Source organism: Curtobacterium sp. B8 (genome assembly GCF_000333315.1).
In the GTDB taxonomy this organism is placed as follows: domain Bacteria; phylum Actinomycetota; class Actinomycetes; order Actinomycetales; family Microbacteriaceae; genus Curtobacterium; species Curtobacterium luteum.
In genome coordinates this window covers 1-56614 of sequence record NZ_BACW01000545.1, presented here as the reverse complement: position 1 = coordinate 56614, position 56614 = coordinate 1, and the positions used below count along the sequence as shown (strand labels likewise).

The following is a 56614-nucleotide window of genomic DNA, read 5'->3' as shown; positions in this document are numbered from 1 at the left end:
GCCGTAGCTGTTGAAGAACGTCCGTCGGATGCCCACGCGCTTGGTGATGACGTGCAGCGGCGCGACGGTCAACCCGAACTCGGCAGCCACCCGGTGCACGATCTCGTTGGCGACCGCGACCTTGCGCTCCCGGTCCGGCACGAACATGCACGGCAGCTCGGCCACGATCGCGTGCGACGGCACCGCGCCGTAGATCTCACGGATGTTCCGCTCGAACTTGTCCGCGTCGAACTCGGCGATGTCGTTCGCCCCGATCGACACGGTGCAGATGTCGGGGGAGTACCCGCGCAGCTTCGGGAGCTGGTCCTTCTTCGCCGCCCAGGTCGTGGCCCCGGACACGCTGAGGTTCACCACGCGGACCGTCATCCGCGACCGGTGCCGGATGCGTCGGGCCAGGAGCCCGACGTACCCGCGGTTCGGGACCGTCGCTCCGACCCCCTGTGCCGCGGAGTCGCCGATCGCGAGGTAGGTCAGCTGTCCGTCGTGCTGCAGGTGCTCGCGCCACCACTGGGCGTTCACGGGCAGCATGTCGACCACCCGCTGCGAGGCGGCCCGTTGCCCGCGGATCCCGGCCCGGGCGCCGAACAGCCCGGCACCGACGACCGTCATTCCGCCGAGGATCGACGAGAGCAGGGCGACGATGGTGCGTGATTTCATGCCGTGGACGGTACGCGGGCCCGTTCGACCGTTCTCGGTGCGATGGCTGAACAGTGGACGAGTCCACCCGATCAGCCACCTGTGGAGGACGGGCGGACCTGTCGGTGGTGCGGCGGGCCTCCCGGATCGTGTAAACTCTTTCCCGGTACCGTGTCCGAGCGGCCGAAGGATCATGTCTCGAAAACATGTGTGGGGGCAACTCCACCGTGGGTTCAAATCCCACCGGTACCGCCAACGGGCCGTTTGTGTTTCTGACCTCAACGGTTTGCGAAACTTGGCCCAAAAGAAAAACCCCCGGCTCCGGCCGGGGGTTTTTCTCGTTCGTGGGCTGCTCTGGTGGATGATCGCGGCGTTCAGCGGGCCGGTTCGGCCTCGTCCTGCCATCGAAGGGCTCGGTGCTCGAGTTTTCGGGCGCGCTGAAGCACCCCGGACGCCTCTTGAGCGTTTTCGGGCGCGGTGAAGCGTCCGGGGTGCTGGTAGTGCTTGTTCTGTTCCGGGCAGCGTTGCCGGTCTACGTTCGCTGCAGCGGGATGAGCTTTACCGGGTCGGGGTTGCGCTTGTAGTTGGAACGACCCAGCCGGTCACGCCGTCGCTGCAGCAGTTCGTGCTTCTGCTTGCGGGGACGCGGGGGTCTGCCTTCCTGAGTGCGCTTGTCGAGGATGTAGAGCTGGTGCTCGAACTCGATGATGCGCTTCATGTTCGTGGCGACCATGAGCAGCGCGAAAGCGAACTGCTGCGCAGCCATACCGCGCATGGGGCGGTGGGAGGACTTGTCGAGCTCGATGTCGTCCTTGACGGTGTCGTTGAGGCTCTCCATGCTGTTGCGACCGACGCGGTAGGTGCGGAACCACTGCTTGCTGTGCCAGCGGAGCTTCTGCCGGTTCTTGACGTTGTCGCTTGACTTCACCGTGATGGTGTTCTGGCAGCAGACTCGGTTCTCTTCAGCGAGCTGCGGCATGTCCCGCTTGTGGATGCGGGGACGGTCGGCTTCTTCGGACGGCCTAGCCTTCGCGTGCAGTTCGCGGAGCGGGCAGTCGACAGTGGGGGACGGGCCGAGAGCGGGGCAGGCGAAGCGCATCTTCGACCCGTCCTTCGCTCGGTCGTGCAGATGGAGTTCGTAGTCCTCCCGTGTATTGAGGTTCTTCCTGTGCTGCTCTTCGGAGATGGTGCCTTCGTCGAAGTCCTTGCCGGTCTCGAGGAGCTCCTTGGGTGTTCCGGCGCAGAAGTACCGGTCGTCGGCGAGTGGGGCGCCGCCGACGCCGTTGCTGATGCCGAGTTGCGAGTTGTGCTTGCCGCCGATGTAGTCCTTGACGACGTCGATGTTGCGGTCGGCGAGGGGCTGGTGGAATTTTTCGGCGGTGAGGCCGCTGTAGCCGCGGTCGAAGACGAGGCGGGTGATGTCGTACCCGCGGTCGATGAGTGAGTCGACGAGCGCGATGGTGTGCTCACCGACGCGCTTATTGGGTGTGCCGAGGCTCGCGGCGCGAATCAGCTGCGGGGGTGCGCCTTCGTGGTCTCCAGTCGCGTCTTCATGGACGTCGATGATGATGTTCGCCATAAACACCATCTCCCAGTCGGACGCTTCGATGGTGCCGCCTTCCGCAGCGGGGTCGCGATTCTTTCGGCTCTTCTTCCGGGGGAACAGGTCCGCTTCGAGTTCGAGAACAGGCTTGTCGACTTCCTCACCGGTGTAGTGGTTGGCCATCGGCAGTTCCTGCTTGGTGTACTTGTCGCGTTGCCATCTGGACTGCTGGCTGCCGGCGCGCATCGTCGTCTGGTCGACCGACAGTGCGGTCCGCTTCCGCCGCCACTTCCGCGGCTGCTGCATGAGCGTCATCTCGATGAGCGCGTTGGTGAACCACTCGCCGCGGGCACGCATCACGTCGACGTGGTCCAGGTCGAGGTTCTTCTCCCATTCGGTGCGCTCGGCGTACGTCATCGACGCCCACCGCTTGCGGTCCCAGCCGTCGAATGTGTCGATGAGGCGGTGCACGGCGCGGAAGGCGAGAAAGTACCAGTCCCGGTACTTTCCGTCGTAGAAATGGCTGATGCCGAGCACCTCGCGGGCTTCCGGGGTGAGGCGGGACTCGAGGACCCGCCCCATGTCGCGTACGCGGACGGTGGAGTTTTCGATGACGAGGATGAGCGCGATGACGAGGATGACCGTGTCGTCGATGTGCGCTTTCCGGCCGCCGGGTGCCGAGCCCGCTGCAGCTCTGTCGTCGGCGCGCCACCGCTGGATGGCGGGCACGACCTTCGACATGTGGACTCGACTGAGCCAGGTCAGGACGAGGTCGGCGTCGATGAGGCTCTGCGCGCCGGCACCAGCTTTCACTTCCCGGTCTGTGACCGAGTCGCCGGTGAGTGCCCGTTGCGGGGGCAGGCTCGCCGCGACCTGCGTGTCCCACATGTTGCCGGAGTCGTAGGTGCTCATTGGAAGTCCCCCGCGCTCATGTCGGCACACCGGGCGTCGTGGTCGCGCCCGCGGATTTGTGAGTCGGCCGCCTCGTGCATGCCGGTGGCGATGGGCTGGGATGCTGTGCGGAGCGCCGCCTCGTACACGCTGATGTCGTCGAGGGACATCGCGTCGAGGTAGCGCTGCAACGAACTGAGGCCGCCTCCGGCGACCGCTAGAACCACGGGGAGAGGAAATCGGCTGATGACGTCCATCAGCCACGAGTCTCGGAGCCGCTGGAGGTTCGGTGCGGGATGTCCGCCCATGTAGACAGTCTTGAATGCAGTGGCTCGGCCCTTGCCGGTGTTTGTCGGGTACAGCAGCAGTTCGTCGTCGGGGAACGTGTGCAGGTACTCGTCGAGGTAGTGCGTCCAGTCTGCTCGGACGGGGACCGTGCGTCGGCTGGGGCCACTGGCGATGCGGACGGTGGTGCCGTCCGCTGTCTGGAGGACGTCCGCTCCGCGAAGGTTGAGGAGCTCACCGGTCGTCAGGCCGGCGCCTCCGGCAAAGGCGAGGGCGATGTGGGCTGCGCGCCGCTTCTGAGCGTTGCGCACGGTGCGTGCCCAAGACTCGAGCTCCGCGAGCTCCCGACGTGAATACGGAGCTAGCTCAACCGTGGGACGGCCACCGACGCCGCCACGATGCCGTTCGACACCTGCAACGGCATTCGCGACACGGTAGAGCCGCGAGCGCAGAGATGCGCGGGTGCTTTCCGCGCCGCTCCAGCTCCGGATGAAGCGGTTCATCATCGACGGGTAGAACAGGTCGTCGTTGTCGAGCGGGGCGTGCTGTTCGTTCGTCGCCCACAGCACATACCGGGTGACGGTGCCGACGAGTTCGATGGCGATTCGAGCATCGGTGGGGCCGTACGAGAGGACTGCGTCGATGACGAACTGCCGCACCGCCATCCAGTCCGCGGGCGTGACGTGCACAGGGCTGTAGCGCATCAGAGCCTCCCGCACCCGCGTGTCATGCTCGTTTCTTAGAGCAGAGTGTGCTACGGAATGCGGCGCTGCGGAAGGGTGGGTGTTGCGGTGCTTGCTAGGGGCGGTCATGCCTGTCGTATGCGCGGTGCCGGTCGCCGGCTGGGATCGGGTGCATGGAATCCCAGATCAGGGATCATTCAAGGGCGTGTCATCCCGGGCGTGTCGACGAGTGTCAGGCGTCGGTTGAGAGTCGGTCCCGCCAAGGGTGTCAGGGTGCAACATGCCAATGTGCTCGTGGAGCGAACCGACTCCGTTCACCCCTCGACGAAGGGCAGTACCCGATCCAGCGCTTCTGCGGAGTGCAGCCCCGCTATCCGGCGGAGCCGCTTCAGCGGCGTGCCGGTCTCGAGGTGATGGGCGAGCCACGTCGCACGCATCCGACGCGCTTGTAGCTGCACGGCGGGGCCGCCGTGCGAGACGAAATCGGTGATGAGGTTGATGTTGCTGCCACGTTGCTGCGCACGGAACATCCACCCTTCGCCTGGAAGAAAGTCCCGTCGCTCCTGAATGCGGTGAGCCCAATCCGGTACCACCGGGACCACGCGAGCTGAGGCGCCTCTGACTGTGATCGACGTTCCGAGCGCGCCGACATCGGCGCTCCGCGCTGCGATGATTTCCGCGCCGGTGAGCCCTGCCCCGAGTCCGAGTGCGAGGAGCGCTCCGGCTGAGGTGCGCCGTTCCATGGTCCGTTGCTGCCACGCCCATGCGTCGAGGACTGCGAGCTCTGCTGATGTGTACGGCCGTGATGCTTCAGCTTTCCCGAGGGCTTTGAACTTCCCTGCCGCATCCTCGCCGAGGAGCGCTTCGGAGACGCGACGCAACCGGGCACGGATCGTGTTCCGGCTTGCCCGGTTGTAGGTCGCCAGGTGATGGTTCACGAATCGGCCGATGTGGATGGGGTCGAAAACGACGCGATCTTCAATTGGGGCATATGCCGAGCGGGTGAAGTGCACCAGCCGTGTGACCGCCGGGTACAGTTCCCTCGCTGAATAGGTCACGAGCGGTTCGGCACGGACGATGACGCTGTGGACGTAGTCCTCGATGGCCGCCCAGTCCTCGGCGGGAAGATTCGGCCGGTAGGCGCTTGGCTTGTCGTTCATCGGATGGGACGCTCGGTGGGGCGCGCAGATGTGGCGTGGCGATGGGAGGTTTGGACCTGTCCGCTGTTGCCGCCGAATACGCTGGTGGTATGGGACGTCCGATGCGGCAATCGCCGGCTGAGCTCGCCGGGCAGCCATGGCCGGACGTGCCTTCCGACGACCCGCTTGCGGAGGTGGCGCGGCAGTTCGTGGTGAATGTCCGTGACGCGATGGGCGGACGAAGTGTGCGGTCCGTCGCAGCCGAGGTCGGCATGGGAAATGTGACGCTGCTGACGGTCTTGGCTGGCAAAGCGTGGCCGGACCTTGCAACGATTGCCCGGCTCGAAGCTGGCCTCGATGCGGAGCTGTGGCCGAGACGGACCAACCATTAGAGCCCCCAAACGACGGTCAGGAACGCACCGTTCACACGGCTGATCTCCTCGGGCGTTCCGCCGAGATCTTCCGGCAACGACCATCGTGCAGCGGTCACTGCAGCGAGGACCTGCATCGCCGACCATGTGTCCGGATCGGACGCATCCATTCTGGACACCGGTTGTATCGGGACTCGGCGCCCCCAGTCATGTCGTGCCCGGTCCGCAGCGAGCGTGTCAAGCCGAACGGCGAGGAGACCGCGCTCCGTGAGATCGCCACGAACATCGGACACCTGCTCCCAAGTCCTAAGATCGACGATCAGCTGCGCTGAGGCATTCGACCACCGAGCGGTGATCGTCAGCAGTGCAGGATCTTCGCGAACGTCGACGATGACACCCGCGGGCATCATCACGTCGGTCGGCCATGTGACGCAGAGCAGCGCGTCAACACGCCAGGTGCCCTGACCTACTCCGCGCACCTCGCGAGCGCTCATAGAAACGAGCATACCCCATGGTTCAAGTTCGGGCTCGATCGAGACGCCGGGGGCACACGCCCACGACGGAAACGACAACTCCCCGCAGCGATGATCTCAGCTGCGGGGAGCGCGTCCGCGACGCCTGGGGGGACTGCGTCGCGGCGTTGACGGGCCGAACGGGTTACCGGATCGGCACGATGCCTTGCGTGTCGTGCGGGAACATCGCCAGGGTCGCCTGAGCCGTTCATCGTCTAGGGAGCTGCGGCACGACGACGAGCCGATTCAGTTGTGGTTCATCCCGTGGTGACGACTCGCAAGCGCGTCCTTCCAGAAATTCTCCCGCTCAATCACCAGTTCCGCGCGGGTCTTCGGGTCGAACACCTCGAGGATCGCGTACTGGAAGTTCGCGACGATGTAGTCGTCGCCAAAGGTCTGTCGAAGCGCTTCGAACCCCTTGTTGCCGCCGGTCAGGTTCCGAAGATCTGCGTAGGCGGACCACCGCGTCCACAGGCCGTCGCTTTCCGCTGACGCCGAGCCGACGTAGAGCTTGCCCGTCGCGATGTCGGTGATGACGTAGACGCCCTTAACGCTCGACAGTGCCTCCCGCCAGCTCGGCTCTCCGTAGGCGACGATTCGCTGCAAGCTGGCATGCGGCAGGAGCACATGCTGGTAGCCGGGGAACCCGCCGAGCTTCACGTGCGGTGAAAGCTCGAACACTTCCGGGCTCAACGGACCGTCCTGCAGCGACTCGTACCGTCGCAGATAGACGTCTCGTCCAACCGGCTTCGCAAGGCGTATCACAAGCCGCTTGGTGTATTCCGCATATCGCGGCAGGGCGCGCAAGGCGTAGCCCGTGCCATCAAAGACCGCCGGCTCCAGCGCGGTCACCTCGTAGAAGCCGCCGAACACGAAGTACTGCGGACCATGGGAGGGGAGCTGCGCGAAACTGAGGACGTATTTCGCATCGCCATAGGTGTTGCTTGGTCCCCGGTCGCGGTACCGGTTGAGGTCGAGCCAGCCCTCTTCGTCATCCAGCAAGAGGTCCCAAGCAGCCGAACCTCCCACGCCGGCCCTCATGTTGAACTTCACCTTCGTCCGCGATGGTTCCGGCACCGGCATGAAATCAGCAAACCTGATCATCTCGTCCCCCTGTTTGCGAGCATTCACAGCTTAGCGGGAACGAGTGATGCTCATAGTGTCTGGTTCAGTGGCGCGGCGGTTGGCACCGCCCCGTGCGATGGGCGCGCAGATGCGAGCGGGCAAAATGGCCCAGCGGTGGCGACCGCAAGCGACTTGACGTTCGGTGGTTCATGCCTCGCGGTGGGTGCGGGCGTTTATTGGCCTTCGTCGTGTGTCGCTCAGGAGAGTGCACACGTAGTTTGTCGCAGTAACCGTCGCGGGCAGCAATCTTTCTCGAGGACTTGCTCCGCGCGACGCGGTCGTTTGTGTCCCATCGCAGATGGCCGCTGTTAGCAGAGATGGATCGCTCAGCCAACCATGACGACGCCTTGGTGTGGCGCCTTGACCTCGTTCACATCAGCCATTCCGCCGGAGGCGGCGGCCACGCGGTGTATTACGCCGCCCGGCGCGACGAGCTCTGGGGCGGAAGCGGCTCTCAGCTCCTGCGTTCAGCCACTGACGCAGCAGGCACCTGCGAATCATGGTGCGAAGCCGCTTGCGGGCTCCGACGGTCTACTCGAGGCCTTCGCGGCGGATGAAGCCCAGTTTCACCAGCCCGTCGCTTCGAGGCCGCCGGGATCTCACCCCGTCAAGGGCCGCGAGAACCCGACGATGCTGGCAGCCGCGGCTAGCGACCGTCGCTGCTTCACGTCATTAAGCTCAACCTACAGCGAGGCGAGATCAGCCCACCGGAGCCCGGTCTCGCGTCGAACGCAAACCGGCATGAGGAGATTCGCCTTGCGCGCCATTGTCTGCATAGTAGCAAAAATCTGCAGCGACACCCGACGCGTCTGGACCAGGATGCTCCGGGCCGCTATTGCAGACCGAACTTTCAAGCACTGTCGGCGCGTCAGTGTACGTTCTACTAATGCTGAGTAAACCGCTGCGTGCCTCGAAGATTCGAGTAAAGTTGAAGGCTGCCCTCCTTATTATTGCAGCCATTGCGATATCAGCCATCGTCCTAGTGGGCATAAGCTTGTGGCTGGCCAGGACAAGCGCTGCGCGTCTCGCCAATGAGGGGGTAAACGCCACCGCCACAGCCACTGGCGAGGTTTGCTCCTTCGAAGTGAAAAAGTACAGGGGCTCGTACGTACAGTACGCGGCAATGTACGGCTACACAGTTGACGGCCGCCGCCATGAGACCAGAGGTACAGCTCGCTTCGGCGCGGCTGCCGACGTTCCCACTAATGCGACTGCCGTCCAGGTCAGATACCTACCAAGCAACCCGACCGTAGCCATCGCTCATGACGAACGCATTCAGCACACTCCGAACATAACACACCACGTCCCGAAGGTCACAACAGACTGCTCGAAGTAGACACGTCTACATGGCGCACAGCCATATCGAGGCCTCTACGCATCAGCGACGGTTCGCACTAATCATTTATTGGTTGGACGCTTTTGTTCTCGCGCTCGGAACACGTAAAATATGAATCCCATCAGGGCGATAGCGCCACCAATCAGCACTGCGACGCCGATAGGCAGTCGAAGGAGGCCCCCGATGAATATTGCCACAGCTCCAACAATCAACCCGGCATAAAAAATCCACAGCGGTTTCTTGACCTCGCGGTCCGGCTGTTGCGCCATGTCTGTCTCCTGCCTCAGGAAAGCTAGTCCGAGCCGTCGCGCTTACGATGCGCGCGCGTTCCTAGGCCTTGCACGATGAATACGATGCCAATAAGAACCAGTACGACGGCAATAACAATCTGTGCCACCGGACGCGCATCGCCATTAAAAGGCGATAGTCCGTAAAAGGCACCGAATATTGCGAATATTGCGCCAAGCGCTATTACTACGGTCGGACTTTTGGCGTTGAAGAACTTCACTTTTCGTTCCTTGTTTGGATCGCCGAATCAAATCGGGTATGGATTGCCGACCACGAGATTACCCGCCCACCCGCCGATGAAGTTGCAAGCTACGGCTCCTGGAGCGGCCAAGGTCCCTCCCGAGGCGCCGGCAGCGATGCCCTCACACGTTACTGCGGTGAGAGTACTGACCGTAGTCGTCACAGCTTGCTTGGCACAGGTCTCCGAGCTGCCAGAGCCGCATGCGACGCCAAGATCATATATGTCGCCGGCGGTGCCGTAGAGGTCACTTGGGGTGACTTTCTTCCCGGATGCGTCGGCGTTGTTGACGGGGTCCAGGCCGGCGTACCCGTATCGGTTGGCGTTGCTCGGGCTGAGGGGCGCGTCGAGGGTGTCGCGTTCGATCCATCCGCCGGTGACGCTGCTCTGCCACCGGTACCCAAACTTCGTGAGCCCGTTATCGGTGCTGCTTGAGCGGAGGCCGCTCTTGAAGCCGTAGGGGTTCTGCTGCCACTGCGCACTGTCGCCACCGATACCGACGGTTTCGGCGCCGTAGGGGTTGTAGGAGACGGTGTATGCGGTCTTGCCGGTGTCTGCGATCGCGGCCGCCGGGCTCCCGGTGCCGTCGATGATCCACATGCTGGTGGTGCCGTCGGTGGTCTGCAGGTCCAGTGGCTGCCCGGTTGTCGGGTCGCTGATCACCGACGCGGTTCCGGAGCCGATGCTCTCGCGTGCGGTGATCACGGGGACGCCGTTGGAGTCGGTCGTGCCATACGTGTATCCGTACTGTGCTCCCCCCTCGGTTGACTGCCAGAGCAGCTTGTTCATGTCCGCGCCGGCGTACTCGTAGCTGGTCTTCACCCCATCCTTTGTGGACGAGGTCATCTGCTGCGCACCGTTGTAGGTGAACGTCTGACCGGGTGCGGCGGTGAGGTTGCCGACCTTGTCGTACCCGTAACCAGCGGTGGTGATCTGCCCGACCGCGTTGTACGTCAACGTCTGCGAGCTCGTCGATTCCCCGGACGCGTTCGCGGTGAGCCGGTTCCCGGCGACGTCGTACGTGTACGCCCACGTGGTGTTCTTCCCACCGCTGGCCTGCGCGGCCTTGGTGAGGCGGCTGTTGGAGTCGTACGTGTACGTCGTGGTCTGACCGGTGACGTTGTCCTTCACCCACTGGATCTTGTCGGTGTCGTTCGCGCTCTTGGACGCCGTGCAGTCAGCACCGGCGGTGATGCCAGTGATGTAGCAGTACTTGAGGTCAACGACCGGCTTGCTGGTGTTGCTGGCCTGCCATGCCTTGACGCTGATGACCTTGTTCGAGGCGCCGTAAGTGATGGTCTCGTGCGCCTGCCACGTCGACGGGTCATCGGCCGGGTTCGTCGGCTCGACGGCACCGAGCCAGGTGTCGGTGCGGCGGCCGTGGTCGTCGTTCTTGTACAGCTGCTTCCCGGTACCGCCGTCAGCGGTCGGGTAGGTGGTCTTCACCAGCACGTTCGCGACGTCGTAGTCATGGGTGACGGTGCCGTGCTGGTCGGTGACCTGGCTGGTGTTCCCGGCAAGGTCATACCCGTACGACACCTGCCCGCCGCCGGCGGTATTCACCGTGGAGGTCAGCCGGTTGCGCTGGTCGTAGTTTTTGGTGATGGTGCCCGTCGCGGACTGTTCCGTGAGCTGGTTGCCGTTGCCGTCGTACGTGCTCGTCACCGTCGCCGTGCCGTCATCGAACGCCGTCGTCAGAAGCCGGTCGTCGTTGTCGTACGTGTACGTGGTGACACCACCGGCACCGTCGGTGTGGGTCTTCACCCGGCCGAAGTCGTCGTACGCGTACTGCTGCGTGCCGACGGTGTTCGCCGGTGCGGTGATCTTCTGCAGCTGGTTGTTCGCGTCGTAGCCGTAGGTGGTGGTCCGGTCGACGGAGTCATCCCCGGGCGCCTTCGCGGTTTTCACCGCACCCCAGGCGTACTTGTCGCCCTTGCTCTTGTCGTTATACACCAGTGTCGCGGTCGCCGCTTCCGGACCCGTGCCGGTGCCCGTAGAGGACTGGTTACCCGGACCGTCGTAGCCATACTTCGACTTATTTCCCGAGCTGTCGGTCGTCGATGACGGCAAGTACGCAGTCGGTGCCGCGGCACCGTACTCGGCGGAGTTCGTGCTGCCGGAGGCGGACTGAGACTGCGTCAGCGACTGCCCGCTGTTCTGACCGAACGTGTTGGTCGTCGTCGACCCGGATGATCCGGTGCCGGTCGTGGAAGAAGCGACGCCGTTGTTCGCAGCGTTGTAGGTGCGGGACTGCTGCCGGCCCGCCGCGTCTACTGCCTTGGTGACGAGGTCGTTGCCGTCCAACGTGTACGTGGTGTGCTTCGCAGCGGCGACCGTAGCGGACTGGTCCGACCTCGGGTCGGCGACCTGCGTCGACGTGTCCGACGCGTACGAGAACCGCGTCACCGCGGTGCCCGGGGAACCGGCCGTGGTGTTGCGCTGCTCGACCTTGGTGACTCGGTCGGACGAGTCGTACGTAAACGCCGTGATGCCGCCCGTCGGCGCGGTAATCGAGGTGAGGTCCCCGCTGGTGTACGCGAACGTGGTCTTCGCACCGGTCGCGTCCATGTAGGTGGTGATGTCACCCGCGGGGCTCTTCGTCCACGATACCGAGCGGCTGCTCGAGCCTGAGGTCTGCGAGAAGGTCTGCGTGCCGTTGGCGTAGGACGACTTCGCCGTCCGTGCATCCGTCCCACCCGCCGTCGAGACCAGGGTGGTCAGCGCGTAGCCGTCGGAGGTGTTGAAGCTGACCTGGTTCTGGTTCCGGTCCACGATCGAGGTGGGTTGCCCGGCGAGGTTGAAGTGCGTAGTCGAGTTCGTCGTCCACCCCTTCAGCTGGTACTCATAGTTCGTCCCGGACGTGTTCACCCGAGTCAGCGTCTGCTGGAGCCCAGCCGGCGTCGTGAACGCCCCCTGTGCGCCGGACGGCTTGAACTGCCACGCCGTCCCCACCGCGTCCGTGTAGACCACACCGGCCGCGTTCGCAGTCAGGTCGCCGGCGCCGGCGAGTGCGTACTGCCACCGGTTCGCGTCCATCGTGTTCGCGTTCGCGACCGTGGTCGCCCGCGAGTTGTACGCGGCACCGATCGTGCTGTTCTGCGTCACACCCCGGAAGGTTCAACGCCGTCGTGTCACCAGGGAGGTTGCCGGTACCGACATCCACAGACGCGTTGGTCTGGTCCGTGATCGGGAACGGCAGCGTCGTCGCGGACTTCCGCTGACCGGTCTGGTTCGTCGACGACGGACCGCCGGGCAACGAGTTGTAGGTGCCCTGCAGGTCGATGACGTAGTCCATTGCGGTCGGGCCGTTGTTGCGGATCCGGATCTTGCCGTTCGCACCGATCGGCGCGACGATCGTGTTCGTCAGGATCGACGTCGGATCGCTGTTGATCGCCGACCCCGTCGGCACCGCCGCACCATCTGCGTACACCTGCGCGTATGTGTCCTTGTCACTGTTATTCACTGCGGTGAACGTGAGCGCGGCAGCGGACAGGCCCGCCTCAACTGTAGGGACACCGTCACGGGCACCACCGACCTGCACCGTGAACGTCGCACCCGACGCGATCCGGGCAGTGTTCTTCCGCGTGTCGACCAGCCGGCCCGCCTGCGGAGTGAACCCTCCACCCGGGTTCGCCGGGAGGAAGTAGCCCTGGATGTCGACGATCACGTCGATGAGACCAGCACCGGACGCGGTGTCGAGCGTGATCTTCCCGTCGGAGCCGATCGCGACCTGCGCGCTCATCGCCGTGTCGAGGCCCTTAGTGGAGTTGTAATTCAGGACGCCAGTGCTCTTGGCTGCACCCGACGGCGTCGCACGAATCCACCCCGCCTTGGCTTCTTGGTTGATGACGATGATGTTCGCCGCGACCGCCGCCGCACCAGCCGGGACACCGTTGTTGCCCGTCACCTGGAACGTTGCCGAGTCGCCACCATTCAGCTGCGCCTTCGGCACACCCGTGCCGTTGCGGGAGTCCACGAACCGGGTCGGTGCCATCGGCACCAAACCACCCGCACCGACCCCGTTCTTCGTCGACGTGTAGTAGCCGGTGATGTCGACGATGACCCGGTTCTGCGCCGTCTCCGTTGAGAGCTGCAGGGAGCCGTCATCCCCCACCGCGAGCAGCGACGACGTCGACACGTTCCCGCCGACACCAGCACCGTAGATCATCAGCAACGTCGACGGGTCCGATGCGGAGGGACGGCCGAACAGCTGCCCCTGTCCCTGCGAGTCCGCGACAGTGATCATCATCGTCACCGCGCCGATCCCTGATGTCGGCAACCCGTTCACCCCGGCGAGCTTGATGCCCTTGTACGTGCCCTTCGCCGTTGCACCATCGAAGACGCGGGCGTTCTTCGTCATCGGGACGTACTGACCACCCGTGCCCGTCACCTCAGCATGCGCCGGCGCCGGCGGACTCACCACCGCCAGCAGCGAACCGAGCAAAGCCGCCAAAGCGACCATGGCAAGCAGCACCCAACGGGCACGAACAGACGACAGCGACATTGCGAACACGCGCAGAACCCCTCAACAGGCCGCCACAGCTATGACACCCCCGTGGTGTGGCTGAGCAACCATCAAGGACGCTACGGAGGAACACTCACCACTGCACCCCCACATATGGGGCTCGAAGCCCGCACGGCCCGTCCGCTAAGGGTCATGCGCAACTCGACTTCGCGTAAGTGGATACGGCGGAATCGGACGATCAGGTCCGTCCGGAAGCCGATCGGCTACCGGACGGCGGTTAGGCTTCAGATCATGGGGGAGCGCACGGCGGCGTTGGGACGCAGGAAGTCGAGTGGGTGGCGGTTCCTGCGCGATCTGGTCGTCATCCTGCTGGTGGCGCTACTGGTGTCGTTCCTGATTAAGACGTTTTTGATTCGCTCGTTCTACATCCCGTCCGGGTCGATGATGAACACGCTGCAGATCAACGACCACGTGATCGTAAACGAGCGCGCGACCCTGCACCGCGGCGACGTTGTCGTGTTCCGTGACCCCGGCGGGTGGCTGAAGGCTGGACAAGATGTCGAGGGGCGAACCGCCTCACCGCGGAGTGCGTTGTCGAACGTGCTGAGCGCGGTCGGGCTCGGCGCCGACAGCGACGATCACCTCATCAAGCGGATCATCGGTCTCCCGGGGGATCACGTGCAGTGCTGCAACGCGCTGGGTCAGATGGAGGTCAACGGTGTCCCGATCGTCGAACCGTATGTTCGGAGAGCGCCTGGGCAGGCAGCTTCCGGAATCCCGTTCGATGTGACGGTTCCCGCTGGTGAGCTGTGGGTGATGGGTGACAACCGTTACGAGTCGGCCGATTCACGCCTGCACCAGAACCTCCCGTCGAGGGGCTTCGTCCCCGAGAGCGACGTGGTCGGACGTGCGGTCGTCATCAGTTGGCCCGCGCAACGATGGAGCTGGCTGGACGACTACCCGTCTGTGTTCGCAGGCACCGACAGAGAACTCCGGTGACACAGCGCGATCGGTCTCGGTAGCGGATGGGACTGCTGTCGGTTCGGTTGACTCCTGACCTGTGGGGACGTGGTCCTCGCTGGAAGGATGTCGATCATGGCCAAGCCTTATCCGGAGGAGTTCCGACGCGACGTGATCGCGGTCGCGCGACGGGGTGAGATCCCGTTGACGCAGGTCGCGAAGGACTTCGGGATCTCCGAGGGGACCGTGACGAACTGGCTGCGTCGAGCCGACATCGACGACGGGGTTCGGTCTGGGACCACGACGACCGAGAACGTCGAGCTGCGAGAGCTTCGGAAACGGAACCGGCTGCTAGAGCAGGAGAACGAGATCCTCCGCCGTGCCGCCGCGTATCTCTCCCAAGCGCACCTCCCAAAATGATGTACCCGCTGGTCCGTGAACTCGCCGCCGACCGGATCCCGGTCGCGGTGACCTGCCGGGTGCTGGGCTTCTCGAAGCAGGCGTACTACGCCTGGCGAAAGGACCCGGTGAGTCGTCGTGATTGGGAGAACGCGCACCTGACCAACGCCGCCGTCGATGCGCACCGTGACGACCCGACGTTCGGGTACCGGTTCATCGCCGACGACCTCGCCGCCGCCGGCCACCGAGTCTCGGAGCGACCCGTGTGGCGGTTGTGCTCGCAGCAGCGGCTCTGGTCATTGCATGCCAAGAAACGGGGACTGACTCGGAAAGCGGGCCCGCCGGTGCACGATGACCGGGTCCGGCGGGCATTCACCGCCCCGGACCTGGACCGGCTGTGGTTGACCGACATCACCGAGCACAACACGGCCGAGGGCAAGCTATATCTCTGCGCCGTCAAGGACGCCTGCTCCCGCCGCATCGTCGGCTACTCGATCGACGCCCGGATGCGGTCCTCCCTCGCGGTTGCGGCGCTGCAAATGGCGATCTCGCGCCGGAACCCGTCCGGCACGGTCGTCCACTCGGACAGGGGCAGTCAATTTCGTTCCAAACGGTTCGTTCGGGCGCTCTCTGACGCCGGGCTCCTGGGGTCGATGGGCAGGGTCGGCGCGTGCGCGGACAACGCGGCGATGGAGTCCTTCTTCGCGCTCCTGCAGAAGAACGTCCTCAACCGGCGCCGGTGGGCGTCGCGGGAGCAGCTGCGCCTCGCGATCGTGCACTGGATCGAGGGCACCTACCACCGGAAACGTCGGCAACGCGGGCTCGGGAAGTTGACGCCCATCGAGTACGAAGCAATCATCAACCCACAGGTCGCACTCGCGGCCTAAATCAACGAGTCAACCGAACCTGCAGCAGTCCCTCCTACTGTCGGGGCCGAGTTTGGGGTCGGGTTTGGGGGAGGTTTGGGGGGTCACAAGCGCATCCGGGTGACGGCGTTGCGGATCAGGGGGGCGTATTCGCGGTCGTAGATCTGGAGGGTGGCGGCGTTGGTGTGGTGGGTCTGATTCATAATCTCCACGTCCGTCGCACCGGCATTGCGGGCTTCGGTGACGAACCCGGCACGGAGCGAGTGCCCCGACCAGCCGTTCTCCCCGAGCCCGGCCGCCTGCGCGCGGCGGGCGACGGCCTTCCCGACCGTGGTGGGGCTGATGCCGGTGGTCCGGTACAGGCCCCACTTGGACACGGCGCGGAAGAACGGCATCGACGGCGGCAACCGATCGGCGCCGAGCCCGTCGGCACAGACGTGCACGGCGAGACTCGCGCCGGTGAGCGCTGCGAAGAGGCCCGCTTCGCCGCTGGCGTCCTGTGCGAGCATCAGCCGGGAGAGCCGCACATACGCGCAGGGGGCGCAGGTGACCGGGTTCGCGCCCTGCCGCAGCACTTTGATCCGGCCGGCGCCGTCCTGGTCGGTCTTCGACTTCCGCACGCGGGCGTAGACGCCTTCGCCGTCGACGAGGCGGAGGTCCGCGACGGTGAGGGCGGTGAGCTCGGACTCGCGGAACGCGCCGACGAACCCGAACAGCAGCAACGCCTGATCGCGGGTTCCGAGCGCGCCGGTCTGGAGGTCGGCGACGTCGATCTTCAACAGCGCCGTCTGCAGCGCCTTCAACGTCATCGGCTTCGCCCGCCTGACCGGCACCGACCGGGTGCGACGGATTCCCTTCAGGACATCGCGGACAATCGGGGTAGTGCCTGGCGGGGTGTGGCCGCGGCGAGCGTGCTCCCAATCGATCGCGGCCACATACCGGCTGATCGTCGCCGGCGCGTACCGCTGCCCACCATCAGGCAAGACCGCGTTGGCCTTATCCGCGAGGAACGCCGCAACCTCGGTCGGGTCGACCGGCGCCGTGATGACCTGCTCAAGCTCGTGCGGTTCCGAGATCTCATGGTCGAGGAACCCAGCACGCCACCGCGCGAACTGCCGCAAATCCGACCGGTACGCCCGCACCGTATTCACCGACAGAGACGCCTCCGCGAACACCTGCGGTGACGCACCCACCGGCACCGTCACCGCAGCTGACCCGGCAGGGGCGCCGTCACCGGCGGCGCTTCGGAGTCGGGCGAACGCGGTCCGGGAGTGTTCCGCGGCAGCACGCTGCTCCGCCGTCAGCGCCCGTCTGCTGACGGTGGCTGCCGAGGTCACGGACTGCTCTTCGGGCACGTCAGGCGAGGCCGAGCTGCTGCAGGATGCCGAGCTGGTCGGTACTACCCCACCGCTCGGATGCGCGGCCGTCGCGGAAGCCGATGACCTGCACGTTGCGGATACCGGTGAACCGGCGCCCCGTCGGGGCGTGCCCCATCCACTCCCCCGTGTGCGTACCGGCGAGGGTGGAGATCGTGATCACCTTCGTCGGTGTCGCGATCGTCTCGATGTCCTCCCGCTCGACGTCGGTGAACGCCTTCCCGAACTGCTCCCAGAACCACGCGATCCCGGACCCGTCCTCGGGTTCCCCTTCGGCAGCGTCGTGATCGGTGAAATCGGGCGTGAACCGCGCCTCGAGCGGCAGGTCCTGCTGCCGCATCCGGTCCCGAGCCTCGAGCGTCGGACCGCCATCCGCTGTCACCTCAACTGCCATCGGAGCCTCCTCATCGTGTGTGTCGGTCCTCCCATAAGTTGTCGCCCGAGGCTTCCTGGAGGCCGTGACCGACACCCTCCCGTCCCCTGGTTGCGTCGAATAACGTGTCGCCGTTTGGCGGGCCTACTGGCCCCGTGTGGTCATGCCAGGGCTCCTACCTTTCGCCGCTCGGCCATGAGACATCGTGGATGGGGTGTCGAGGCCCCAGCGAAGTCGCGGCCGTCGGAACTCCATAGAACGGGCTCGGCCATTTGGCCGACCTTTTGGGCCGCCGGTGTTGCACACTTGGTGCCGTGAGTGTTGTGATCGAGACCACCGCCGCCTTAGCCTCGACGGTGGCCGACAACCTTTTTCAGGTCCTGCTTGGTCGAGGTAAAGAGGAACGGGAGCGACGCCAGTCGTCGGCAGGACAGCTCGTCGCGGCACTCAGCCCTATCGTTCAGGAACTTCGCATGTTCGAAGACCGCCGTCGGCCCAAGTGGTGGAAGAAGAACCTGCGGCGACTATATGCACTCCTCGACAACCTCGAACCAGAGCTGCCAACTCAATGGCGACACCTCAAGCGATCGATACGCGACAGCGTCGGGTCAGCTGTCGGCGGTGGGGTGGTCTTCGTCGACCTTGTTCCGGTTCCCGACGACGCCGACTTGACGCAGCCTTCGCGCTGGACGATGCACGCGGCCGACTACCTCAATGATTGCCAGCGCGTTATTAGACGGTGGGGTCACCTGCGGTCGGCGCGCGGTGCCCGCCACGTCACGATCCCAGACTTCAACGCCTGGGTTGACGTTTTCAACTTGCAGGACTGACCGCTGGGTCACGCGGGAGGTCAGGTTCGACCCCCAACCGCTCCAGCGCAGGGGCAGGCCAAGGTCCTCCACAGGAGACCGGCCTGCCCCGCGCCGTTCGTAGAACAACATCGCGCAGGTTCTGCTCTATGCTCACAAGAACTAAACCATGAGGAGTGCTCGTGAGCAGATGGTGGAAGTGCGATCTCCAGGTCGCAACCCCAGGCGAACCCCGATTCAAAAGGGACCCGACATGGGACCTCACCACTCCAGATGGTCGAGCCGCGGCTGCCGATGACTACATGGTGCGAGCCAAAGAACGCGGGCTGGAAGTCTTGGTACTCGCCGACCACAACAGCGTGGAATGGGCTGCCGAGATGCAAGCTGCGGGCATCCGGCACGGCATCGCGGTCTTTCCAGGGTTTGAAGTAACCACGGCGAGCGGCGCGGATGGCGCACACCTCATCATCTTCGCCGACCCCGCTTCGGACGTCGAACCCCTGAGAGACCTTTTGATCTCGGCCTGCGGATTCGGTCCAGAGCACCCACGCTTCCTGCCCAGCCAACCGGAACACCCCGCGTCGTCGCCCAATACCCTCCCGCAAATCCTCGACAAGCTCGACGATCACTTTCTCGCGATCGCGCCACACGCGTTTACCGATAACGGCATCGCAAGCGCTAACACCATCAAGGGCGACCTGAGGTGGAAGGCACTTCACCATGATCGACTTGCCGCTATCGACGTGGGTTATATCGACTACGACCTCGAGTCCCCGACTCCCCCAAAGGCGAACTATAAGGAACGGTTCATTCGCCGAGAGGTCGACCACCTCCCTGGGTTGAAATCACTGCCGTTCGTCTCAACCAGCGACGCCTATAGAGTCGACGAACTCGGTAGCCAATTTACCTGGATCCGCATGGAGACCCCGACCCTGGAGGCGATGCGCCAAGCGTTCCTCGACTACGGAGCCCGCATCGTCTGCGACTGGGATCCTCGTTTCAAAACAACCAGCAGGACACCTAACGAGGTGACTCACTCGTGGGTGCGTAACGTGACCATTACCGGTGCCACTTCGACGCATGAGCCATTGCGAGTCGAATTCGATCCGAGGCTCACAGTGCTGGTTGGAGGTCGAGGCGCCGGCAAGTCCACGGTGGTTGCCGCTCTCCGGCACCTCTACGGGGACATCGGCGCTCTACCCGCGCAGGCTCGCAGGGAGGCCGAACAGATGCAGGCGGCGGTGTTCCCTTCCGCAGCACTCACAGCTACCCACGTCCTTCCCCACAGTGGAGACGCTCAAGTCGCCTCCTGGACCGCTACGCACCAGTCCCAAACAGTTCGCGGGGACGGGCAGAGCACACAGACTGAGTTCGCAGTACGTGTAATCAGCCAGAAGGAGTTGTTTGAGCGCGCCGCGGTCGGACCTGACGGCACCGACACGACTTCCCGCAACCTCCTCAAACTCGTTGACGATGCTCTGGCCGCGAGCGGTCACCTGGCTCTTTCGCGCTTCGCCCAGCAGTTCGATGAAGCTCGAACCACCTGGGTCACCTCGGCACGGAAAGCACAGACGGAGCGAGACGCCATAGCGACCCGCACAAGCGTCGAAGAAGCTGTGAAGGAACTCGAGCGGCAAGTCGCAGCCTTCGATGACGAGGCGACTAGAGCTCGCCGTGAGAGAAATGATCTCGCGGAACGCGAAGCGGCATGGGTGCTAGCCCGGCAGTCAAGACTCAGGCAGGCATTGCAGACGCTTGCGCGGCACGCTGATGAGCTACTCGCGGCGGACCCAGAGGCCCAAGACCCACCCGCTGAGTTCAGCACGGCGGCGCGTGACCACGGGCACGCGCTCGAACAAATCAAATCGGCGTTGCAAGGCGCGATCTCCGGTCAGATCGCCGAGGCGCAGTCCGCCGCTGGGGAAACTGAGGCTTCATTGGCGGCGACCGGGTGGACGGAGCGCATCCGTGCCGCCAAGGAAGACAGCGTCGCATACCTGGAGGAACTCGCGGCGCTCGGCCTCGACCCACAAGCTTACGAAAGCGTTCGGTCGTCGCTGGGGTCCAAAGTCGCCGAGCTGAATGCACTCGAACGCCGGGCGCGAGACCTACCGGATCTTGAACGGCAGGTTGCCCAGGACTGGGCTGCGGTCTCAGGCCTGCTCGACCAACGTTACGTAGACCGTAACGAGCTTCTGGAGGCAGTAGCACGTCGCAGCACCATGCTTCGTTTCGCGACTCGTAGGCGCGCCGACCTGACGTCTTGGGTCGAATCTGTTCGAACGCTACTCAACCTCCGAGCCGATGGCTTCCTTGAGGATGTTCCTGATCTTGCTCGCTGGTTGTGGGCAGACGAATCGATGCAGGCATCGCGATTTGGCGAATGGCAGAACGCCTGCGTATCCGGCGACTTCCGAACGATCGCAAGCCAAGCTTCCATGAGACCAACCTGGACTCAACGTCTGGCGGGCCTCGACCCGCTTGTCCGAGTAAGGCTGGCTGCAGAGATCGCCGATGACGCGGTCGACATGGAATTCCTCCGATACGACGACCCGACGTCTGGAGACCAGCGCTGGGAGCCCCTCATGACTGGCTCTCCCGGCCAGCGAAGCGCCGCGATGCTCAGTTTCGTACTACACCAGGGCGTCGAACCGCTCGTGCTCGACCAGCCGGAAGATGACCTCGACACCGAGTGGATCTCCGAACTGGTTGTCCAGCAGTTGCGACTCAGCCGCTGGATCCGCCAGGTCATCGTGGTCACACACAACGCGAACATCCCCGTCAACGCTGACGCTGAACGGGTTGTGGTGCTCGAGAACGCAGCCGACTCCATCCGCGTCAGAACAACGACTGACGAGCTTGGCAACAAGGTGCCGCACGTCGGGGCTCTCGAGAACGTGTTTGTACGCGCGGACATTCAACGCATCATGGAAGGCGGAGTTGAAGCATTCGTGCGCAGAGAGCGCCGTTACAACAATGAGGTAAGTTCCTATCGCCGGGCGATGAGAGCCGCGGAAGAGGGTCAGCCCTAAATGGAATCCGGATAGTCGATGCGAGAGCCCCAATCAATCCTGGTCTGCTGCTGTCCGCTCGGCACAGGATGCGCGGCGAGGGCCCATCGAACGTGGCGTGGGCTTCGTCGCAGGTCAATCGCCAGATGAGTGAGGGCATACTCGCCCGCGCGCACCCGGTCGTGAAGTTCGATCAGGTCGATGTCGTCAAGTTCTGGCGCGAGCGGAGACCCGGATGGTCTCCATCGCGGCGGTGCCCACACGACGGGTTCGTCCTCGAAGGCGCGAACGTGCCCAACTCCGGGGAACGCGCCGACCATGCGGTGTTTCGGTAGCCAGGCGGCGAGGTAGTCGTCGATCGCGGATTGGAGCTCGGCGCTCATCGTGGTGAGAAAGCGGGTGTAGTTGGCCGCGTCTGGACTACCTAGTTGGAATTCAAGGTGCTGCGGAAGGTCGCGGGTACCGGCGGCGGTGAGTCGTAGCCACGCGTAGCGCTGAGCGTTCAGCAGCCTTCTGCCTCTGCCGGGGTGCTCTCCGACGCTGCCACTCAGCAGACGCCAGTCCGCTTCGGGGAGCAGGCCACTCCACCTGAGGTATCGGCGCGCGACGTAGTTGATGGGCGACGGGTTCAGACGGAGCCATCCGGCTAGCTCGCCGAGTTGCTGAAGCACTGCAGTCGCCTGTTCAGAGGTGCCGAGCATGGAAGGTCGGAGCTTCCGGCCGATCCCGGCGATTCGTTCGGTGCCGCCTTCAACTCCAACGCCGGCGACACGAAACGCGTCCGCGAGGCCACGCTGTAACGCGGACGGGTCAGTTATGGGGTCAACGCCCAGGGGGTTCGCCCAGGTCGGCCACATGAGCGGTGGGATGAGGACATCGGTGAGGGGTTGCTCGGTCGCCAAAGCGAGGGTGTTCCAGGACCACCCGGTGCGCTCGATCCGTGGGTCCGGTTCTTCAAGAGCGACAATGAGTTCCGCGAAGCCGGGCGAGACGGCGGTGGCGTGCACGAGCCGTTGCATGTCGGGAAGGTCGCCGTCGAGCGCCCGGAGCACTCTTCCTCGCATGGGCGCGCCGATCCCTGGCCAAAACTCGAGGAGGTGCGATGCGCTGCCGGGACCGGACAGCTTCTGGGTGGTGCGGACGGGTCGCGAGAATGTGATGCGCCGTATCGTCGCACTGACCTCTGGCTCTGGGTCAGTTGCGAGCCGATGTGCCGCGCCGATGAGAGCGCTCATCGCGAGCGCATCGCGCGGTGGAGTGGTGCCGATCCGTTCGGTGTCCTCGATGAGTCCCTCGAGCGCGTCTCCTGGGATATTCGACAGGCTGCTGACAAGGTCAATGTCCCGTGTGCGGAGAAGTGCGATGGCGATGCCGCGGAGCGTGCTCGTGTCGACGGGGCGTCGGGGTCGTTTCGTTTCGACCCAGGCCTTTGATAGGGCGACTTGGGCCCGGTACGCAGGGCTGGATTCGAGGACCGGCGCTTCAGGCCAGCCGTCGGTGAGGGCATGACCGCAGATGCCGCCGGAATCGAGTTCGGCCTGGCATTGGTTCGGGTTGCGAGTCTCGGTCTCCATCACATTGGCTTCAACGATCGGACTGTTGCAGGCCGGGCAGCTGTCGCGAAGCGGGGTGTGGTGCTTCAAGCAGAGGAAGGACCACCATGTGCGCCAGTACGTGTAGAAGACGCCCGGTTGCTCCGCAAGGCAGTCCGGGCAGTAGCGGGTCCCGGCGCCCCGAGTCCAGTTCATCGATTGCGACACGGTGCCGTCGGGACGGAGCGCGATGAGGTCTGGTGCAAGGCGCGACATCACTGTTGTGCGGAGCAGCGTCGGGTCGCAGCTGAGTCCGGCGGCGATGCCGGCCGTGGCTTTCGGATGCAGCACGTTTGGGAGCCGGTTGCGGAACGTCCCAGTGAGGTCGTACAGCCCGCACCAATGGGCGATGACAACGGCGGGTTGGCCGTGGAAATAGCCGACGCGGCGAAACAGACTTGGCAACCATTCATGCTCGAAGACGGTCACTGTGGCGCCGAGCGGTCGCACGTCCTGAACAGTGATCCGGTACGGCTGCTTCGGTGCGCGGGTCATGCTGCCCAGGCCTGCCAGTCGGTGGACCACGACAGCCGCCCGGACTCCCAGAGTCGGATGCGCTCTTGCCGACCCTGAGCGACGCGGTCCTCAACACCGCCGTCGTCGAGGAGCGCCCGCGTGATGCGCTGCGAAGGTGTCTGCATTGCTCCGATGCACGCGTCGGTGATGAGCGTCGCGAGGGAGTTGGCGTACCCGAGCGTCGAGACCCAGAGGTACTCCTCGAACTGGCCGCTGAGGACCCGTTCGCCCGGTTCGTGACCTGCGAGGCGAAGGCGGTCGTCGAGGCGTCCGAGGAGCGTTCGCCACTCCTTGACGTGCTGAACGGTCCGGTGCTCGTAGCGGCTGAAGTCGATGAACGCCCACCGCGCTTCAGATTGCATGCGTGCGGCGTTCTGTGCCGCTGTCCGCTGCCGCCGAAACACGCTGCGCATATTGTGGCCACCCATCACAAGACGGAAGCCCTGATTCTGAAGGGCCTTCAGCGCGTCATGAAGGTACCGCCCGTACTGGCCGTCGTAGTTGACCATCTGCATCTCGTCGAGAAAGATCCAACGGACCCCGTGACGGTGGGCGGCTTGCGTGAATGATGCATGTGGGTCATCTCCGGTCGGGGCGCCAATGCTCTGGCAGAGGGTGCGGAAGAGCGTCTTCGGGGTTGGGTTGCCTTGCAGTGAGTGCCAGATGACCGGTCGCCAGGCGGATCGGTACATCGGGTCGGTCTTGATGAGCCCGTCTTCGAGGTCGAGCCGGCGGTCCCACGCGGACTGGGCCATTGCCCGCGCCGCTACGTGCTTGAGGAAGAAGGTCTTGCCAACCCCGGACTCGCCGGTGATGAAAGGGGCTGCGAGCAGGTCGGGGACGCGCCCGGGTTTCGGCTCGGGGAGGGCTGCGATGCGTCGCTCGGCGAGCCGGTACTGGCGTGTTCGCATGTAGGGCCAGGACTGGTACCACTGCTGCATGCTGCGTTCCCGACGACGCCGAGTGTCGGCATCGAGGTCGCGCAGCTCGGTAGGAGTGAGGCGGCCGGGGTCGACGCCGGCGCGAAGTACGATCTGCTCGATGAAGTTCTGATCGGTCGCTTCGAGAAGCCGCCAACTGGCATCAGGGCGCGGGTCATCGCCGAAGAGTTCAAGCACCTCCTGCCTCAGGGTGCTGCTCACGCGTACTCCTCGAAGAGGCCGGAATCGAAGTCGTCGAGGTCGTCGTCGAGAAATTCCACCAGAGCGTCGGGCAGCTCCGCTTCAGCGGTTGGCAACGCATCGAGGATGTCCTCTGATGAAATAGCCCGTGCCGGACGGATGGAGCCGTGGTCCGTGGCGAGAAGCCGATCGAACTGAGCGGCGTACATCTCTTCGTTGCGGGTGCTGCCCGTTCGTCGGACTGCAAGGAGGGCGTTCTCGCGGCGCCAGGTGGTGACGAGTTCGATGAGTCGCTTCTGCGCTTCTCGCGGTGACAACGAGCCCGGTTGGATGTGCGCGCGTGCGCGGTCGACTGTGAAGTCGCTGAAGGGCTCGGTGTCGTCGTCGCGACCAACCCACGGCACTTCCCAGGCGTTGCCATCGGGGTCGAAGCAGTACACCTGACGCATATCCGATGGGTCGTAGAACATGCGGGCGACGCCGCCGGGTGCTGCTCCGGGGACGGCGAGGAGGGTCTCCAGAATCGGGGCGTGGTAGACGAATTTCTTCCTCGTCACGCCGAACGGTGTGATGGGGAGTACCTCGTTGTCGAGGAAACGAATCCATTCGTTTCGCCAAGCAGGGATCTCGGCGCATCCGTACTCTTCGGCGAGTTCAATCCACCTGGCGTTCGGACTGATCCGGCGCCCAGTGAGGGCGAGGAGTCCGCCGTGCACAGACGTGTTGTGAAGATCCGTCCACTCGCCGTCACGGTCGAAGAGCTCCTCCCACGTCAGGCACGCCTCCCGCTCGGCGGCGCTCCCGCGAGTGTCAACCGATCCCGAGACGTAGCCCGGCTGCTTCGACTCGAACTTGGTCTTGTCGGTACCGAAGTGCCGCTCGAGAGCGGCCTTCATGCGAGGGTCGAACACTCGAGCTGGCTCGACGTCGACGCCCAGCCGGTGCAGGGTCGCAAGGACGATCAGGTTCAGGAACTCTTTCCCGTTGTCAGTGAGCAGCCTCCGCGGGGGAATCGGATACCGGGTGAGTGCGCGAGGGATGCCCGCGAGCGCTCTCGGATGGGGCTTTCCCTCAACGAGGACGGGCCCCTGGTCATGAACCATGTTGCGGAAGGCGTCGGCGAGGGCAAGGTTCGCAGCGAGCCCGCCGACGTTGTTACTGATCGCGCGCCCCGTGACGTATCGAGCCGCGACGTCGAGCGTCTTCGTCATCGTCGGCCGGAACACCGACGCTTTCGGGTCAGGCGCGTAGGGGTCCCACACGCTGACGTTGGATGTCGTGCTGTCGATGAACCAGAGCTCTCCCGGGCGCTTCGGCAGACGTCGTTGCAGCGCCGGCTTGGGGCTCTTGGAACTCGTGTGCATCTCGGCGGTCTTCCGCCGCTTCAGCCGAAGGTGCGGCTTCCGAGCGAAGACGTCGCGTTGGATGCGGTCGTACACGCTCTGACTCGGGGCGGCGTGACCACGCTCGACCAAGAGCCAAGCGGCGAAGAGGACGTACTTGCTCTCTGACGGCAGGTACGACCCGAACTCGCCTTCCGTGAGGAACTCCTCGACCCAGTGCTCCATCTGCGGGTGAACTCGGTGCACACGCTCGGCGAAGACACGACTATCGAGGAGGTTGTCCTCCGCGAGCGTCGCATCGTCCAGGGTGCGGGAGATGTATCGCTGTGCGCTCTTCAGAGCGATGCCGCGCTGTCTAGCGATTTCGCCCGCGATCGCGCGTTTTCGCCACTTCTCGTCAAACCGCGCGGGATCCCAGCTCGGTTCGATCGGCGCGTCGACCGGGTCACCCGGCGGCCGGCCCGTTTCGATCCAAGTGAGTAGGTCCTTCTTAACCTGGAAGTTCTGCTTCGACGTTTCGGACAAGGTGTCGTGGATCGCGTCGAGGCGGTCGCTCATCATCGGCGGGGCCGCGTCGTCGCGGGACATTAGCGCAGCGACCTCTGATTCGCGCATCATCGGCGGAGTCGCGCCCGCAGCGTCACGAAGCTGCACCCATCCGCCATTGCACCGCTGAATCACCAACGGTCGCCCGCTCACGAAGATGGTCTCGCCAACCTCGACCCGCCGGCGCCACTCAGTGTTCGGCATCAGCACGCCACACGATGGACATCGAGTCAAACGGCCCAAACATGTCGGTCAGGAGCGCGCGCCGCCATAGCATCCGTCGGATCAGCATCAACGCCCACTCAAGGCGGTACCCCGACGCTGCAAGACGTTCAGCAAGTACACGCACTGGAAGGGCCTTGTCGCACAGCTCCAGCGCTGTGACGCTCCACAACGTGTACGACTCATCGGGCACCCTCGCCTCAGTCAGCAACTCCAGGTTTCGTCGATATCGACGCGAGATGCCCATCCACACCAAGTACCCCATACCCATCGCGTGGACCGCTGCCTCGACATGAGGACGCTTGGCCACCCAATCCGCATCTGCTGCGTCTTCCGGAGTCTTCACGTCGACGACCAGTGGGATCCGGCCAGGGCTCAGCAGGACCGAGTCAGGAGTGTGACTGACTGCGGGGGACCCCTTCGGCCATGTGAGCGTGAACGGCTGACCAGCAATTCGGTGGATGGCGGGATGAAAGTCAACGACCGTCATCATGGTCCGCTCGTGGTGGGACTCGCAGCCCACGTGGTGGCCGTTCGTGTGCAGCCAGGTGCCGACCGGCTTGTTCTCCTGCTCGAGCCGCCGAGCGAAGTTTCGCATGGGTAGCGCTGACCACAACGTGTTCAGATCAAAGTCGTTGAAGCGTTCGGTCTCGACGTGTCGACCGTCGAGCGAGTACGAGACCGTCACGACGTCCTGCACACCGAGGGCGGGGTCGATTTCCAGACGCCGTCGCCCTCTCGATGGGCTCCCCACTCGGAGACGACGCGGGTGCCACCCGGCAAACGACGGATCGAACGCAGGTTTCGAAGCGGGGTCGCCGGGTCCGAACCAATCCGTGAAGACCTCGAGGGGATCTACATGCTCGAAGGGGTCAGGTGCGCTCGCCTGCGCTTTGCGCTTGGATCGTCGAGCCAGCTCCTCGCCGTGCTCTCCAGCCCAATCCGGCGAGTCGTTCACGGGAACTACCAGCGGCGGAACTCTGCGCCGCAGCGGCACCGCGCCTCTCGGAGCGGGTTGTCCAATACCGGCTGCGCCGCTGATGAAACGGGGCACTGGCTTGCTTCGCGGATCGTTCGCGGCCGGTTCTTCACCAAGCGGAGGTATCTGCACCACAAGCAGACCATACGAGCTATCATCGACCTAGATCAAGATTCTAGTTCGAAGTTGGGGTCAGTCTTGAGGGATCTGCTCGCGCGCCGCCCGCACCCACTTCGATACCGCCGTCTGGCTCACGCCTACCGCCTCGCCGATCTTCGTCGTCGTCAAGCCGATCGTGTGCGCCTCGAGCGCGAGCTCACGCCGACGGGCAGTGGCCTCGCGAATGAGGACTTCAGCTTGACGGAGTTCCTCGAGCAGCTGCTCGGCGCGAGCCTCATCGGTGACAGTCCTACGGGGCTTGCCGATCCGGCGCGGTGGGGTGGGTGTGGTCATCGACCTGCTCCGATCTGCGTGACGAGCGTCGGAACAGCACTTGCACGGCGGGCGGGCACGTGGAAAAATCCGACGCGCAGGACGCTCGGTTCGGAAGTAGCCTCTTCGTTCTTGGTGTGTACGGCGCACGATTTGGCGATCGTGAACCGCAGGGTCGACAACGACCCTTGCGAGTCGTGCCTCCGAATCATCGTAGCTCCTGTTCCCCGTCGACCTCTCGACGCAGCTTCGCGCATGTCCAACAGCCCTATTCTTGCTCGTTTACGAGTAGAAACGATGGCCATCGGTGGAGGCGGGCTGTGAACGACCGCGGACTGACCTTCGAGTCGTTGGTCGGGGTCATCGCTCACGGCCGCGACTACGGTCGGGTCGACGAGCCGCAGAGCGATCCGCGCGGACGCCAAGCGACGCCCGAAGAGGAGGAGTTCCTCATCCGCTCCGGCAGCTTCACCCGCGAGCAGTACGAAAAATCCAAGGCAGAAGTCGCTCGCGGCGAGCTCGACGAGATTGAACGCCGCACGGAACTCGAGGGCCTCATAGCCTCGCTGACAGCCAAGGAGGCCGCCGACTGGTTGGGCATCAGCGACGCGGAACTGCACGCGCTCCTCGTCGTGGGAGAAGTGACCGCCTTCGTCTGCGACGGTGAATTGCGGTACCCGGCGTGGCAATTCACTGAAGACCCAGCGATGCCGGTCCTTCCCGGCCTCGCACGACTCACGCCGGCGTGGGCGGATCAGAAGCATCCGTCCACAATCCTCGGCTTCATGTACAACGCGGACCTCGAAATCGAGGGGACCGATGAGTCCTTCACGCCCATCGAGTGGTTGGCGATCGGTGGTGATGTGCAGGTCGTCCTCGACTACCTCGAAGCGGAGAGTTGGCGATAGGACTCCCTCGGAATCACCCGACACACCGCTCCGGAGCATGCCGTTACCGTCGCGCACCACTCTTCCCGGAAGCAGCGGGAACAACTCAGAAGCAGAACGAGAACGGAGTACCCCCTGACGACACGGCTTCAGATCGCGCGCGCACGCGCACGTGTGGCTCTCGCCGTCCGGACTGGTGAGGACCTGCCGGAGAGCGTCCGAGAGGTTGCCGCGATGGACTTCGCGGATGCCAACGACGCGGTCGCAGTCGTACGAGACCGCGAGCTCGACCCGCCCCGGCTGCGTGGCGCCTTCAGACAATTCTTCGGCGTCCACGCCGGCGGTCACGACTTCGGGCCGCGCCACAACCCGCCGCGGCCTCGAACTGGCCGCGATCTCACCGCCGACGAGGAGGAGGTCCTCATTGAGGCGGCGTTCGGAACGAGGGAGCGGTACGACGCGGCCCGGGCTGCTGTCGCGCGCGGAGAACTCGAAGCAAGCGAACGCCGCGACCGGCAGGAGGGGCTGAGCGCCGCACTCACTTTGGAAGAGGCGGCCGACTGGCTAGACGTCGGAACGGGCCGGGTCCTCACCGACCTCGCGTTGAGCGACCTGTTCGCGTTCGTGTGCGACGACGAGCTTCGGTTTCCGGCATGGCAGTTCACCGACGACCCTGACCATCCATCGCTGAACCACATGACGTCGCTGGCCGGAGCGTTCGATGACGACATGCACCCGACGGCGATCCTCGGGTTCATGACGACACCACACTCGTACACGTCCATCGACGGCGAACCGGCGACGCCCGTCGAGTGGCTCACCGCGGGCCATGACGTGCAGCCGTTGCTGGAGCTGCTCGAGACTCGGCACTTGAGGTGACCACTCGCTTCACGGCGCCCCCTGGTGCACCACGAAGCCGCGCTGCGTCCGTGCCGACCACCGGCGCAGCGACGAGATGATCGCCGCCAGCGCGGGCGTGTGTCTCGCGTTCCCGACGCACGGGCTGCACCTGGCACCGGGGGAATACCGGAAGAACACCTCTTATGGCACTGGGACTGCGCGGGCCAGCCCTCCGCATGCGCCTGAGGCACCGACGGTGTGTGCTTCACAGCCGGTACGCTCTGAGAATGCTTCAGCTCGACGGCTTGGCACCTTCTCCAGACGCGGCGCTCCATGCCGTTGCAGCTGAGATCCGCCGCCTCGACCCGGACGGCACTCGATGGGCTGCAGTCATCCGGCACACCTACGACATGATCTACAACGGTCAGGAGACCGGTCGGTATCGCTGGGATCAGCTGATGAAAACGGAAAAGACCCACTTTGGGACACTCTTCGAGATAAACGCTCAACGTCAGTTCAAGTTCGAGGGTGGCGACACGACCGACTTTCGCGTTGCTGGCCATCAAGTAGATGCCAAGTGGAGCCAGGCGATGGGCGGATGGATGTTGCCGCCCGAGGTCTTTGATGAGCTTGCGCTAGTCGCGACCGGTGACGACGCGGCTTCGCGCTGGTCACTCGGACTGGTACGCGTCCGCACCGAGTACCGCCGGGAGGGAGCCAACCGCGACAAGAAGAGCCAACTGAACGCTGTCGGGCGCGAGGAGATTGTCTGGTTGTGGCGCAACGCACCGCTCTGTCCGAACGTGCTCTTGCAGCTTCCCTCGGCGATCGTCGACCATATCTTCGACAGCCGCAGAGGTACCCAGCGGACGAACCGACTATTCCGTGCTGCCGAGGGAATGATCGTGCATCGGAACGCGGTCGCGACCGTGAGTCGTCAGCTCGATCATCAAAAGCGCGTCCGCTATAATGGCGGCGCTCGTTCCGCGCTTAAGAGCGAAGGCATCATCATCTTGAGCGGGGTCTTCTACCCGCACCTTGCACAATCACTCCGGGTTCCGGTGCCACAGCGCGACGAGTATGTCTCCGTCCGCATCGTTCCTTCGGAAACCGACGAGGGAGTGCTCATCGGCGAGAGGCGTTGGCGTCGCGCGCTATCAAGCGAAGCCGTAACCGAACCGGCGCCGCGTCTGCCCAAAGTCGGTGAGCGCGACGACTAAAGGTCACGCGACGATGCGAAGGTGCTTTTTGCCTGCGGCTTCGCCCGCACCGAGCGCGCGCCGAATCGCCGTGCCGACGCTCTGCGCAACAGGCGGCGGGAAGGCGTTGCCGATTTGCCGGTAGACCGACGTCTTACGACCGCTAAATGTCCAAGCGTCGTCAAAGCCCTGGATTCGGCTCACCATCTCGTTCGTGAGTCGGGGCGTGAATCGAGCGGGATGCTGAGCTGAGGGCGCCTCATCTGCGATGCCCTTGCCGTCGACGCCCAACTTCAACCAAGATTCTTTCGCCCGAGTCGGACCAAGGTCGGCGCCGCCGTGCTTCTTGGACCCGCCAACCACCGTCGGAGCGATGCCTTGGGCCTTTCGAGCCCAGGCCTCTGCGCCAGACCATCCGTTGGCTGCCATCAGGGGGAAGAGCGTGTCGCCGACGGCGCGAGGGCTGCCCACTGCACCGGGCCACTCGAACTTCTTGAAGCTGCTGCGCTTGAGCGCGACGAGGATGAAGCGCGGGCGGAGCTGAGGAACGCCGAACTCGGAGGCGAGAAGGAGCTGCCAATCCGCCTGATAGCCGAGCCGCCCGAGCTCGTCGAGGATTGACTGACGGTACGTAGCGAACCTGGCCGAGGCGAGTCCTTTGACGTTCTCGAGCATCACAGCCGCGGGCTTGGTTTCACGCACGAGGCGAAGTGCCTCAGGGAAGAGGTCTCGCTCGTCGTTTGCGCCAAGCTGCTTGCCAGCGACTGAGAACGGCGGGCACGGAACGCCACCGGCCAGCAGGTCGATGCCTCGGTAGTCACGCCCGTTAACTTCGCGTACATCGCCCTCGTGAACGTGCCATTCGGGACGGTTCAGACGCAACGTCGCGGAAGCGTCGCGGTCAATTTCCACGACGAGCTCGTGCCCAAATCCTGCTTGCTCGAGGCCATACGACTGACCGCCGGCGCCTGCACAGATCTCGAGACTGCTGAGCTGCGGCGTGGTCATTGGGCTGCCTCCGGAAGTGGTGAATCGGGCTCAAGACCCTGGCGGTTGGACCACACTAGCTTGCCCCCAGGGTCCGACATCGGGGGCGCGCCGGTAGGAAACGCTGTTCGATTGGTCAGAGCCTTCGCGACCGTAGCCGCGGCTTCGTCCGCCGGAACACGCTCCCACAAGCGGATCACGATCCATCCCTCGGAATAAGGCGCAGTTGTGTTCTCCGCATCCCTCGCACGGGTGCCAGAAGCACCCGTCGATGAAGACCGCTACCCGTGCGGCGAGTGAAGACGGTGTCAGGTCGGACAGCGCGTTCACCGACCCTCGTGCGCAGATTGCACCGATATTTTACTCCGCCCGCGTGAAGGATTGATCGCACCGCGAGCGCCAGATTTGTGTCCTTCTGGCGGTTGGACAGGCCAGCCACTAAAACCGCCTGCGCGACACGGCCGTCCGGATACCCTCCCGAAGTCGGAGGCTGTCTGTAACGTCATCCTTGTCGGCTGGGAGGCGACGCAGATGGCGAAAACGACGGCGTATGGGGGTGCGCGTCCTGTGTTCGCGCTTGCCGAGAATGCCGAGACCGAGCCCGTCGAGGTGGCCTGGGCGGGAAGCTATCTGGCCCTCGGAGCGCGGCTGGCGAGGCACGCCGACTCGCTCGATCGAAAGCAACTGATCGTCGTCCTCTCCGTGCCGCGGCGCGATTACGTCGCGGCGTTGGTCGGAGCAGGGTGGACGCTGACGCGTCCCTATCCCACCGGAGCCGGGAATCCGCTGCAGGTTGCGCGGCAGGGCGGTTCCCAGGCATGGTACCGAGCCCTCAACGCCGGATACGTCTATGCTGGCGAGCTTCGCGAGCTCAACGAGGCTGTCAGCCCCGCGCGGATGCGCTACGCCGGATCTCACTTCAAAGTGACCAGCTTTCTGAGGATGGCGCCCGCGCCCGCGCTTGATGGCGAGCGCCGTGAGGAGCACGTCCAGCCGGGGAGCATTGTGCGCTATACCCGCGCGATCGAGAGCTGGGATGACCGTCTTGTCGCGCCAGCGCAGGACCTCGCGCTCGTCGGGATCGAGTCGCGGCTGAGAGCCGATCTCGAGGCCGTGCTCTGCAGGATCGGAGATTCCGACGGCGATCGGCTCGATACCCTTCTCAAGCCGTGGAGGCGCGGTGCCGCCACGTGGTTCAGCCGGATCTATTCGTCGGCCACTCTCGAGGAGGCCCCGAGCGGATACAAGGCAGTCCTGCTCGATGGCCAAGCGGCGATCAAGTACATCGCTGAGACATTCTCTCCGGTCGTCGTGTGCGTCATTGACCGCTCGGTGGCGGACGAGAACCAGGCCGAGAGCCTCGTCAATATGCGCCGCACGGAGGGTACCGGTATCGACGTTGCCGATCTTCTCGGCTGGCGCCCGCCGGTCGGTATCGAGATCATGGGATTCGAGGTGCGGCTGTGAGCAGGGTGGCCGCAGTCAACGAGCGGTACCGCGCGACCGCGGCCGTGGCCCGCGACGGCGTCAGCCTCTTCGTGGTCGCCGATGAGAACGGCGCGACACTCAACGCGGCCATAGGCGCTGTGGCGCGCATGGCCGCGGAGGACGGAAGCGACCTTTGGGAGCACGTCCTCGGCGCCGCGAAGTCCCTCCGCTGGCACCTTGCGTTTCGGCCGCAGCCTCTCGAGTTCAACCCGTCCGTAACGACTGCCGCCCATGCCGTCGTCGCCCAAGCTGACGCAATCCGGCCCGCGCTTGGCGACGATGGCACCGCTCTGCTGGACGCGCTCACGGAGGCGGCCGAGCGCGTCGCGGCGGAAGATCCACCAATCGGCCCCTATCTGTTGGAGTCCGTCGTGGAAGTAGGCCCGGCGGCTTGCTTGGTCGTGGCGGACGGAACCCTTTCGCGAGGCCAGATCGCCTCTTGGCTTGGGCCTCTCGGATTCCGCGTCCTGTCCCCGGGGATGCTCGCAGACGCGACCTCGATCGCGGACGTTGCGTACGTTGTCGGACCACCTCGGCTGATGCGAACCTCTCTCGCCACGGCCCCGCCGACCCCCGAGGTGTCCTTCTTCGTGCCGTCCTGGTTCGGCGACCGGAGCCTGCCGACGACCGCCATCGCCGACTACGCGCAAGGGGCGATTCGCCCCCGGGTTCGCGTTTTCGAGCTCGGGAAACTGAAGCCGAACGCCGATGAGGTGGCACCCGAGCCGGAGCCGATTGAGGACTTTGCCCCGGCTCCCGTGTGGAAATCGCAGAGCAGCGCTCACCGGGTGCCCGGCGTCGACGAGGTCGTAGTGCGGAAGGTGCTGCTCAGCGGCGGTTATGCGATCTGGATGGATGACGGTGAGCGGATCCGCACCCTGGACCCCTCGCAGCCGACCGGAGAAAGAGTCACCTACACCGACGTCGCGGCTGTCGAACCCGGTACGTACCTCGTGCTGCGTCTCGGCGTGACCGAGCGGACAGTTCTCTACGAGGCGACCATGGCGTCGATGGGAGTCCTCCGTGCGGTAGTCGAGTCTTCCCAGGACCGCTGGAAGCAGGCACTGCTCGGTCGGCTCCGGAGTGCAGGGCGTCCCCACGTTGAGTCGGCGATTCGGCGTCTCGGCGTGAAAGCGGCCGAGCAAGCAGAGGCATGGACGCAACCGACGCTGGCGCGCCCTCAGCTCGACTCGGACTTCAAGCTGTTGCTGCAATGGCTGGAGATAGCAGAGGAACCAACGTTATCCAACGCAACCAAGTTTCGGCGGGCGCGCTTCCGGGCAGCCTCCCACATGCGAGAGCAGCTAGAGCTTGCCATGGCGAGCGCCGACATCGAAGCGCTTCGCGTTGAGGGTCACGTGAAGGTTCATGGCGCGGGGTTCGCCGACATCATCGCGACGCGGGTACTTGCGATCTCGCCCCACACGAACGTGGTTCCCCGTCACGATGCGCGGGAGCCTTTCCTTGACGGGGGCGGCCGATGGCTCGAATGATCCCCAATTACTGTGCTAAGAGCGCCCCGCCGGGCGAGAGAGATCTCTTCGCGGCGCTCGCTTCGGACGCGGCAACCGAGGATTGGACCGTCCTTCATTCGCTCGGCATAGCGAGACACGTCCGGCAGGTCGAAGGCGAAGCGGACTTCGTCGTGATCGTCCCGAACCACGGTGTGCTCGTGATCGAAGTGAAGTCGCATCAGAGCGTCGCGGTGCTCGCCGACGGACGATGGCGGTTGGGCAACAACGCGCCGACTGCTCGGGGCCCCGTCAAGCAAGCGGACGAAGCCATGCATTCCATCCGCGAGTACCTCGCGAAGAACCAGGTGAATCTCCACGGGGTGCCGATCGTATGCGCAGCATGGTTCACGCACACACGTGCAAAAGCGCATATCCCTTCAAGCCCAGAGTGGCTCGACTGGCAGATCCTCGACTCGGTCGACCTCGAGCGCGGAGCGGCGAGCGCAATCCTTCGGACGCTGCGCGACGGCTCGGCGCATCTCGATTCGGTCCTTCACGTCTTCCATGGCGCCTTGGGTCCTGATCGGAACCAGACGGAAAGGATCGCTAGCGCGCTACGACCGCGATTTGAATTCGCGACGACGTTCGGAGACCGGCGTCGGTCGCGAGAGAGCGACCTAATCCGGTTTATCGACGAACAGTATCTTGCGCTCGACGCCATGGCGGATAATCGTGCGGTTCTGTTCACCGGTCCGGCCGGCACCGGAAAGACGCTCCTCGCCTCCGAAGCGGCGCGCCGAGAGGCGCTGCAGGGGCGAACCGGAAGGCTGATGTGCTTCAACGCCTATCTGGGTCGGCAGCTGAAGGACTCGTTCGTCGACTGCGACGGCGTCGTTGCCGGTACATTCCACGCTCAGCTGCTGGAGATTGCTGGGCTCAAGTCGGCGCCGACCGACGCCGGACCGGACTTCTGGGACGGCGAACTCGTCGACTCAGCGCTCGAGGTCATGCTCGAGTGGGAAGACGATAAACGCGCCGATTTCGTTGTCATGGACGAAGTTCAGGACCTCACGCGGCCCGCCGTCCTTGACGCAATCGATCTCCTCCTTAAAGGCGGTCTCGCCGATGGACGCCTGCTCCTGTTCGGCGACTTCGACCGCCAAGCGATCTACGACCTGGAGGACAACCGTTCGATGCTTCGGGAACGGGTGGGCGATCTGACCACGTACGCGTTGAAGGTGAACTGCCGTAACCTGCCCCGGATCGCCCACGCGACCGAAACCTTCAACGTATTCCCCGGGTACCAGGGGTACCGGCGACAGGACGACGGAGTAGCGCCGACGTTCATCCGTTTCGAGCGCGGAGGAGAGCCGTCCGACAAGCTCGCGGGCGTCATCCGCTCGCTGCGCGAGGAGGGGTACGAGCTGAGCGAGATCGCGGTACTGAGTCCCCGACGCGCAGATTCAGTCGCCGTAAGCTCCACGGACGCTTGGCTCCGGCAGATCCTGGTTCCCGCCGACGGGCGGCGCAGGCAGGCCGGAAAGGTCGTCTACTCCACGATCCATGCCTTCAAAGGGCTGGAGGCGCCTGCAGTGGTCCTGACGGATCTGGACCGCGACGGAGCAGCGCCGTTTGAAGCGCTGCTGTACGTCGGCATCACCCGGGCCACCGACAGGCTGGTGGCTATTATCGAGACGAGCACGATGAGGTCACTACTTGGGGGAGCGGCATGAGCGGTGTTGAAGCGCGGGACCACGTCGAACGGGCGGTGCGGCGCGAGCTGTTCGGGCCGGGCGACGAGCTACACCTGGGAACGCCCGTCGATTGCACGGGAGCGAACATTGTCCTCTCCGATGAGCAGGCGAAGGCGTTCGTCTATCACGACGCCGCGACGGGGCAGGAGCTCCTGACCAAGATGGATCCGCTCCGGCGCTATGGGATAGGCGTGCTTTTCGGCGGCGGAGCTGCAGCGCTGTCCGCCGTTGGAGGGGCTGCATCGGGCCCTGAGAATGCTCCCGACATCGACACGACGTGGGTGTCAGGGCTCGAAGTCAACGACATCGATCCGAACGCCCCGGATGTCACGTTTACCGGATCCGTTCACCAGGATCGTCCCGACGACGACGACTTCGATCTAACCGACGCCAACAGCCTCAAGCCTTCAGCGATGGCGGTGTCGTTCAAGGTTCGGGTGCCGGACGGGGCGTCGCTTGAGCTGCGCGTCTGGGGAGCTTCCTACAAGCGCTACGGCGTCACCATCCCTGGTGTCCACAATCAGGCGGAGTGGTGGCTTCGCCAACCGTTCACCCTCGCGGGCATGGTCGCTGGCTCGAGCATGCTGTCAGGGACCTTCGAACGGCTCGTGGTGCCGGTCCGCCCGGTGAACGAGGACGGCTCGGACGATGCGACGCTCCATCGGCTGCTCCCGCAGGTACAGCTGTACGCCCGGCCCGTGCCGGGGGAGTCCGACCCGCAGAGCCGTCTCGTCACAGTCGCGCTCGTCAACGTCGATCCCGGCTTGGGCAACGCTCATGCGCTTTTCCAAAGCGGTTTTGAGGTTCGGGCCGCCAGCGGGGCCTCGATCGAGCCCTACCCTTCTGTGGATCTGACCGAGCGCGACGACGAAGAGCGCTCCATCAATCTCCTGTACCGCAACAAGTCGACGTTCGCAATCGGTCACGGCTGCGCGGCGCTTTGGGACGAAGGTGACGGACGTTCGGCAGGGTGGGTCCGGACCGACCCGATGCCTTCGTACGAGGTCGTGAGCCTGACGCCCAACGTCTATCTTCGTGACCAGAACGGTGCGTACCTTACGGATGCCAGCGGCAAGCGCCGCGCCGTAACGGTTCCATGCAGGAACTGGCAACGGGAGGCGACAGCGGACGTCAGCAGGTCGGCCTCGTCCTTCGCCTGTACAGGCAGTGGATCGAGGAGCAGCGACGCTTATCCCGGATCTTCCCGAGCGTTTTCACGAGGCGGCGGCCCGGCACATGAAGCTGTGCGACGAAGCACTGGGGCGGATGGAGGCGGGCTGGCAGCTCGTGCAATCCGACCCGGTCGCCGCTCGGGCGTTCGCGCTCGCCAACGAGGCGATGCTCTACCAGCAGCTTCGCTCGCGCCTGCCTGATCGTATAGTCAAGCCGACCAAGAGTGGGCCGATCATCGATAGTCCAACTCCGGAGGTTGTCCCCACTCCGCAGCAGGGGCAGTGGCGCCCTTTCCAGATCGCCTTCGTGCTGGCGACCCTGCCCGAGCTCATCCTGCCATCCGAGTCGCACCGGTCGGTCGTCGACCTGATCTTCTTTCCAACCGGCGGCGGCAAGACGGAGGCGTATCTCGGTGCCGCCGCCGTTTCGCTACTCGCGCGACGGCTGCGCGATCCCGACGACGTCGGTACGGACACGCTGATGCGGTACACGCTCCGGCTTCTCACCGCGCAGCAGTTCCTTCGGGCCGCGGCGCTCATCTGTGTCCTTGAAGACATACGGTCTCGCGCGGAAGCCGAATTGGGCGGGTCCCCGTTTGGCATCGGTATCTGGCTCGGGCGCTCTTCCACGCCTAACAACTGGAAGCAGGCGATTGCCGGCCTCCGGAAAATGAAGACCGATGCTCGACAGGAGAATCCATTCCTACTGTCGCGATGCCCCTGGTGCGGCACTCGAATGGGGCGGACCCCCGACAACGACAGCACGGACGTCGTGGGGTACATCGAGCTGCATGACCGAGTCGTGTTCCGCTGTCCGGACTCCGCTTGCCGGTTCGGAGGCCGCACCCGGACGTTGCCCGTCCACGTAGTCGACCAGGACATCTACGACAAGCGACCGAGCCTCGTGATCGGGACCGTTGACAAATTCGCCATGCTGGCGTGGACGCCGGACGCGCGATCGCTGTTCGGACTCGGCCCCGACGGCGGCCGCGTCGTGTCTCCGCCCAACCTGATCATTCAGGACGAGCTGCATCTCATTTCTGGGCCGCTCGGGTCGATGGTCGGCTTGTACGAGCCTGTGATCGACGATCTCTGTACCGACCGTCGAGGGGACGAAGCGATCCCTCCGAAGATCATCGCGTCGACGGCGACGATCCGACGATACGAAGACCAAGTTCTCGGCGTGTTCGGACGGAGCGACGTGGCGCTGTTCCCGCCCCACGGACTGGAGGAGGGCCACTCTTTCTTCGCCGAGCCGGAGACGCTCGACGACGGCTCGCGGGCGCCGGGCCGCCGATACCTCGGCATTATGAGCGGCTCACTCGGCTCGATGCAGACGGTACAGGTGCGCGTCACCGCGGCCACCCTCAACGGCGCAGCGAGCATTCCGAACGAGGCGGACCGCGACGGTTACTGGACCAACCTGAACTTCCTGAACTCGCTTCGCGAACTCGGTAATACCGTCTACCTTCTCGAGTCCGACGTCCCGGACTACCTGACAGGGCTGCGCTTCCGCGACGGCCTCGAGCGCCCGCGCTGGCCGCGGATCGTGATGGAACTGACATCGCGACGTCGCAGCGACGAGATTCCCGAGGCGATCGATCTCCTCAGGAAGCAGTACGGCGAGAAAGGGTGCATTGACATCTGCTTGGCGTCGAACATCATCGAGGTCGGCGTCGACATCGATCGGCTCGCGCTGATGACGATTGTGGGACAGCCCAAGACCACGGCGCAGTACATCCAGGTCAGCGGCCGCGTCGGCCGCAAGCCAGAGGTGTCCCCGGGTCTGGTGCTCACCGTCTACGGCGCGGCCAAACCGCGTGACCGCAGCCACTACGAACGATTCAGGACGTACCATCAGCAGCTCTACGCGCAGGTTGAGCCGACATCGGTCACGCCGTTTGCCAGCCCCGTGCTTCGGCGCGCGCTGCACGCCGCGGTCATTGCGCGCATCCGGCAGACCTCGCCCGCGCTGCCCCCCAACCCGTTTCCCCAGGCGGAGTTCGACGAGGCTGTTGAGCTTCTCCGGAAGCGCGCTGACTCGGTGAACTCGGAAGAGCTTGCCGCGTTCGATTCGCTCGTCGATGAGCGCCGAAGGCAGTGGAGCGCCTGGCAGCGAACGGAGTGGTCGGCGAACGCCTACGGCAGCGGAGATCCGCTGCAAGGGCTTATGCGCTCGGCGGGCGAGCTTCCGGACCTCGGAAGCAAAGCGACGATGTGGGACGTGCCCATGAGCATGCGGAACGTTGACGCCGAGTGCTCGATCGAAATATCGACCGCGTATGCAATCGCGGATGGACTGGCAAACGGAGACGCCCAATGAGCACCGGAAACATGCGGCGGGCCCAGCTTGTCAGCCCGTTTGGGGTTGGGGCGATGAGCGTGCTGGTGAACGGCACTTCCGTGATTACCGCCGGCATTGACCACTGGTATCCGGGCCCGGGGGAGAACCCGAACTTTGAACTCTCGGAATACGAGGAGCATGACTGGCGCTTGCAAGAGCGTCTCGCGGTCGCGGCCTTCAGGTTGCCCCCGGACTACCGCAGGAACTCGGGTCAAGCGGACCAGCGGAACCGCGGGCTCAAAGTCCCGGTCCTGCGCTTTCCCCGGTGGAACTTCTGTCCCTACTGCAAGCGCATCGAGATGAGCACATTGACGATGCGCCAGATCGAGCGCTGCAAAGACAAGGCGCATAGCGACGCCAAGTTCAAACCACGCATGGCCCAGGTTCCCTTTGTAGCGATCTGCGCGGGCGGTCACCTCGACGACTTCCCGTTCTCCGAGTGGGTGCACCGCTCCATCAATCCGACGTGCGGCGGGGTCCTCCGCCTGAAGTCGTCGGGCGGCGGCGGCCTCGAGGGTCAGACCGTCAGCTGCGAGTGCGGCAAGAGCCGGTCACTCCGGGGCATCACCGACTCCCGGACCGAGAACGGGGAGGAGCACACCACGCTTTCGGATCGGCTCACCGACGGCGGCGACGTCTACGAATGTCCCGGCGCGAAGCCGTGGCTCGCGGTGGAGTCAAGCCCCTGCGGACTGCCGATCCGGGGCGCGCTCCGGGGGTCCGGCAACGTGTATTTCCCGAAGGTCCAGTCGTCGATCTACATTCCGATCGAGGAGGGAGCGGTCAGCACCGAGGTCCACGATCTGCTCGGCCATCCCTCGGTAACCGGCGCTCTCAATGCTCTCCACGTCGCGTACGGTCCGGACCTCGATGCCGCTACGCTTCGGAAGGTACTTACGCGGAGCGTTCCACCCGAGCGGATACTTCCCGTCAACGACGACGAATTGCTCGCGGCTTACCGCGACCGTTTCGGTATTGGGGGCGAGGACATCCAACGGCCGCTCGAGGACGCTGCCGCGGAAGCTCCATCTGCTGACGAGACCTGGCGGCTGCCGGAGTTCCGCGCCATGCGGGAGACTCCGTCGGACTCCCGTCTCGCGGCTAGCGACCCTGGACTAGATCCCGCTCTTGCTCCATTCATTACAAGGGTGCGGAGCGTCGACGTGCTTAGGGAGACGAGGGCGCTCTACGGCTTCACTAGGGTGCGCGACGACTCGCTGAGGATCTCGTCTGGTAAGGCGTTGCTGCGCCGCTCGCCTCTCTTGCCGGAGCAGGACTGGCTACCCGCCTACGTGGTCAAGGGCGAGGGCATCTACCTCGAGTTCGACCCGACGGCCATGGGGGCCTGGGAAGAGCTTCCCGAGGTGCAGGCGCGGGCTGGCTTGATGCAGGCCAGGCAAGGCGTCGCGGCGCAGAAGCGCGGGTTGCAGTCGCGTGACATTTCCCCGCGCTTCGTCATGCTCCACACCTTCGCGCATGTTCTCATCAACGAATTGATCTTCACCTGCGGATACAGTTCCGCGTCGCTGCGCGAGCGACTCTACGTGTCCCACGCGGCGGGCGCTGAGATGGCCGCCGTGCTGATCTACACGGCGGCGGGCGATTCCGAGGGGACTATGGGCGGACTAGTCCGGATGGCACGTCCGGAGAACCTCGTTCCGGTCGTACAGTCCGCGATCTCCGATGCGCGATGGTGCTCGACCGATCCGGTCTGCATGGACGCAGGTGAGAAGGGCCAAGGCGTGAACTCCTGCAACGGCGCCGCATGCCACGGGTGTGCCCTTCTCCCCGAGACGAGCTGCGAGGAATACAACCAGTTCCTCGACCGCGGACTGCTCATCGGCACCTTCGACAGGCCGGATATTGGCTACTTCTCGTCGATGTAGACCGAGCAGGAATACCTGCCAGGCCGTGACGCCACGCACATCGGCGGCACTCGATCAGACCACGCCCCATCCGCTCGGACCGACCAGCGAGATCCGATCTGGAAACCCTGGGTCGCGATCGCCTGAGCGGGAGTTCTCTTCCTCAGGCGCGACTTGGCCGGCCTTGAATAGTTCCGAGAAGCGAACGAGCCATCGATTGTAGACGATGGCACCCGGTCGTCGCCCCGCCTCCCACGCTCGATGTCCGCCACCGAGGCCAGTGCATCCCTGATGTCGTCCTACTCGCGCGCGATCCTTCGCATTGAAGGTGCGTCACGGACGCGTCGCGCGAGCTGCCAGGTGTCGGGCTTGCGTGGAGAAACCGTGGCGACCCTGCACGCGCGGGACGGCGACAAATAGTGTGCGGAGGAGACAAGTTGTATGCGTGGCGACAGTGTGGCTCGAGCCTACGCTCAGTCATCGGGTCAGTTCCGATAATAGTTCTTCTCGGAACAAGTCGGCGGGCATGGAAGCGAATATAGCGGCCGCGCTGATCGCTTATCGAGCGATGAGCCGTCTCTCCCCTTCGACCCCGTAGCACCGGTCCCTCGGGGTCCGTCTCACGGCTGGTCCTCCACCGGCGTGACCCGCACGGTAACGGAGTCGATCACGGTGCCGGCCGGGATGCTGCCGATCTGCCGGGTCTGGATGCTTCGCTCGCCGATGTAGGTTCCGTCGGCCGGGTCGATGATGACGTCGTGTTGCTCAGTCCCGCTCCAGTGCGGGAGGCCGATCGCGGTGCCGCGCTGGCCGTCGAGCGAGACCTGTTCCGCGGTGACGACGACGTCGGGCAGGGTCGCCAGCGCCTCGTACATCGCCGCACGGAGGTCCGCGGGCACGAGCCCGGTGCGGAGCAGGCCACTGATCGTGTCGAAGACGTGCAGCTCGTCGGTCGTTCCTGCCGCCCGGGGAGCGGCCTCGATGCGTCGGACGAGGGCGTGCGGGTCACGAGGCAGGTCCGCGATGTCGGACGCCCCGAGCGTGCCGGTCTGCTCACCGCCGAGCTCACCGACCGCGAAGTCACCGCCGACGCCCCGCTCCCACACCGGAGCGGACGGCTTCCCCGCGCCGTCGTCGGACGCGGCCTGACGTGCCGCGGTGCCCCCGAAGACCTTCGTCGCCGCTCCGGAGCGGATCTCGCGGACCCAGGTCCCGGAAACGTCGGCCGGCACCCAGGTGGTGGTCGTCGTCGGCTCCAGGTAGCCCTCGTCGTAGTGCTCGCCATCGGACGTCGTGGAGACCATCGACAGTTCCGACTCCACCACCTTCGTGAACGCGCCGGCCGGCGTCCGGTCGGCGGCCGCGGCGGCGGCCGCCTCGTGCAGCGTCGCCGCTGCGGCCGATCCCGGCGATCCCCAGTGCGTCACTCCGACACCCGTGGCGACCAACCCGCCTGCCACGACCACCGCTGCTCCGGCCAGCAGGACAGGTCGCGAACGACGCAGCCACCGGACGGGAGGCGCGGTACGGGCCGGTGCGGCGCCTCCCGTCCGGACGGTGGTCGCCACGGCGGCCGTGTCGAAGCGGAGGCGAGCGCGGTCGAGTGACGCGTCGACCGCCTCGGGCGGCAGGTCGCGTCGCAGCAGGCGGAGCGTGGTGAATTCGTCGTCAGACATGGAGTGGTCCGTTCAGGGAGTCAGTGGTGCCGGGCACGGCGCGGAGGGCAGTTCGGGCCCGGTTCAGCCGGGAGCGGACGGTGCCGACGGGGACGCCGGTCGCCTCCGCGATCTGCTCGTAGGTGAGTTCCGCCCAAGCGTGCAGCAGGACCGTCTCGCGGACCGCCGGACGCATCCGGTCGAGTTCACGCATGACGGTCTGCACGGCACGCTCCGAGTCGAGACGGTCGCCGGCGTCGTCGTCGAGCCGCTCGGACACGGCGACACGGGACAAGGCACGGTCCGCCCGGCGCTGGGAGCGCCAGTGCCGACGGAGCAGGTTCGACGCGATGCCGAACAACCACGGCAGCGCGTCCTGCCGGTCCGGGTCGAACGACTCCCATCGGACGAGCGCGGTCACGAACGTCTCGCCGAGGATGTCCTCGGCACTCTGCAGGTCGGTCCGGCGCGCGAGGTACAGGAGGATGCGCCGGCCGTGCTCGTCGAACTGGCGACCGAGCTCGGCTGCGGCTCCTGGAGGGGGATGACTACTGGGCACGACTGGTATTGCCCGATCCTCCCGGAAGAGTTCCATCCTCGCCGAAACATGCCGCGTCGCTGTTGCGCGCGAGCAAACTCGAGCCTCAAGCGCGTCTCAGTGGCCGGGAGCCAGTGCACTATGGGGTAATGATGCGTAGGTATCGGCTCTGGATCGCGTGGATCACTGGCTCACTCACGGTGGCCCTGATCGTTCTGACGATCCTGGCAGCGGTCACGAAATTCACGCCTTGGCTGCCGCTGCTGGCGGCGACCCTCGCCGCCGCTGTTGCGGGAGCGATTCTGATCGCATGGGGACCGCGAGTTGCTCGACAGCAGGAGCGCGAGCGTCGTGCGCATCAGAACCAGCCTGTCCGTTAGCCGATCGTCAACCGGACGGCACCTCTGTCGCCAACTGCTCGCCATGCCCCACCCACGTCTGAAACGGCACGACCGATCGATAGGGGCAGCGATGCTGAATCTGCAGTTCCTTGCGCCGGTGGTACTGGTTATCGTCGCCGTGCTCGTCTTCCTCGCGGCCCGCGGGAGCATGGGCTGAAACCCGCTGCCGGATCAGCAGGACGCGCGACGTCGAGTTCGAGCCGAGCGCCGCTCCCGCGACCGATAGCCGGTCGTCAACCGGACCCAGCGAGCCAAGTTCGTCTTCCGCCTTTGGTGATGGGAAGCTGGTAAATGTCGCCCGGCCCGAGCTGCTGTGGGCCGAACCCCTCCGAAAGCGATCACTGATGACCATCCCCGCAACGACCCTCACACAGCTCGTCGATGCATACCTCGCAGCTCTCGGATCAGCCGACGTAGACGCGGTGCTCGCCCTGTTCACGCCGGACGCGATTGTGAGCTCACCGCTTTACGGGGAGCAGCCCGCCCGCGACTTCTACCCGACATTGTTCGCCGACACGGCCGCATCCGTCCTCACGCTCCGCCGAACCTTGGTCAGCACAGACGACTCGGCTCCGACTGTTGCGTTCTGGTTCGACTTCGATTGGACGCTCTCGGACGGCACCCCCGCACCGTTCTCCGTGGTTGACGTCGCCGAGCTAGACCTGGAAGCCCGGATTCAACACCTGCACATCGTGTACGACACCGATCCCATTCGAACTGCTTGGGAAGCCCAACAGGCCGGCGGTAACCCCCGTTCATGAAGCAGCGAGCGACTACCCGATCATCACGAGCACTGCGTACGGGTTCGTCAGGAAAGTGTCGTCCCGCGTCGGGACTACATCCACGACGCCAGCTCGCTGGGTGACCCACCAGGCGGCCAACAACACGAGCGCGCCGGCAGGGGGGCTGAACACGAGCAACCGTTTCCTCATGGGATCACGGTACGGCGGCACGAAGCGTCGCAACGGCCGATGGCACGCCGTTCCGCCTAAAGGAGGACTCGTTCTTTGGGCGGATCGCGCCGAACTTCCGCCCTCCGTCCGATGAACGATCGGTTGACGAGACAGCCCCTCTGCGCCATGTTCGTGGGATGCCTGAGTGGAACGGTCTTCAGATCCCGGTGACTGATCTCCGTCTCGTGTTCGATCGGATCCTTCAGCACGTCGAACATGCGAACGGGGAGTCGGTCGTGCTGCGTGAGGACTACTTCTACTCGTTGCCCGCTCCGGGCCTCTACGACGTGTCGAGCAATCCACCCGAGGCCACGATCGGGCAGCTGAGCGAGTCGTGGGACAACCTGACGACGGCGCCGGCCGCCGATCGGACGTTGAACTGGGAACTCGTTTGGCTGGGCGACGTCCTACGAGCCATCGGGCATCTTCTGCCCGAGGGCGAGCAGCGTTCGGCAGACCGGTAGCCGATCCCTCAGCGGGCCAATCGGACTGTGGTCTCGATGGGCCCGAAGCTCGACGTGGTTCCGTCGGCGGCGAATCCGTTCCGCCGGTAGAACGAGTGCGCGCGAGGGTTGTCGGCAGCAACCCAAAGAGATGCTGGCCGCGGGCCGAGCGCTGCGTTCAAGAGCGCCTGCCCGGCGCCTCCGCCATGAGCGCGCGAGAGCACGTACAGCATCGTGAGTTCCTCTGGACGGACCGCGTCAGACCCGGGTGTCTCCTGCGTAGCGGCGAACCCGATGACGCCCGACTCGTCCTCGGCGACAAAGGTCGCGAAGGCGCCTTGCTCCAGGTTCGTTCTCCACATGTCGATGCGCCGATCGACGTCGAACCAAGGATCAGTATCGGGATTCACCACGAACCGCCCGTACGTCTCTCGCCATGAGGTGGCGTGGACGGCAGCAATGCCTTTGACGTCGACAACCTCTGCCGGCCGAATGACGATCGAGCGAGGATTGTGGCCGTCCATCCCTCGACCGTAGCGATGACGCCGGCACTCGTCGATAGCAGCCCGGGTGTCCCGTAAGCCGATCGGTCACCGAACGCGCGCCGTGGTTAGCGTGTGACCGTGCTCCCTCTCTCAGTCGCGCTGCCCCCAGGGGGCGGAGGCTCCCTCCCCGTCTGGATTTGGATCCCGATCGTCGCGGTCGTGATCGTCGCAGCGGTCGTCCTGTTCCTCCGGAGAAGCCGCTGATGACGTCTCGATAGCCGGTCGTTCAGCGGACGCGCCCTCCTGTCCCGCGCGCACAGCAGCAGCCGTGTCGCACATACCCCGTCCGGATTGAATCTCGCTGAGGGCCCGCCATACGACCGCGTCAGCCACAACGCCCGCGAACGCAGAACGCCCCGCCAGCCGAAGCCAGCAGGGCGTCCCCACGAGTCAGACGAGGGTCAGAAGTCCCAGTCCTCGTCCTCCGTCACGACGGCCTTGCCGATGACGTACGAGGAGCCCGACCCCGAGAAGAAGTCGTGGTTCTCGTCCGCGTTCGGGGACAGCGCCGACAGGATCGCCGGGTTCACCTCGGTGAGCTCCTTCGGGAACATCGGCTCGTAGCCCAGGTTCATCAGCGCCTTGTTGGCGTTGTAGTGCAGGAACTTCTTGACGTCCTCGCTCAGCCCGACCTCGTCGTAGAGGTCCTGCGTGTACTGCGTCTCGTTCTCGTACAGCTCGAAGAGGAGCGAGAACGTGTAGTCCTTGAGCTCCTGACGCTCGGCCTCGGTGACCTGCTCGAGACCCTTCTGGTACTTGTAGCCGATGTAGTACCCGTGCACGGCCTCGTCGCGGATGATGAGGCGGATGAGGTCGGCGGTGTTGGTCAGCTTCGCCCGCGACGACCAGTGCATCGGCAGGTAGAAGCCGGAGTAGAACAGGAACGACTCGAGCAGCGTCGAAGCGACCTTGCGCTTCAGCGGCGATTCGCCCTGGTAGTAGTCCATGACGATCTGGGCCTTCTTCTGCAGGTTCGGGTTCTCCTCGGACCAGCGGAAGGCCTCGTCGATCTCGGGCGTCGACGCGAGGGTCGAGAAGATCGACGAGTAGCTCTTGGCGTGCACCGACTCCATGAACGCGATGTTCGTGTAGACGGCTTCCTCGTGCGGGGTGATCGCGTCGGGGATGAGCGACACGGCTCCGACGGTGCCCTGGATCGTGTCGAGCAGCGTGAGGCCGGTGAAGACTCGCATCGTCATCGTCTGCTCGGCCGGCGTCAGGGTGTTCCACGACTGGACGTCGTTCGACAGCGGCACCTTCTCCGGCAGCCAGAAGTTGTTGACGAGGCGGTTCCAGACCTCCACGTCCTTGTCGTCCTGGATGCGGTTCCAGTTGATCGCCTGGACCCGATCAATGAGCTTCAGCTTCTCGACCAACGCACGTTCCTGTTCAAGAGATGGTGACTAGATATCGGACTGGAGGCGCGGTGCGGGCTGGCACCGCGCCTCCAGGATGTGGGCAGTCGCGTGAGCGACCAGCCGCTACAGCATGCAGCTGACGCAGCCCTCGACCTCGGTGCCCTCGAGCGCGAGCTGGCGCAGACGGATGTAGTAGATCGTCTTGATGCCCTTGCGCCATGCGTAGATCTGGGCCTTGTTGATGTCGCGCGTGGTCGCGGTGTCCTTGAAGAACAGCGTGAGCGACAGACCCTGGTCGACGTGCTGCGTGGCAGCGGCGTAGGTGTCGATGATCTTCTCGGCGCCGATCTCGTACGCGTCCTGGTAGTAGTCCAGGTTGTCGTTCGTCATGAACGGCGCCGGGTAGTAGACGCGGCCGAGCTTGCCTTCCTTGCGGATCTCGATCTTCGACGCGATCGGGTGGATCGACGACGTCGAGTGGTTGATGTACGAGATCGAACCGGTCGGCGGGACGGCCTGCAGGTTCTGGTTGTAGATGCCGTGCTCCTGGACGGACGCCTTCAGCGCCTTCCAGTCGTCCTGCGTCGGGATGGCGATCCCGGCGTTGTCGAACAGCGAGGCGACACGGGCGGTCGCCGGCGTCCACGCCTGGTCGGTGTACTTGTCGAAGAACTCACCCGACGCGTACTTCGAGTCGCGGAAGCCGTCGAAGGTCTCCCCCGTCTCGATGGCGATGTTGTTCGAGGCGCGCAGGGCGTGGAACAGCACCGTGTAGAAGTAGATGTTCGTGAAGTCGATGCCCTCTTCGGAGCCGTAGTACACGCGCTCACGAGCGAGGTACCCGTGCAGGTTCATCTGGCCGAGGCCGATGGCGTGCGACTTGTCGTTGCCGTCCTCGACGGAACGGACCGACGAGATGTGCGACATCTGCGACACCGAGGTGAGGCCCCGGATCGCGGTCTCGATGGTCTTGCCGAAGTCCGGCGAGTCCATCGTCAGCGCGATGTTCAGCGAGCCGAGGTTGCAGGAGATGTCCTTGCCGATCTCCTTGTACGAGAGGTCCTCGTTGAAGGTGGTCGGGGTGTTGACCTGCAGGATCTCCGAGCACAGGTTGGACATGTTGATCCGACCCTTGATCGGGTTGGCTTTGTTCACCGTGTCCTCGAACACGATGTACGGGTAGCCCGACTCGAACTGGATCTCGGCGATGGTCGTGAAGAAGTCACGCGCCTTGATCTTCGTCTTCTTGATGCGCGAGTCGTCGACCATCGCGCGGTAGTTCTCGGAGATCGGGACGTCGCCGAACGGCATCCCGTAGACCTTCTCGACGTCGTACGGCGAGAAGAGGTACATGTCCTCGTTGTTCTTCGCGAGCTCGAACGTGATGTCCGGCACGACGACACCGAGCGACAGCGTCTTGATGCGGATCTTCTCGTCGGCGTTCTCGCGCTTGGTGTCGAGGAACTTCATGATGTCCGGGTGGTGCGCCGACAGGTAGACGGCACCGGCACCCTGACGCGCACCGAGCTGGTTCGCGTAGGAGAACGAGTCTTCCAGCAGCTTCATCACGGGGATGATGCCCGACGACTGGTTCTCGATCTGCTTGATCGGGGCGCCGGCCTCGCGGATGTTGGAGAGCAGCAGGGCCACGCCGCCGCCGCGCTTCGAGAGCTGCAGCGAGGAGTTGATGCCGCGCGAGATCGACTCCATGTTGTCCTCGATGCGGAGGAGGAAGCAGGAGACGAGCTCGCCGCGCTGGGCCTTCGCGGTGTTGAGGAACGTCGGGGTCGCGGGCTGGAAGCGGCCGGCGATGATCTCTTCCACGAGGTCGATCGCGAGCTGCTCGTTGCCCTGTGCCAGGCCGAGGGCGGTCATCACGACGCGGTCCTCGAAGCGCTCGAGGTAGCGCTTGCCGTCGAACGTCTTGAGCGTGTAGCTCGTGTAGTACTTGAACGCGCCGAGGAACGTCTGGAACCGGAACTTCTTCGAGTACGCCAGGTCGTTGAGCTTCTGGATGAACTCGAGCGAGTACTGGTCGATCGTCTCGCGCTCGTAGTACTCGTTCTCGACCAGGTAGTCGAGCCGCTCCTTCAGGTTGTGGAAGAAGACGGTGTTCTGGTTGACGTGCTGCAGGAAGAACTGCTTGGCAGCCTCACGGTCCTTGTCGAACTGGATGTTCCCGTTCGCGTCGTAGAGGTTGAGCATCGCGTTGAGGGAGTGGTAGTCCATCCCCGTCTGCGGCGACGTCAGATCGACGTCTGCAACTGCTGCGTCCAAAATGCTTCCAATCCAGTGGTGACTGCGTGCACGTCGTCTGGCGTGCCGAAGAGCTCGAAACGGTAGAGGACGGGGACGCCGCACTTCTGTGCGATGACGTCCCCCGCGAGGCCGTAGGCCTCGCCGAAGTTCGTGTTGCCGCCGACGACCACGCCGCGGATCAAGGAGCGGTTGCGTTCGTCGTTGAGGAACTTGATGACCTGCTTCGGGACCGCGCCCTGCCCGTTGCCGCCCCCGTAGGTCGGCAGCACGAGCACGTACGGCTGGTCCGCGTGGAGGAACGGGTCGCTCGGGTAGAGCGGAACCCGGTCTGCCGGCAGCCCCAGCTTCTCGATGAAGCGGGCCGTGTAGCCGGACACGCTCGAGAAGTAGACGAGGTTGCTCATGTGCGCTCCTTGGTCAGAGGTGCGGACAGCGGATCAGGGGCGGCCTGGCGGAGGCGGGTGGTGCCTCCAGGCCGGGTGAGTGCGGGCCCCTTCGGGGCCCGCACTGCGGTCACGCGAGTTCGGCGCTGAGCGTCGCGATCTTGTCGGGACGGAAGCCCGACCAGTGGTCGTCGTCCGTGACGACGACCGGGGCCTGCAGGTAGCCGAGGCTCTTGACGTGCTCGAGGGCTGCCTCGTCCGTGGAGACGTCGTGCACCTCGTACTGGATGCCCTTGTTGTCGAGGGCTCGGTACGTCGCGGTGCACTGGACGCAGGACGGCTTGGTGTAGACGGTGACGGCCATGATCTCCCCTGGTTCTTGCTGGTGGTGTTCGTGCTGTGGAGGTGGTGCTGATGCCTGCTCGCAGTCGTGTCCGGGAAGGGCCGCTGCGATGGCTCCACACTACATCTAGTGGCTGGCCGCGGCACCGACCACAAGAGGAAGTGTTACAGCCGTGTAGTTCTCCACAACGCCCTCCACAGTCTGTGGATTCCCGAGAGGCCCGGGATTCCGCCATTCTCCGGCCGACCACCGACACTTCCCCACACCCGTGGACAGCGTCGATCCACATGTGTGGAATCAGCGCGTCGGCGTGTCGCGGAACCCGTCCTCGGACCCTGCACAGGACCCTGCACACGACGACTCCGTCCACACCTCCCCGACCGGGGGACACCGCCGTCCGTCCGGTCCGTACACTCGTCTCGTGAGCGCGTACGGCACCCTCCTGAAGACCCCCGGCGTCGGTCGTGTCATCGCTGCGCAGCTCACCGCGCGGTTCCCGTTCGGGATGCTCTCGCTCGCCTACCTGCTCCACGTCGAGCACGTCTTCGACTCGTACGGCGCGGCCGGCCTCGTCCTCGCGACGACGAGCATCGGCCAGGCGATCGCGGGCCCGCTCACGAGCCGGTGGATGGGCAGCTGGGGCATGCGCCCCGTGCTGGTCCTCACGAGCCTCGTCGCGCTCACGAGCATGGGCGTCGTCGCGTTCGTCACGATGCCGCTGTGGGGCTACGTCGTCGTCGGCTTCCTCGGTGGTCTGGCGGTCCCCCCGGTCCAGCCCGCGGTCCGCACGATCTACCCGAAGATGGTGACCTCGGCGCAGCTCACGCCCCTCTTCTCGCTCGACGCGAGCGCGCAGGAGCTCATCTGGGTGGCCGGGCCCGTGATCACGACGTTCGTCGCGACGCAGATCGGCACGGTCCAGGCGATCGTCGTCGCGATGGCCTTCCTCGTGATCGGCGGCGTGTGGTTCATCGCCTCCCCCGAGCTCGGCCGGGTGCGCATCCCGCGGTCGAAGCGCGCGTTCGGCGTCGTCATGCGCCGGCCCTCCGTCGTCGTCGCGACCCTGACCGGCCTCCTGCTCATCGGCGCGTGCGCCGCGGTCGAGGCGAGCGTCACGAGCGTCTTCGGCGAGGGCAGCCCGAACGCCGGCATCGTCCTCGCGGTGTTCGCGATCGGGTCGCTCATCGGCGGCCTGGCGCTCGGGCACCGCCCGATCTCGCGGAACACCCTCTGGACCCGGATGGCCATCGTCTTCGTCGGCCTCGCCCTCGCGGTCGGCGGGACGGACTTCTGGTGGCTGTGCCTCGCGCTCGTCATCGCCGGTGCCGGGATCGCGCCGGCACTGGCGGTCATGTTCGGCTCCGTCTCCGCGACCGTGAAGTTCTCGGACACGGCCGAGGCCTACGGCTGGATGGGCACCGGCCAGCTCATCGGGGCTGCGGGCGGCTCCGCCGTCGCCGGGTTCCTCATCGACCTGCACGGCGCGACCGGCGGGCTCATGGTCGGTGCCGCGATGGCCGCGGTCGGCGTGGTCGTGCCGCTCGTGACGAAGCGGTGGCTGCCCGACCTGCGCGGGCGCGACGCGAGCCCCCTCCCCGACACCGAGCCGGTGAACCTCCCCACCTGACCCGACCCGGGTCGGGGAACGCGCGCGTCGCAACGACACATGCGTCGAACGTCGCGTGTCCCGTCGAGCACGTGGCGTGGACCCCGGCCTGGAGGCACGACACCCGCCCGCCACCATCGGCAGGATGGGTGCATGGTCACCTCCCTCCCCCTCCGCGACGGCCGGAGCATCCCCGCCGTCGGCTTCGGCGTCTACAAGGTCGACGACGCCGGGGCCGCCGTCGCCGTCCGCACGGCGCTCGACGCCGGGTACCGCCACGTCGACACGGCCGAGATGTACGGCAACGAGCGCGGCGTCGGAGAGGCGATCCGTGCCTCCCGGCTGGACCGCGACGACGTCTTCGTGACCACCAAGGTGTGGAACGACCACCAGGGTCGCGACGCGACCCTCCGTGCCTTCGACGCGAGCCTCGACCGGCTCGGACTGGACGCCGTCGACCTCTACCTCATCCACTGGCCGGCCGCCGCGAACGACCGGTACGTCGAGACCTGGCGCACCCTCGTCGAGCTGCGCGAGTCGGGCCGCGCGCGGAGCGTCGGGGTGTCGAACTTCCAGGTGCCGCACCTCGAGCGGATCATCGACGAGACCGGCGAGGTGCCCGCCGTGAACCAGGTCGAGCGACACCCGTGGCTGCCCCAGCGCGAGCTGATGGCCTTCCACGCGCAGCACGACATCGTGACGGCGGCGTGGTCGCCGCTCGGCCGGGGACGCCTCGTGGACGAACCGGTACTCACCGCGATCGCCGGGGCGCACGGCGTCAGCGTCGCCCAGGTGCTCGTCCGCTGGAACGTGCAGCAAGGGGTCGTCGTGCTGCCGAAGTCGGTGACGCCGGAGCGCATCCGGTCCAACATCGACGTGGACGGGTTCACGCTCTCCGAGGACGACCTCGCGGCCATCGCCGGCCTCGAGTCCGGGCAGCGGACGGGGTCGCACCCGGACAGCGTGGCGTAGGGGTCAGCTCTCGGGCAGGACGCCGCTGAACGCGAGGACCGCGATCCCGGTCCCGACCACGGCGAGGAAGATGCCGATGACACGGACGAACCGCGGCGTCAGCGGCTTGCCGTTCATGAGTTGATCGCCGCCGATCGACTGCGCCCAGCGGTTGAAGACGGCGATCGTGACCCCCCAGAGCGCCACGACGACCGCTCCGATGCCGAACCACGTCGCCGCGGTCACTCACCCCTCCGCCGAGCCAGCTGCTGGCGCAGGTTCCGGACGAACAGGACCTCCATCGCGACGGCGACCGCGATCAGGACCACGGCGAAGGCGATGTTCAGCGCGCCCTGTCCGCGGGAGAGCACGGCGATGGGGAGCCCCACCACGAGCACCGCACACACGACGACGTTGAACCACGCACCGATGACTCCCCCTGGAGTTCGACCTGTGCGCTCCGTCCACGGAACCGGCATGCGGCGGACGCTACTCGCCGGTGCTGGAGGACCCGCCCGCGGAGAGACTCAGGCCGTCCGGTCCTCCTCGGACTGCCACGGCAGGTTCAGGTCGCCCGGCTCGGGCTCCACGTCGCCCGCGTCGTCCGCGCCGCCGGTGCCCGGAGCCGCGACCACGCGCGACGGGTCGATCCCGTCCGCCCGAAGGTCGGCGTCGTCGCGCTGCTCGGTCTGCGCGGCGACGGTCTCCCGCTCGCTCGACGGGCTGTACGAGGTGTCGGCCGCGCGCTGAGTGCGGTCGTCCAGCCCGTCCGCGCCCTCGTGGTGCGCGGCGTCGCGGAGCTCGTCGGTGCGGGCGCGGTCGTCGGAGTGCTCGGGGCCGGGGACGTCGGGGATGCTGTCGCTCATGCGCTGCACAGTAGGCCGCGCGCCTCCGGGCACGGTTCGGTCACGATGACCGTCATCCGGTTCCCGCCGCACGAGGGTCCGGTCCCCGTCCCACTAGGGTCGGGGCGAGGGGGGACGACGTGGGACGCAGGACCAGGACCAGGACCAGGACGATCGCGGTGCTCGGCGCGACGGCGGCCGCGGTGCTGGCGCTGAGCGGCTGCTCGCTGTTCGGCGGTGACGACGCCGTGCCCGTGCCGAACCGGACCGCTGCGGCGGCACCCGACGGATGGACGGACGGGACGGCCGAGCCGGTGCCGACGCCGACCCCGACGTCCGTGCTGCCGATCGGCACCGTCGCCGCGGAGACCGACGTCGTCTCGAAGTCGGGCGAGACGAGCCTGCACGTCCGCGTCGTGCAGCGCGCCGAGGGGGTGTTCGCCGCGGAGCTGTCGGACTACCGGACGACGAACCCGCAGCCCATGAGCATCGAGTTCCGACACCGCACGGCGCACTGGGGGGACGGGGACGGCGGAGTGGTCCGGGGCAGTGTGGCGTGGGACACCGGGGCCGGTCCGCCCGACTCCTACACGTTGGACGCCGGCCCACGACCGGACTACCTCGCGAGCGTCGTCCTCGTCCCGGTCGCAGGGGTCGACCCGTCGGAGGGGTTCGCCACGGAGCGCCCGTGGATCGGCTCGGTGCTCGCGGTCGGGGCGCTGGACTGGGACATCCCGAACCCGTACCCGCACCTCCGGGTGACCGTCGGCAAGGCCGGCCCGGGTGCCTACGGGACCGTGCAGGACGTCGACGGCACGCCCACCAGGTACCGGGTGTCCCACGGGGACGAGCTCATCACCGTGTCGAAGCGGTTCGGCGTGACACCGGAGCAGTTCGAGTGGATGAACCCCTACCTCGAGCTCACCGATGACCGGTGGCTCGCCGAGAACGACGTCCTCAACGTCTCCCCCGCGAACCGCTGACGTCTCCGGCCTCCGTTACGGTGGTCCAGCACCCGCACCACCTGGAGGTCCCATCGTGACGATCGTCGCCGCCGCAGACGGCTCCGCCCTCGGCAACCCCGGCCCCGCCGGCTGGGCCTGGTACGTCGACGACGACCGCTGGGCGGCGGGTGGCTGGCCGAAGGCGACGAACAACCAGGGCGAACTGACCGCGGTGCTGCAGCTGCTCCGCGCGACGAAGGACACCGGCGAACCGCTGCACATCCTGTGCGACAGCCAGTACGCCATCAAGGCGTGCACCGAGTGGCTCGCGGGCTGGAAGCGCAAGGGCTGGCGGAAGGCCGACGGCAAGCCCGTGCTCAACGTGGAGATCATCAAGGAGCTCGACGCCGAGCTCCAGGGGCGGAAGGTCACGTTCGAGTGGGTCCGCGGCCACGTCGGCCACGAGATGAACGAGGCGGCCGACGTCCGTGCCCGGGGTGCCGCGACGGCCTACCAGAACGGCACCGAGGTCCCCCACGGTCCGGGCTGGCCGGGTGTCGAGGTCACCGAGCCCGAGCCGCTGCCCGAGGCGACCCCGCCCGCGACCCTGTTCTGATGCAGGAGGCGCGGCACCTGGTCGAGTCCCGCCTCCACGACGGCGAGGAACTCCTCTGGGTGGGCCGGAGCGATCCCGGTCGCATGTTCGTCCACGCCGACCGCTTCCTGATCCCGTTCGGCGCGCTCTGGACCGGATTCGTGGCGACCGGGCTCGTCGGCGCAGCCATCGGGTCCGCGCATCCCGCGGTGCTCGTGGCGCTGTCAGCCCTGCTGCTGCTCGGACTGCACGTCCTCGGTGGGCGCTTCCTCGTGAAGCGTCACCGGAAGCGGACGGACGTCTACGCCGTGACCGATCGTCGGGTGCTCGTGACCAACGGCCGCACCACGCGCGAGACGGACGCACGACGGACCGACTGGTACGTCGACCGCACGGAGGGACACGTGACGGTCGAGTGGGACGACATCAGCCACCTCGACACCCTGTTCCTGAACGGGAGCGAATCGGTCCGGCAGTACGCGAACACCGGTCTCGACCTGACGCCCGGTCGCGGCAACTTCGCGCTGTACGACGTCGCGGACGCCGACGCCCTGCTCGCCGCACTGCGCACGACCTCCGGCCGCTGACGTCGGAGCGGTCGCGCGGCCGGAGGTCGGGCCGGGCGCTGGGTCAGTACGTCCCGTCGCGACGGTCCTGCCGGGTGATCTGCTCGCCGGACGCCGGGTCGATCCCGCTCCGTGTGGTCGTCGTGGTGCGGCGACCGCCGAACGCCACCGCGAGGCTGATG

Annotated in this window: 53 protein-coding genes and 1 tRNA gene (1 of these 54 cut by a window edge); 24 read left to right on the top strand and 30 right to left on the bottom strand. The window is 65.4% G+C overall.

Annotated features, from left to right (window positions below; translation table 11 throughout):
* Positions 1-657, bottom strand: partial view of an SGNH/GDSL hydrolase family protein gene (locus tag I59_RS21555; RefSeq protein WP_022904517.1) — the 5' portion only. It extends 309 nt beyond the left edge of the window; the window shows 657 of its 966 coding nt (coding positions 1-657); it begins with the start codon at positions 655-657; its stop codon lies beyond the left edge, outside the window.
* A gap of 144 nt (positions 658-801) precedes the next feature.
* On the opposite strand from I59_RS21555, the gene I59_RS14680 reads away from it, so the two are divergent.
* Positions 802-891, top strand: a tRNA-Ser gene (locus tag I59_RS14680).
* Positions 892-1168: 277 nt separating this feature from the next.
* Here I59_RS14680 and I59_RS14675 read toward each other — a convergent pair.
* From I59_RS14675 to I59_RS14665, 3 genes are all read right to left on the bottom strand, one after another.
* Positions 1169-3091: a hypothetical protein gene (locus I59_RS14675; RefSeq protein WP_022904516.1), complete on the bottom strand. Its 1923-nt coding sequence runs from the start codon at positions 3089-3091 to the stop codon at positions 1169-1171.
* A complete protein-coding gene (locus I59_RS14670; RefSeq protein ID WP_022904515.1) occupies positions 3088-4074 on the bottom strand; it encodes a hypothetical protein in 987 nt (328 codons plus the stop codon). Before I59_RS14670 ends, I59_RS14675 begins: the two co-directional genes overlap by 4 nt.
* A 278-nt stretch (positions 4075-4352) precedes the next feature.
* Positions 4353-5198 (bottom strand): hypothetical protein, encoded by an 846-nt coding sequence (locus I59_RS14665; protein ID WP_022904514.1) that lies wholly within the window; start codon positions 5196-5198, stop codon positions 4353-4355.
* An 89-nt stretch (positions 5199-5287) separates the two neighbouring features.
* Here I59_RS14665 and I59_RS22315 point away from each other — a divergent pair, with 89 nt between their 5' ends.
* Positions 5288-5569 (top strand): XRE family transcriptional regulator, encoded by a 282-nt coding sequence (locus tag I59_RS22315; RefSeq protein ID WP_148286255.1) that lies wholly within the window; start codon positions 5288-5290, stop codon positions 5567-5569.
* On the opposite strand, the gene I59_RS14660 is transcribed toward I59_RS22315, so the two are convergent.
* Both I59_RS14660 and I59_RS14655 read right to left on the bottom strand, forming a co-directional pair.
* The gene (locus I59_RS14660) at positions 5566-6042 is read right to left on the bottom strand and encodes a hypothetical protein (protein WP_148286254.1); all 477 of its coding nucleotides are present in this window, start codon (positions 6040-6042) and stop codon (positions 5566-5568) included. The genes I59_RS22315 and I59_RS14660 overlap by 4 nt on opposite strands.
* A gap of 264 nt (positions 6043-6306) precedes the next feature.
* On the bottom strand, positions 6307-7164 hold the full coding sequence (locus I59_RS14655) for a GIY-YIG nuclease family protein (protein ID WP_022904512.1): 858 nt from the start codon (positions 7162-7164) through the stop codon (positions 6307-6309).
* Positions 7165-8071: 907 nt separating this feature from the next.
* Between I59_RS14655 and I59_RS22310 the strand changes: the two genes are divergently transcribed.
* The gene (locus tag I59_RS22310; protein ID WP_148286253.1) at positions 8072-8521 is read left to right on the top strand and encodes a DUF3592 domain-containing protein; all 450 of its coding nucleotides are present in this window, start codon (positions 8072-8074) and stop codon (positions 8519-8521) included.
* Between the two features lie 62 nt (positions 8522-8583).
* On the opposite strand, the gene I59_RS22305 is transcribed toward I59_RS22310, so the two are convergent.
* The 4 genes from I59_RS22305 to I59_RS23615 all read right to left on the bottom strand — a co-directional run bounded on the left by I59_RS22305 (position 8584) and on the right by I59_RS23615 (position 13407).
* Positions 8584-8790 carry a hypothetical protein gene (locus I59_RS22305; RefSeq protein ID WP_148286252.1) on the bottom strand — a complete coding sequence of 69 codons (207 nt, stop codon included), beginning with the start codon at positions 8788-8790 and terminating at the stop codon, positions 8584-8586.
* A gap of 23 nt (positions 8791-8813) precedes the next feature.
* The gene (locus I59_RS22300) at positions 8814-9029 is read right to left on the bottom strand and encodes a hypothetical protein (RefSeq protein WP_148286251.1); all 216 of its coding nucleotides are present in this window, start codon (positions 9027-9029) and stop codon (positions 8814-8816) included.
* Between the two features lie 27 nt (positions 9030-9056).
* Positions 9057-11615 carry an RHS repeat-associated core domain-containing protein gene (locus I59_RS14650; protein WP_261976588.1) on the bottom strand — a complete coding sequence of 853 codons (2559 nt, stop codon included), beginning with the start codon at positions 11613-11615 and terminating at the stop codon, positions 9057-9059.
* Positions 11616-11889: 274 nt separating this feature from the next.
* Positions 11890-13407: a hypothetical protein gene (locus I59_RS23615; protein WP_261976586.1), complete on the bottom strand. Its 1518-nt coding sequence runs from the start codon at positions 13405-13407 to the stop codon at positions 11890-11892.
* A 396-nt stretch (positions 13408-13803) separates the two neighbouring features.
* Between I59_RS23615 and lepB the strand changes: the two genes are divergently transcribed.
* Both lepB and I59_RS14630 read left to right on the top strand, forming a co-directional pair.
* Positions 13804-14511 carry a signal peptidase I gene (gene lepB, locus I59_RS14640; RefSeq protein WP_031273894.1) on the top strand — a complete coding sequence of 236 codons (708 nt, stop codon included), beginning with the start codon at positions 13804-13806 and terminating at the stop codon, positions 14509-14511.
* 96 nt (positions 14512-14607) lie between these two features.
* Positions 14608-15758, top strand: a protein-coding gene (locus I59_RS14630; protein ID WP_148286034.1) for an IS3 family transposase whose coding sequence is annotated in 2 segments (ribosomal slippage) — positions 14608-14875 and positions 14875-15758 — 1152 coding nt in all. Because the reading frame shifts where the segments join, the coding sequence is not laid out codon by codon here.
* 83 nt (positions 15759-15841) lie between these two features.
* On the opposite strand, the gene I59_RS14625 is transcribed toward I59_RS14630, so the two are convergent.
* Positions 15842-17074 carry a tyrosine-type recombinase/integrase gene (locus I59_RS14625; RefSeq protein ID WP_148286250.1) on the bottom strand — a complete coding sequence of 411 codons (1233 nt, stop codon included), beginning with the start codon at positions 17072-17074 and terminating at the stop codon, positions 15842-15844.
* 19 nt (positions 17075-17093) lie between these two features.
* The gene (locus tag I59_RS14620; RefSeq protein WP_083882155.1) at positions 17094-17507 is read right to left on the bottom strand and encodes an ester cyclase; all 414 of its coding nucleotides are present in this window, start codon (positions 17505-17507) and stop codon (positions 17094-17096) included.
* A gap of 302 nt (positions 17508-17809) precedes the next feature.
* Here I59_RS14620 and I59_RS22295 point away from each other — a divergent pair, with 302 nt between their 5' ends.
* Together I59_RS22295 and I59_RS14610 are read left to right on the top strand one after the other, a co-directional pair.
* A complete protein-coding gene (locus I59_RS22295; RefSeq protein ID WP_148286249.1) occupies positions 17810-18316 on the top strand; it encodes a hypothetical protein in 507 nt (168 codons plus the stop codon).
* A 155-nt stretch (positions 18317-18471) separates the two neighbouring features.
* Positions 18472-21327 (top strand): TrlF family AAA-like ATPase, encoded by a 2856-nt coding sequence (locus tag I59_RS14610; RefSeq protein ID WP_376764455.1) that lies wholly within the window; start codon positions 18472-18474, stop codon positions 21325-21327.
* Here I59_RS14610 and I59_RS14605 read toward each other — a convergent pair.
* From I59_RS14605 to I59_RS14585, 5 genes are all read right to left on the bottom strand, one after another.
* Positions 21324-23393 carry a TniQ family protein gene (locus I59_RS14605; RefSeq protein ID WP_022904504.1) on the bottom strand — a complete coding sequence of 690 codons (2070 nt, stop codon included), beginning with the start codon at positions 23391-23393 and terminating at the stop codon, positions 21324-21326. The genes I59_RS14610 and I59_RS14605 overlap by 4 nt on opposite strands.
* Complete coding sequence (locus tag I59_RS14600) at positions 23390-24556, bottom strand: AAA family ATPase (RefSeq protein WP_022904503.1); 1167 nt, start codon at positions 24554-24556, stop codon at positions 23390-23392. The genes I59_RS14605 and I59_RS14600 overlap by 4 nt, the downstream gene beginning before the upstream one ends.
* Entirely contained in the window at positions 24553-26628 is a 2076-nt protein-coding gene (locus I59_RS14595) for a DDE-type integrase/transposase/recombinase (RefSeq protein ID WP_148286248.1), read from the bottom strand. Before I59_RS14595 ends, I59_RS14600 begins: the two co-directional genes overlap by 4 nt.
* On the bottom strand, positions 26615-27604 hold the full coding sequence (locus I59_RS14590; protein WP_148286247.1) for a hypothetical protein: 990 nt from the start codon (positions 27602-27604) through the stop codon (positions 26615-26617). The genes I59_RS14595 and I59_RS14590 overlap by 14 nt, the downstream gene beginning before the upstream one ends.
* Positions 27605-27817: 213 nt before the next feature.
* Positions 27818-28078, bottom strand: coding sequence for a helix-turn-helix domain-containing protein (locus tag I59_RS14585; RefSeq protein ID WP_022904500.1), 261 nt, complete (start codon positions 28076-28078; stop codon positions 27818-27820).
* Between the two features lie 299 nt (positions 28079-28377).
* Here I59_RS14585 and I59_RS14580 point away from each other — a divergent pair, with 299 nt between their 5' ends.
* The 3 genes from I59_RS14580 to I59_RS14570 all read left to right on the top strand — a co-directional run bounded on the left by I59_RS14580 (position 28378) and on the right by I59_RS14570 (position 31004).
* A complete protein-coding gene (locus I59_RS14580) occupies positions 28378-28965 on the top strand; it encodes a hypothetical protein (RefSeq protein ID WP_022904499.1) in 588 nt (195 codons plus the stop codon).
* A gap of 153 nt (positions 28966-29118) precedes the next feature.
* Complete coding sequence (locus I59_RS21045; protein WP_022904498.1) at positions 29119-29823, top strand: hypothetical protein; 705 nt, start codon at positions 29119-29121, stop codon at positions 29821-29823.
* Positions 29824-30071: 248 nt separating this feature from the next.
* Positions 30072-31004 carry a NaeI family type II restriction endonuclease gene (locus tag I59_RS14570; protein WP_022904497.1) on the top strand — a complete coding sequence of 311 codons (933 nt, stop codon included), beginning with the start codon at positions 30072-30074 and terminating at the stop codon, positions 31002-31004.
* A 3-nt stretch (positions 31005-31007) separates the two neighbouring features.
* Here the strand turns inward: I59_RS14570 and I59_RS14565 are convergent, their stop codons facing one another.
* Positions 31008-31991, bottom strand: a complete 984-nt coding sequence (locus I59_RS14565) for a DNA cytosine methyltransferase (protein WP_031273889.1) — start codon at positions 31989-31991, stop codon at positions 31008-31010.
* Positions 31992-32501: 510 nt separating this feature from the next.
* Here I59_RS14565 and I59_RS21040 point away from each other — a divergent pair.
* Genes I59_RS21040 through drmB form a run of 6 tightly spaced genes read left to right on the top strand, consistent with a single transcriptional unit; the run spans position 32502 to position 42068 of the window.
* Positions 32502-33437, top strand: coding sequence for a hypothetical protein (locus I59_RS21040; RefSeq protein ID WP_148286246.1), 936 nt, complete (start codon positions 32502-32504; stop codon positions 33435-33437).
* Entirely contained in the window at positions 33434-34951 is a 1518-nt protein-coding gene (locus I59_RS14555; protein ID WP_022904495.1) for a hypothetical protein, read from the top strand. Before I59_RS21040 ends, I59_RS14555 begins: the two co-directional genes overlap by 4 nt.
* Positions 34948-36645, top strand: coding sequence for a nuclease-related domain-containing DEAD/DEAH box helicase (locus I59_RS14550; protein ID WP_022904494.1), 1698 nt, complete (start codon positions 34948-34950; stop codon positions 36643-36645). The genes I59_RS14555 and I59_RS14550 overlap by 4 nt, the downstream gene beginning before the upstream one ends.
* Positions 36642-38039 carry a hypothetical protein gene (locus I59_RS23610; protein WP_261976585.1) on the top strand — a complete coding sequence of 466 codons (1398 nt, stop codon included), beginning with the start codon at positions 36642-36644 and terminating at the stop codon, positions 38037-38039. The genes I59_RS14550 and I59_RS23610 overlap by 4 nt, the downstream gene beginning before the upstream one ends.
* Positions 37933-40161, top strand: coding sequence for a helicase-related protein (locus I59_RS23770; RefSeq protein WP_307120478.1), 2229 nt, complete (start codon positions 37933-37935; stop codon positions 40159-40161). The genes I59_RS23610 and I59_RS23770 overlap by 107 nt, the downstream gene beginning before the upstream one ends.
* Positions 40158-42068: a DUF1998 domain-containing protein gene (gene drmB, locus I59_RS14540; RefSeq protein WP_022904493.1), complete on the top strand. Its 1911-nt coding sequence runs from the start codon at positions 40158-40160 to the stop codon at positions 42066-42068. Before I59_RS23770 ends, drmB begins: the two co-directional genes overlap by 4 nt.
* Before the next feature lie 599 nt (positions 42069-42667).
* Here the strand turns inward: drmB and I59_RS14535 are convergent.
* The 3 genes from I59_RS14535 to I59_RS22290 all read right to left on the bottom strand — a co-directional run bounded on the left by I59_RS14535 (position 42668) and on the right by I59_RS22290 (position 44993).
* Positions 42668-43723, bottom strand: a complete 1056-nt coding sequence (locus I59_RS14535; RefSeq protein WP_022904492.1) for a CU044_5270 family protein — start codon at positions 43721-43723, stop codon at positions 42668-42670.
* Positions 43716-44261 carry an RNA polymerase sigma factor gene (locus I59_RS14530; protein ID WP_022904491.1) on the bottom strand — a complete coding sequence of 182 codons (546 nt, stop codon included), beginning with the start codon at positions 44259-44261 and terminating at the stop codon, positions 43716-43718. The genes I59_RS14535 and I59_RS14530 overlap by 8 nt, the downstream gene beginning before the upstream one ends.
* A 366-nt stretch (positions 44262-44627) precedes the next feature.
* Positions 44628-44993, bottom strand: coding sequence for a hypothetical protein (locus I59_RS22290; RefSeq protein WP_141859569.1), 366 nt, complete (start codon positions 44991-44993; stop codon positions 44628-44630).
* Between I59_RS22290 and I59_RS14520 the strand changes: the two genes are divergently transcribed.
* The gene (locus I59_RS14520) at positions 44986-45402 is read left to right on the top strand and encodes a nuclear transport factor 2 family protein (RefSeq protein ID WP_022904490.1); all 417 of its coding nucleotides are present in this window, start codon (positions 44986-44988) and stop codon (positions 45400-45402) included. The two genes, I59_RS22290 and I59_RS14520, sit on opposite strands and share 8 nt — an antisense overlap.
* Positions 45403-45414: 12 nt before the next feature.
* Here I59_RS14520 and I59_RS22950 read toward each other — a convergent pair whose 3' ends face one another.
* Positions 45415-45573, bottom strand: coding sequence for a hypothetical protein (locus I59_RS22950; RefSeq protein ID WP_022904489.1), 159 nt, complete (start codon positions 45571-45573; stop codon positions 45415-45417).
* A 188-nt stretch (positions 45574-45761) separates the two neighbouring features.
* On the opposite strand from I59_RS22950, the gene I59_RS14510 reads away from it, so the two are divergent.
* Positions 45762-46058 (top strand): hypothetical protein, encoded by a 297-nt coding sequence (locus I59_RS14510; protein ID WP_148286245.1) that lies wholly within the window; start codon positions 45762-45764, stop codon positions 46056-46058.
* An 8-nt stretch (positions 46059-46066) separates the two neighbouring features.
* Here I59_RS14510 and I59_RS14505 read toward each other — a convergent pair whose 3' ends face one another.
* Positions 46067-46561 carry a GNAT family N-acetyltransferase gene (locus I59_RS14505; RefSeq protein WP_022904487.1) on the bottom strand — a complete coding sequence of 165 codons (495 nt, stop codon included), beginning with the start codon at positions 46559-46561 and terminating at the stop codon, positions 46067-46069.
* 99 nt (positions 46562-46660) lie between these two features.
* Here I59_RS14505 and I59_RS23600 point away from each other — a divergent pair, with 99 nt between their 5' ends.
* Positions 46661-46786 (top strand): hypothetical protein, encoded by a 126-nt coding sequence (locus tag I59_RS23600; protein ID WP_261976584.1) that lies wholly within the window; start codon positions 46661-46663, stop codon positions 46784-46786.
* Between the two features lie 197 nt (positions 46787-46983).
* Here the strand turns inward: I59_RS23600 and nrdF are convergent, their stop codons facing one another.
* The 4 genes from nrdF to nrdH form a co-directional block, all read right to left on the bottom strand.
* Entirely contained in the window at positions 46984-47958 is a 975-nt protein-coding gene (nrdF, locus tag I59_RS14500) for a class 1b ribonucleoside-diphosphate reductase subunit beta (RefSeq protein ID WP_022904486.1), read from the bottom strand.
* 105 nt (positions 47959-48063) lie between these two features.
* On the bottom strand, positions 48064-50169 hold the full coding sequence (nrdE, locus tag I59_RS14495) for a class 1b ribonucleoside-diphosphate reductase subunit alpha (RefSeq protein ID WP_022904485.1): 2106 nt from the start codon (positions 50167-50169) through the stop codon (positions 48064-48066).
* Between the two features lie 17 nt (positions 50170-50186).
* Positions 50187-50603 (bottom strand): class Ib ribonucleoside-diphosphate reductase assembly flavoprotein NrdI, encoded by a 417-nt coding sequence (nrdI, locus tag I59_RS14490; RefSeq protein ID WP_022904484.1) that lies wholly within the window; start codon positions 50601-50603, stop codon positions 50187-50189.
* Between the two features lie 109 nt (positions 50604-50712).
* A complete protein-coding gene (gene nrdH, locus I59_RS14485) occupies positions 50713-50946 on the bottom strand; it encodes a glutaredoxin-like protein NrdH (RefSeq protein ID WP_022904483.1) in 234 nt (77 codons plus the stop codon).
* A 400-nt stretch (positions 50947-51346) separates the two neighbouring features.
* Here nrdH and I59_RS14480 point away from each other — a divergent pair, with 400 nt between their 5' ends.
* Together I59_RS14480 and I59_RS14475 are read left to right on the top strand one after the other, a co-directional pair.
* Positions 51347-52552: an MFS transporter gene (locus I59_RS14480; protein WP_031273884.1), complete on the top strand. Its 1206-nt coding sequence runs from the start codon at positions 51347-51349 to the stop codon at positions 52550-52552.
* A gap of 132 nt (positions 52553-52684) precedes the next feature.
* Positions 52685-53503, top strand: coding sequence for an aldo/keto reductase (locus I59_RS14475; RefSeq protein ID WP_022904481.1), 819 nt, complete (start codon positions 52685-52687; stop codon positions 53501-53503).
* A gap of 3 nt (positions 53504-53506) precedes the next feature.
* On the opposite strand, the gene I59_RS14470 is transcribed toward I59_RS14475, so the two are convergent.
* Genes I59_RS14470 through I59_RS14460 form a run of 3 tightly spaced genes read right to left on the bottom strand, consistent with a single transcriptional unit; the run spans position 53507 to position 54348 of the window.
* On the bottom strand, positions 53507-53728 hold the full coding sequence (locus I59_RS14470) for a hypothetical protein (RefSeq protein WP_022904480.1): 222 nt from the start codon (positions 53726-53728) through the stop codon (positions 53507-53509).
* The gene (locus I59_RS22280; protein ID WP_148286244.1) at positions 53725-53961 is read right to left on the bottom strand and encodes a hypothetical protein; all 237 of its coding nucleotides are present in this window, start codon (positions 53959-53961) and stop codon (positions 53725-53727) included. Before I59_RS22280 ends, I59_RS14470 begins: the two co-directional genes overlap by 4 nt.
* A gap of 48 nt (positions 53962-54009) precedes the next feature.
* On the bottom strand, positions 54010-54348 hold the full coding sequence (locus tag I59_RS14460; RefSeq protein ID WP_022904478.1) for a hypothetical protein: 339 nt from the start codon (positions 54346-54348) through the stop codon (positions 54010-54012).
* A gap of 158 nt (positions 54349-54506) precedes the next feature.
* On the opposite strand from I59_RS14460, the gene I59_RS20105 reads away from it, so the two are divergent.
* Genes I59_RS20105 through I59_RS21035 form a run of 3 tightly spaced genes read left to right on the top strand, consistent with a single transcriptional unit; the run spans position 54507 to position 56453 of the window.
* Positions 54507-55310: a LysM domain-containing protein gene (locus I59_RS20105; protein ID WP_022904477.1), complete on the top strand. Its 804-nt coding sequence runs from the start codon at positions 54507-54509 to the stop codon at positions 55308-55310.
* Positions 55311-55365: 55 nt separating this feature from the next.
* Complete coding sequence (locus tag I59_RS14450) at positions 55366-55887, top strand: ribonuclease H (RefSeq protein WP_022904476.1); 522 nt, start codon at positions 55366-55368, stop codon at positions 55885-55887.
* Positions 55887-56453: a hypothetical protein gene (locus I59_RS21035; protein WP_022904475.1), complete on the top strand. Its 567-nt coding sequence runs from the start codon at positions 55887-55889 to the stop codon at positions 56451-56453. Before I59_RS14450 ends, I59_RS21035 begins: the two co-directional genes overlap by 1 nt.
* The last annotated feature ends 161 nt before the right edge of the window (positions 56454-56614 follow it).

What these genes read in the sequence shown, in the direction of transcription:
- I59_RS14585 (WP_022904500.1), bottom strand. Translation starts at nt 28,078, where the DNA reads ATGACCACACCCACCCCACCGCGCCGGATCGGCAAGCCCCGTAGGACT.
- I59_RS14655 (WP_022904512.1), bottom strand. Translation starts at nt 7,164, where the DNA reads ATGATCAGGTTTGCTGATTTCATGCCGGTGCCGGAACCATCGCGGACG.
- I59_RS14595 (WP_148286248.1), bottom strand. Translation starts at nt 26,628, where the DNA reads ATGCCGAACACTGAGTGGCGCCGGCGGGTCGAGGTTGGCGAGACCATC.
- I59_RS14675 (WP_022904516.1), bottom strand. Translation starts at nt 3,091, where the DNA reads ATGAGCACCTACGACTCCGGCAACATGTGGGACACGCAGGTCGCGGCG.
- I59_RS22950 (WP_022904489.1), bottom strand. Translation starts at nt 45,573, where the DNA reads ATGAGGAAACGGTTGCTCGTGTTCAGCCCCCCTGCCGGCGCGCTCGTG.
- nrdI (WP_022904484.1), bottom strand. Translation starts at nt 50,603, where the DNA reads ATGAGCAACCTCGTCTACTTCTCGAGCGTGTCCGGCTACACGGCCCGC.
- I59_RS14660 (WP_148286254.1), bottom strand. Translation starts at nt 6,042, where the DNA reads ATGAGCGCTCGCGAGGTGCGCGGAGTAGGTCAGGGCACCTGGCGTGTT.
- I59_RS23610 (WP_261976585.1), top strand. Translation starts at nt 36,642, where the DNA reads ATGAGCGGTGTTGAAGCGCGGGACCACGTCGAACGGGCGGTGCGGCGC.
- I59_RS14650 (WP_261976588.1), bottom strand. Translation starts at nt 11,615, where the DNA reads ATGGACGCGACCGGTGCGAAGACCACGTTCGCGTACACCAGCGGGGAC.
- I59_RS22315 (WP_148286255.1), top strand. Translation starts at nt 5,288, where the DNA reads ATGGGACGTCCGATGCGGCAATCGCCGGCTGAGCTCGCCGGGCAGCCA.
- I59_RS14505 (WP_022904487.1), bottom strand. Translation starts at nt 46,561, where the DNA reads ATGGACGGCCACAATCCTCGCTCGATCGTCATTCGGCCGGCAGAGGTT.
- I59_RS21040 (WP_148286246.1), top strand. Translation starts at nt 32,502, where the DNA reads ATGGCGAAAACGACGGCGTATGGGGGTGCGCGTCCTGTGTTCGCGCTT.
- nrdE (WP_022904485.1), bottom strand. Translation starts at nt 50,169, where the DNA reads ATGGACTACCACTCCCTCAACGCGATGCTCAACCTCTACGACGCGAAC.
- I59_RS22280 (WP_148286244.1), bottom strand. Translation starts at nt 53,961, where the DNA reads ATGCCGGTTCCGTGGACGGAGCGCACAGGTCGAACTCCAGGGGGAGTC.
- I59_RS14520 (WP_022904490.1), top strand. Translation starts at nt 44,986, where the DNA reads ATGACCATCCCCGCAACGACCCTCACACAGCTCGTCGATGCATACCTC.
- I59_RS22310 (WP_148286253.1), top strand. Translation starts at nt 8,072, where the DNA reads ATGCTGAGTAAACCGCTGCGTGCCTCGAAGATTCGAGTAAAGTTGAAG.
- I59_RS23615 (WP_261976586.1), bottom strand. Translation starts at nt 13,407, where the DNA reads ATGACGAAGAACGCCCGCGTCTTCGATGGTGCAACGGCGAAGGGCACG.
- I59_RS14620 (WP_083882155.1), bottom strand. Translation starts at nt 17,507, where the DNA reads ATGGCAGTTGAGGTGACAGCGGATGGCGGTCCGACGCTCGAGGCTCGG.
- I59_RS14570 (WP_022904497.1), top strand. Translation starts at nt 30,072, where the DNA reads ATGCTTCAGCTCGACGGCTTGGCACCTTCTCCAGACGCGGCGCTCCAT.
- nrdH (WP_022904483.1), bottom strand. Translation starts at nt 50,946, where the DNA reads ATGGCCGTCACCGTCTACACCAAGCCGTCCTGCGTCCAGTGCACCGCG.
- I59_RS14605 (WP_022904504.1), bottom strand. Translation starts at nt 23,393, where the DNA reads ATGACCCGCGCACCGAAGCAGCCGTACCGGATCACTGTTCAGGACGTG.
- I59_RS14565 (WP_031273889.1), bottom strand. Translation starts at nt 31,991, where the DNA reads ATGACCACGCCGCAGCTCAGCAGTCTCGAGATCTGTGCAGGCGCCGGC.
- drmB (WP_022904493.1), top strand. Translation starts at nt 40,158, where the DNA reads ATGAGCACCGGAAACATGCGGCGGGCCCAGCTTGTCAGCCCGTTTGGG.
- I59_RS21035 (WP_022904475.1), top strand. Translation starts at nt 55,887, where the DNA reads ATGCAGGAGGCGCGGCACCTGGTCGAGTCCCGCCTCCACGACGGCGAG.
- I59_RS14475 (WP_022904481.1), top strand. Translation starts at nt 52,685, where the DNA reads ATGGTCACCTCCCTCCCCCTCCGCGACGGCCGGAGCATCCCCGCCGTC.
- I59_RS22305 (WP_148286252.1), bottom strand. Translation starts at nt 8,790, where the DNA reads ATGGCGCAACAGCCGGACCGCGAGGTCAAGAAACCGCTGTGGATTTTT.
- lepB (WP_031273894.1), top strand. Translation starts at nt 13,804, where the DNA reads ATGGGGGAGCGCACGGCGGCGTTGGGACGCAGGAAGTCGAGTGGGTGG.
- I59_RS14460 (WP_022904478.1), bottom strand. Translation starts at nt 54,348, where the DNA reads ATGAGCGACAGCATCCCCGACGTCCCCGGCCCCGAGCACTCCGACGAC.
- I59_RS14665 (WP_022904514.1), bottom strand. Translation starts at nt 5,198, where the DNA reads ATGAACGACAAGCCAAGCGCCTACCGGCCGAATCTTCCCGCCGAGGAC.
- I59_RS14550 (WP_022904494.1), top strand. Translation starts at nt 34,948, where the DNA reads ATGATCCCCAATTACTGTGCTAAGAGCGCCCCGCCGGGCGAGAGAGAT.
- I59_RS22290 (WP_141859569.1), bottom strand. Translation starts at nt 44,993, where the DNA reads ATGGTCATCAGTGATCGCTTTCGGAGGGGTTCGGCCCACAGCAGCTCG.
- I59_RS23770 (WP_307120478.1), top strand. Translation starts at nt 37,933, where the DNA reads ATGGAGGCGGGCTGGCAGCTCGTGCAATCCGACCCGGTCGCCGCTCGG.
- I59_RS14535 (WP_022904492.1), bottom strand. Translation starts at nt 43,723, where the DNA reads ATGTCTGACGACGAATTCACCACGCTCCGCCTGCTGCGACGCGACCTG.